The sequence below is a fragment of the Fundidesulfovibrio magnetotacticus genome (assembly GCF_013019105.1).
Taxonomy (GTDB): domain Bacteria; phylum Desulfobacterota; class Desulfovibrionia; order Desulfovibrionales; family Desulfovibrionaceae; genus Fundidesulfovibrio; species Fundidesulfovibrio magnetotacticus.
Window position 1 is genome coordinate 112,842 of record NZ_BLTE01000002.1, and the last position, 57,501, is coordinate 170,342.

Sequence of the window (57,501 nt, forward strand, 5' to 3'; positions counted from 1 at the left end):
GGGGGGCCTCCTGGGGGGTGTGTTTCGGTCAAGTCTCTCAGATAGTTCGTCTTCGGATTTTGTCGATGGGGGAACCATGGTTTTCGTGAGCCTGAACCTGCGCGCGGCGGCCGCGGACCCGGCCCGTCTGGAACGCTTCCTGGCCCTGGGCCTGAACCCAGAACTGGGGCTGGACCCGCTGTGCATGGACACCGTGGCGCCCGCCTGGCACGAGGCGCTGGCCGCGCGGCTCAAGTCCCTGGGGCTTCGCTGCGGCCTGCACCTGCCCTTCTTCGACCTCCAGCCCGGCAGCGCGGATTCCCTGGTGCGCCGGGCCACCGCGGAGCGCCTGAAGCGCGCCGTGGAGACGGCGCGGGTCTACGGAGCCGTCCACCTGGTGGGCCACGCCCGCTACGACCACCTGCTCTACGTGCGCTCCGAGGACGCCTGGCGCGAACGCGCCGTGGAGACCTGGGCCGAGGCCCTCTCGGCCTGGCCCGGACACCCGCCCCTGTGGCTGGAGAACACCTACGAGCCCCATCCCGGCCCCGTGGCCGCCATGGCCGAGGCCCTGGACGCCGCCATCCCTGGCCGCGCGGGCCTCTGCCTGGACGCCGGGCACTGGTTCAGCTTCGCCAGGGGCCGCGAGCAGGACGACCTGCAACGCTGGCTGGACGCCTTCGCCCCCTCCCTGGGCCACCTGCACCTGCACGACAACGACGGCAGCGCGGACCAGCACCTGGGCATGGGCGACGGGTTCATGGACTGGGAGGCCTTCTTCCAGGCCCTGGAAGCGCGCGGGCTCGCCCCCACGGCCACCTACGAGGCCCACACCGAGGAGACCCTGGCGGTGACGCTGCGGTATCTGCGGGAGCGCGGGCCGGCCCCCGCCGTGCGGCGCGTCAGCGTTTGAACAGGCCGCGCAGGAGCCCTTTCTCCCCCACCGGCGCGGTGCTCCAGTTGCGCCAGATGGCCAGCACGCGCAGCCCGAACGTGAGGGCGATGGCCGCCATGGCCAGGAGCAGGGGCGGCAGCTCCGTGTTCTGGCGCAGCGGCGTGTAGAGCAGGCAGCCCATGAGGGCCGCGAAGGCGTAGAACTGTCCGGGCTTGAACACCATGGCCTGTTCCCCCGTGAAAAGATCGCGCAGCACGCCGCCGCCGCAGGCGTTCACCACGCCCACCAGCACCGCCGGGACGATCCCCAGCCCCAGGGAGAGCGAACGCTCCACGCCCACCACGGCGTAGGCCCCCAGCGCCAGCGCGTCCACCAGGGCCATCAGCTTCCTGGAGCCCTCCGCACGGGCTCCCACCGAGAGGCTCAGCATGGCCGCCACCGCCACGGCCCACAGGTAGCGCTCGTCGCGCAGCACCGCCGAGATGCCCGTCTGCAGGAAGATGCCGTCGCGGATGAGCGCCCCCCCGAGCCCCGTGGCCACGGAGAGCACGCACAGGCCGATCAGGTCGAAACGGCGGCGGATGGCCTCCATGGCCCCCGTGATGGCCATGAGGAACACCGCCGCAAGGTCCACCGCCAGCGGCAACTGGAAAGGTTGGGCGTCCATGTGCGCCAACTAGCCCGAAAACCCTCCCCTGCAAAGCCCCTGGCAGCGCCTCGTTGACGGCTGGAACATGCCAAGCTAGACACAGGACAATCTCGACATACTTGGAGGCCCCATGTTCCCACGCTCCCTTGCCGCCCTCTGCCTGGCGCTGCTCGTGCCCACCCTGGCCCTGTCCCAGCCGAAAGTCACGGAATCCTACGGTTCCGGGCCAAAGACCTTCCTCCTGGCCACCGGCAGCCCCGGCGAACTGGGCCTGCTCAAGCTCCTGGGCGAGGCCTTCGCCGCCAAGAACGGCGCGACGCTCCAGTGGGTCAAGGCCGGCACGGGCGAATCCCTCGACCTGCTCAAGGCCAAACAGGTGGACATGGTCATGGTGCACGCCCCGGCCAAGGTGGACCAGGCCGTCAAGGAGGGCTGGGCCGTGAAGAAGACCCTCATCGGCTCCAACGAATTCTTCATCGTGGGCCCCGCCGCCGACCCGGCGGGCATCGCCAGGCTCGCCTCCGCCGTGGAGGCCTACAAGGCCGTCGCCGCGAAGCAGGCCAAGTTCTTCTCGCGCGGGGACAACTCCGGCACCCACCAGAAGGAGACGGCCGTGTGGAAGGCGGCGGGCGTCGAGCCCTCCGGCCCCTGGTACATCGTCACCAAGGACTTCATGACCGCCACCCTCAAGCGCGCCAACGACGAGGGCGGCTATTTCATGACCGACTCCTCCACCTGGGTGGCCGAGGGCAAGAACATGCCCAAGCTCGCCATCCTGTTCAAAGGCGACAAGATGCTCGTGAACACCTACCACGCCCTGGCGCAGCCCAAGGGCGCGACGCCCGGCGCGGAAACCGCCGCCGCCTTCATCGACTTCGTGGCCTCCAAGGAAGGCCAGGACATCATCCGCAGCTACGGCAAGGCCCAGTACGGGGAATCGCTCTACAACGACGCGGACTACGCCAAAAAGTACGACTAGCCTCGCGACGCCGTTTCCCAATGGCCCCGGCGACAGCCCGGGCGCTGCGCCATGAGTCCCGCCCGGACGCGCCGCCCGAACGCGGCCGCGAGGACGAGACGGGGAATCGGTCCGGCCGGGCGTCGCCGCCGCGCGACGCCCGGCCTTCCGGGCTTTTCCTTTGCCCGCGCACGCGCTACACTGCATCCATGCGCCCCAAAAACCCCATCCGCAAACGCTTCGACGTGCAGGAGCCCGGGAAATCCGCCACCTTCTCCAGCGCGACCGCCCTGGCGGCCATCGGCGGAGCGTCCGGCAACCTCTATTTCGTGGGCCTGGAAGGCAGCGGCAGGCGCTCCCTGGCCCGGGCCGCCGCCCCGCGCCTGGGCCTGGCCTTCGCGGAGGCCGCCACGCGCGCCCAACTGGACCGGGCCCTGGCCGGGAAGGGGCTCACCGTGGCCGTCACCGGGGACTCCCTGCTCCTGGAGGAGGGCGTGGCCGAGGCCCTGCGCGCCTCGGGCAAGGTGTTCTATCTCATGAGCGTGGCCCCGATCCTGGCGCGCCGCCTGGGCGACCTCTCGCGCCTGGAGGAGCTGGCCGCGCGGGTGGAGCGCATGGAGCCGGTGTTTTTCGGCGCGGCCCATTTCATCCTGCCCCTGGCCTCGTCGGAGGAGGAGATGCTCGAAGACGTGGCGGAGAAGGCCAGCCTCTGATGCGCCACCTGGGGGAGCTCATCGTGGCCTTCGCCAGCCGCAACGACGCGGCCCTGGGCTTCCGGCTGGCCATGCTCTGGCCGCGCTGGCGCGAGGTGCTGGGCCACGTGGCCCCCTACGCCCACCCCCTGGGTCACCGGCGCGCCACCCTGCTCGCCGGCGTGGAGGACGCCCTGGCCATGCAGGAGAGCCACTACGACGCCCCGGCGATCCTGGAGGCGGTCAACGGCTTTCTCGGCCAACAAGTCTTTGACAAGGTGCAATTCGACCTGCTACAGGGCAAAACCCCTCTGGACGCACTGCCCGGTTCGGCCCCCGCCTTCTGGCGGCTCCCCGCGCCCCGCATCGCCTCCCTTGGGAAACTCAGCCTGGACCCGAACACCGCCGTGGGGCGCACGTACGCGGCCTACGCCCGCCAGTTTGGCCCCGGCAGGTGACACACATTCCACTTGGAGGCGGACAATGGCCGACATCACGCTCGATCTCAAGAAACCCCTGGACAAGATGACCGCCAAGGAACTGCGCGACCTGGTGATCAACCAGATCCCCAACATCCAGGGCGCGTCCGGCATGGACAAGGAAGAACTGATCAAGGCGATCAAGGAAGTTCTGGGCATCACCGATGAAGAGGGCGGCGCAAGCCCCTACAAGGCCCAGATCCTCTCCATGAAGGCCCAGATGAAGGAAATGCGCGCCAAGAAGGCCGCCGAAGGCGTCTCCCGCAAGGAGAAGGACATCCTGCGCCGCAAGGTGAACAAGCTCAAGAAGCGCACCCGCAACATGGCCCAGGCCTCCTAGGCGCGGCCCGGACGACGTTCGAAAGGCCCGGCGGATCGATCCGCCGGGCCTTTCGCTTTGGCGCGGCGCGCTGGCGCCCGGGACGCGGCCCCGATGAACGGCTCGCGGTCTTGCGGCAGCCGACCGGCCGGGCCGAAGCCCCTGGACATCCCCCCGGACGGATTGCACGGGCGAATGACTCGTGGCGCGTCCTCGGGAGACGGCAACACGTTCCCCGGGGATTCATCCATGTTTCAGGCTTTTTCCTGCCGAAGAGCGCTTCCGCGTCCCTCGCGGAAGCTTCGCCAGTGTCGCGCTTTTGAAAAACAAGAACCTGTTTTTCAAAACTTCAACCAATGGTTTTGGCGACTTGCCTGGACAACCCGTAGGGACGGATTTTGAGACGCGCAACGCTAGGCAGGATCGCGCCCGGCCACGGGCGGCGGGCAGTCCGCGGCGGCCCCGGCCGGGGCCGCTTCCACCCGGTTGCGCCCCAGCCGCTTGGCCTCGTAAAGGGCGTCGTCGGCCAGGCGCACCAGGTCTTCGGCGCGCGACTCCCCGCAGGGCGTGAGCGTGGCCATGCCGATGCTCACCGTCACCCGGGCGTGGGGCGAGCCCTCGTGGGGCAGATTCAAGGCCTCCACGGCCTGGCGCACCTCCTCGGCGTGGGCAAGGGCCTTGGACGACGGCAGGTCGGGCAGCAACAGCACGTATTCCTCGCCGCCGTAGCGCGCCGCCACGTCTCCGGGACGCCGCGCCAGCCCACGGATGGCCCGTCCCACGTCGATGAGGCGTTCGTCGCCGGCCTGATGCCCCAGGGCGTCGTTGTAGCGCTTGAAGTGGTCCACATCGATCATCAGCAGCGTCAGGGGTCTGGCGTCCCGCCGGGCCCGCGCCCATTCGGCCGCGAGCGCCGCGTTCAGGCGGCGGCGGTTGGCCAGACCCGTGAGTTCGTCGGTTTCGGCCAGTTCGGCCAGCCTGCGGTTGGCCTCCTGGAGCGCCCTGGCGTCGCGTTCGCGTGCGGCCAGCATGTGGTCCAGAAGGTCCAGGGCGTGGCGCACCGTGGTGAACTCGTCGCGCACCCCGGAAAGCTGGAGGCTGGCCCCGGGGTCGCGCAGGCGGTCGATGCGCTCCACGATGTCGCGAAGCGGGCGGGTGATGCGCCGCGCGATGACCCGCGCCGACACGGCCACCAGCACCGCCGCCGCGAGGATGCCGACCAGGCCCCCCGCCGCCGTGCGCCGCGCCGTCGCCAGGTTGTGCCGCACCACGCGGTCCGCGTCCTCGGAGACCGTGTCGAGAGAGGTGATGATGGAATCCAGGGCCCGCACGGATTCCTTGGTGTAGGCCGCCGGAGGGGGAAGCTCCGTGCCATGCGCCCCGCCCAGGAGAATGGACTCCTGCAGGGGCCTCAGGCCCTCGAAAAAGGCCCGGCGCGTATTCTCCAGCGCCGTTGAGAAGCCTGCGCCCCCCGAGAGCAGGGCCTCCTGCCGGATCTGCTCCCACAGTTGCGCGGAACGCCCGCGCAACAGAAGAAGCCGGTTCATGAAGGCCTCGTCCACCTTCTCCACGCCAGCGGTCACGGAGGCCACCATCATGGACTCCCTGCCCACCACGTTCCGGAACTGCACCACCGCCACCCGCAGGGCGCACACCCTCTCGTAAAGGCCGTCGGCCCCGGGCGCCCGGCCCAGCTCGGCCAGCAGGAACTCCAGATGGGCCAGCAGGTCGGCGGCGGTGAGCAGCCAGCGCCCGGCCAGGGAGGGATCACGCGCGGAGAACGGCAGGGCCATGGCCGCGTCAGACTCGGCCCGAAGGACGAGCACGGCATCCCAGGCGCGCAGCGTCTCCGCCCCGGAGACGCCGGATAGCCCGTCCAGGGCCGCCGACAGCCGCTCCATCCCCCGTTCCGCACCGGCCCGGCGCTCCCGGATGAATGCAAGGGTCTCCTCGGAGGCCTTGTCCGCCCCGAAGAGCGCCACGGCCGTGCGGCCCCGTTCGAAGGCGAAATCGTTCACCACCTGCAGGCAGGCGGCGGCGACCTGGTTGCGTTGCTCCATGAGGGCGGCCCCCCGCAGATCCTCCAGGCTCCGGCGCAGGTCCAGCACGGCCGGAGCAAGGGCGGTGACGCCCAGAAGGACGATGAGGACCATGAGGGTCCCTCGGACGGAACGGCTGCCGGGCAAGTTCATGAATCGCTCTCCCACGGTGTCGGCCTATGCGGAAGCCGGAACCTCCGTGTTCCAGCCGCGCGTAACCGGGCGACCTCTCTTGTAGCGGAAATCGCACACCGGCCCGCCCTGGGCAAGGGTGCTCTCGCGCCGCAGACCCGTACCCTTCAGGCGCGAGCGGGGAAAATCGTTCAGGCAGTAGAAGCGGGCGGCCGGGGCCGCGTCCACGGCGCGCAGGTACTTCACCACCCCGCATTCGAGCATGTCGTAGCCGTGGTCGTATGCCTCCCCGTCGCCGGGCACATAGCGGGCCACCCAGTCCCCGGGCCAGGTGCGCAGCGCGGTCCACTCGGCCCAGGCGCGCAGGGCGTCCCGGGCCTGGGGCGTGAACTCCGCGGCCCCCTGGGCCAGCAGGGCGGCCGGGTCCTGCCTGAGCAGGTCGGCCTCGGCCAGCACGTAGAAGGCGTGGCCCGCGTCGCGCGCGGTGAGCCCCGAGGCCTCCATGCCCCGGCAGAGCGCCGCCAGCCACGCAGACTGCACCAGATAGACGTGGTTGCGGTTGGAGGGGCCGCCGATGTCGGGCACGGCGTCCAGGAGCGCCGGGAAGGCCCTCCTGGAATCCTCGGCAACGGCCCTGGCGCGGTCCTCCCGCCCGGTGGCCGCGAGCCAGCGGGCCGCGCCTTCGCTCACGCCCCGGAAGTCCTCCAGGAGCTCGCGGCGGTGAGCCGTCTCCCAGCTGCCGCAGAGGGCCGCCCGGGGCGCGAGGTCCATGCACGGCAGGAGCGCGCACAGCCCCAGGAAGGAGCGGCGCGACCTCACAAAAGCCCCTCGCCGCGCAGCGCGGCCTTGACGATCTCCTGGCGCGCCGGGGCCTGGGCCATGGCGGACATGTCGATGTTCAGGGCGAAGAACCACGTCTCTCCTCCCTTCTCCAGCCAGCCCACCCACCAGCCCGTGCCGGGGTCCGTGCCGACGGTCCAGCCGGTCTTGGCGCGCAGGGTCCAGCCAGGTCCCTCTTCCACGCGCATCACGTCCTTCACCATGTCCATGGAGCGCGCGGAGAAGGGCAGGCGGCCCTCCTTCAGGCGGCGCAGGAAGGCCACCTGCTCCAGGGCGCTGACTCGCATGCCGCCCTGGAGCCAGAACACGTCCACGCCCGCGCTGATGTCGGCGTTGCCGTAGCCCAGCTCGCGCACCCACCAGCTCATGCGCTCGGACCCCACGGCCCGGGCCAGGCCCTGGAAGCAGGGCACGCAGGAGACGGCGAAGGCCTCGCGCAGGGTCAGGTCGCGGTTCCAGGCCTCGGCGGAGCGCTTCACGCCGTCCCAGCGCAGCACGGCGTCGGGGCCGGAGACCACGCCCGTCTCCAGGGAGATGAGCGCGTTGGGAATCTTGAAGGTGGAGGCAGGCAGAAAGCCCCGGGCCGCGCGCGCCGGGTCGAACACCTTGCGCACGCTGCCGTCGGCGTTTTCGAGCACCAGCACGCCCTGGACGCCGCGCTCCTGGAACAGGCTCGCCCAGTCCGGGCGCTCGGTCACGACGGTCTTCGGGGCGCGTGTCCCTGCGCAGGCGCAAAGAAGGCAGAACACTCCGAAAACGGCAAGGCGGCGGACAACGGACATACTGTGCTCCCTGGGCCGGATGGATGCGTGAGAAGCCGTGGCCGATCCTTCCCGCATTTCGCCGCGCGCCGCAAGACCCGCGCCCCTAAGGCTCCACCGTGTAGCGCACCCCGTCGGAGCGGCCCCGCGCATCCACCACCACGAGGCGGTGCGCGCCCGGGACGAGCTCCAGGAACAAGGGCTCGCCCTGGACCTGCCCGGCCACGAGCCGTCCGTCCTGGAACCAGCTGAGGCCCCCCGCGTCGGCCCCGGCCACGGCGGCGAGCCCCACGCGCTGGAAGGCCCCCGGCGCGTCGGGGCGCAGACGGTAGACCATGCCCTCCCGGGGCGAGACGATGCGCGGCCCCTGCCCCGCCACGGCCTCGGCGCAGGCCGGGTCCGGTCGAGGCCCGTCGGGCAGCTCCATGCCCGAAGCCGCCCACCACGCGGCGAGATCGGGGGGATAGTCCACCACCACCTCCGCGCGCACCGCGCGCCCTTCCAGGCAGGACCCTGCCACGCGCAGCCCCGTGGCCGCGTCCACCAGCACGCGCCGGTGGGCCTGGCAGGGGGCTAGGCGCGTCGCGCCCGGGATCACGTCCATCTTCACGGTCTGGCCGCAGTCCGGGCCGGGCAGCCCGCGCGACACGGCGCAGACCTCCGCCTGCTCCAGGTTCAGGCCCTCGGGCCTGGGCAGCGAGGAGCCCCCGGGCTCCAGGGCGCGGAACACGTCGAAGAGCAGCGGCGCGGCCTGTCTGGCCCCGGAGATGCCCTTCACCGGGCGGCCCTCCACGTTGCCCGCCCACACCCCCACGGCGTGGCGCGCCGAGAAGCCCACGGCCCAGGCGTCGCGGTGGCCGAAGGAGGTTCCCGTCTTCCAGGCCACCACGGGCACGCCCCGGGCGCGCTCCACGCCCCCGGGCAGGTCCGGGCGCTCCAGCCGCGCGAGGATCTCCGCCGTGAGCGCGCAGGCCTCTGCCGAGAGCAGGCGCTCCTCGGGCCGGGTTCGGCCCCCCACGGTGATGGCGGCCGGGCCGTGCAGTCCGCCCCGGGCCAGGGTGGCGTAGAGGTTGGTCAGCTCCAGCAGGCTCACCTCGCCGCCGCCCAGCACCAGGGAAAGGCCGTAGTGATCCGGGGGCCGGGAGAGCCCCGCGAGGCCCCCCCGGCGCAGCAGGTCCAGGAAGGCAGGGACTCCCGTCTCGGCCAGCAGGCGCACGGCCGGGGCGTTGTAGGAATGGATGAGGGCCTCGGCCGCCTCCACGCGTCCCCGGTACTGGCCGTCGTAGTTCTTGGGCTCGTAGCCGCCCACTGCCACGGGCAGGTCCAGGAGCAGGGTCTGGGGCGCGGCCAGACCCTCCTGGAAGGCCAGGGCGTAGAGGAAGGGCTTGAGCGCCGACCCCGGCGAGCGCCGGGCCGTGGCCGCGTTGAGCGCCCCGTGGCGCGCGGCGTCCAGGTAGTCGGCGGAGCCCGCCAGGGCCAGCACGCCGCGCGTGGCCACATCGATGACCACCACGGCCGCGTTCTCCACGCCCTGGGCGCGCAGCTCCGCCAGGCGCGTGCGCAGGGCCTGGCGCGTAAGTTCCTGCGTGCGCGAATCAAGGGTGGTGTCGATGCGCGCGGCGCGGCCCATGCGCGCCAGGGCCATCTGGGCCAGGTGCGGCCCCACCAGGGGCGGCCGGGCCACGCGCGCGGGCACGGGGGCCGTGACAGCCAGGGCGGCCTGCTCCGGCCGTGCCGCGCCCTGGCGGACCATGGTCTTGAGCACGCTCTCGCGAACGCGCCGGGCCGCCTCGGGGTGCTTCACCGGGTTGTAGGCGTTGGGCGAACGGGGGATGCCCGCCAGGAGCGCCGCCTCGCCCAGGGAAACCAGCCCCGGGGCCTTGCCGAAAAGGAAGCGGCTCCCCGCGCCCACGCCCACCAGGTTGCCCCCGAAGGGGGCCAGGTTCACGTAGAAGCCCAGGATTTCCCGCTTGGACCAGTGCAACTCCAGCTGGAGCGCCCGGAAGCACTCCACGAGCTTGGCCCACACCGTGCGGCGCTTGGGCTCGGCCAGGCGGGCCACCTGCATGGTGATGGTGGAGCCGCCGCGCACCACGCGCCCGGCCGCCACGTTGGCCGCCAGGGCCTTGGCCAGGGAGAGCGGGTTCACGCCGGGGTGGCGGTAGAAGTGTCGGTCCTCGCTGGCCAGCACGGCGGCCAGGTAGTCGGGGGCGAGTTCCTCCAGGGTGACGGGAAAGCGCCAGGCGTGGTCCGGGGCCAAAAAGAGGCGGACGGGCTCGCCGTGGCGGTCGCGCACTTCCACGGATGGGGACGGCGCGAGGCGATCCGCCGGAAAGGGGAAGGCCAGGTCCAGGATCAGGAAGCCCAGGGCGGCCAGGAGCAACGCGAGCGCCCCAAGCCGCCCGATGCGGGCCATGCGGGCCGGACGCGTCCGGCGGGGCGGCCCTGCCCCGCCGGACGACGGCTCGTGCGATGCTTCGCCGGAGACCTCCCCGCTCAACGGCCGCCCTCCACGGTCAGCGCGCCAAGCTCCGTCTGGGCGGCGATCTCGGGGAAGTACATGGCCTCGGCGCGCACGGGCGGCAGGGTGTAGCTTCCGGGGATCACGGCCCGGCAGAGGGTGTAGGTGTCGGCCCATTCGCCGCCCTCCAGGTCCAGGAAGACGTTCACGCGGTCGGCGCGGTAGTCCGAGTAGCCCACGGGGGCGATCTTCTCCATCCAGGGCAGGCGGTCGGCCGTGTCGATGCGCGGGTTCTGCACGTCGAGCCCCGGGGGCAGGAGCTGCGACACGGCCACGTGGCGCAGCGGCCCCGAGGTGGAGCGCACCGACACCTTCACCGCCACCAGCGTTCCCGAGGGCAGGCGCGCCATGTCCAGGGGCTTGCCGTCGCGGTCCAGGAACTCGCGTTTCAGCTCCAGCCCGGCGGCCAGCGCCTTGTGGGAGGCCGTGGCGGGGATGCCCCGGTCGTCCAGGCTGTAGAAGGCCGACCCCGGCGCGCACCCGGGCAGGGCAAGGGTCAGGGGTCCCGCGGGCAGGTCGCGCAGGAGGCTCGTCCGGGCGGTGTCGATGCGGGCCACGCCGGTTCCCGAGGCCTTCAGCTCGCCCTGGCAGGCGGGCAGGGCCGCCTGGCGGGCGTAGAGCTTGCCCAGGGCCATGAAGGCCATGCCCGCCTCCTGGGTGGAGAGCGCCGGGCGGGCCTCCAGCCCCCGCGTGAGGTCGCGGGCGGCCTGGGCCGTGGCCTGGGACGAGGGGTTCACGTCCGTCAGGGCGGCCAGGGTCAGGGCCTGGGCGCGCAGGGGGGAGTCGAAGAGGTCGTCCGCCGGGGGCGCGGCCTCGGGCGCGCCGAGCCCCGCCAGCTGACCCTCGGCGGCCTTGGCGTTGCCCGTGGCCGCGTAAGCCGCCGCCAGCAGGGCCTTGGCGTCGGCGGGCAGGGCCGGGCCGTCCTTGGGCTTGGCGGCCAGGGAGTCCATCACGCCCCGGTCGGGTTTTCCGGCCAGGGCCAGCACGTAGAGGGCGTAGGCCTGGGTCTTGAGCTGGCCGCCCTGGTGGCGGCGCTTCACCTGGGAGCCCAGGTTGCCCAGGGCCAGGGAGAGGGCCTTTTCCGGCACCTGATGGCCAGCCCGGGAGGCCTCCACCAGGAAGTGCGTGGCCCACACGCCCGCCCAGGGCTGCTCCTTCTCGGCCCCGGGCCACATCCCGAAGCCGCCCGAGGGCAGCTGCATGGCCAGGGCGCGGCTCACGCCCTGCTGCACCATGGCCTCCGGCGAGCCCTTCTCCAGGGCGCGCGGCTCCAGCTCCCGGGCCAGGGCCGAGAGGTAGACGAGGGGGAACGCCCGGGACACTGTCTGCTCCAGGCAGCCGTAGGGATAGCCCAGCAGGCTCTCCAGCTTGCCCGCGAAGCGCACCAGGGGGAAACGCCCCACGCGCAGCGTGCGCTGGACCGTGCCGACCAGGAAGCCCTGGTCCTCGGCGGCCGGGAACTCCGTTGCCGACCCCTCCGTGACCCCCTGCCGGATGCGGCTCACGGCGGGCAGGGGCGAACGCACCAGGAGTTCCGTGCGCGCCTCGGCCTTGAACCCGCCGCCCTCGGCCAGGAAGGCCAGGGAGGCCAGGCCTTCGGCGTCGGAGGCCTTCACGCCGAAGAAGACCGTTTTGTCCTTGCCCGCCGCGATGGCCTCGCGCCGGGGCTGGTCGACGCTTCGCAGAGCGCCCGTGGCCTGCAGGGACACCTGGAATTCGCCGTCCTGGCCGGTGTCGTTGCGCACTGTGACGGGCAGGCGCATGGACTCGCCCAGCTGGGCGAAGCGGGGGAACGTGGGCAACAGCGCCAGGGGGCTTCGCACGCGCACGAAGTGCTGGGCGCTGCCGAAGCGCGCCCCGCCGGCGGCCACGGCCATCACGCGCAGCGCGCCCTGGAAGGCGGGCACGTCCACCGTGAAGCGCACGATGCCGCGCGCGTCGGCCTTGAGCGGGCCGGACCAGAAGGCCACGGAGCGCTCGCCCTGGGGCGATTCGGTGCGCAGGAAGCGGGAGGCGTCGTCGCCGCCCGCCGGGGCCTTGCGGGCCAGGGCCTTCACCTCGGGCAGGAGCAGGGCGAAGGTGTCGAAGCTTCGCACCTCCAGGGCGCGGCGGGCGTAGAAGACGGCCCACGGGTCCGGGGTCTTCTGGGCCACCAGCTGGAGGATGCCCTCGTCCACCACGGCCAGGGTGACCATGGCCCCGGGGTCGGCCTTGGCCGTCACCGTGAGGGGCTTGTGGGGCTCCATGCGCGCGGGGGCCTCGAGGGAGACCTCCATGCGCCCTGCCTCACGCGCCACGCCCAGCGACACGGCCCCGAAGGCGCGCCCGGCCTGGCCGGGCAGCACGTCCGCGCCTTTGCGGGCCAGCATGCCCGTGACGTAGACGTTGGGGGCGTAGCCCGCCTTGATGGGGATGCTCACCTCGCCGGTGTTCTCGGGCAGGTCCACCACGTAGTGGTCCAGGACCTCGGTGGACTCCACCGTGACCAGCAGCCTGCCCGGGAAGGGCGCGCGCACCTGGAGCCTGGCCGTCTCGCCCACGGCGTGGTCGGTCTTGGCGGGGACCAGCTCCAGCCGGGCGGGGTTCTCCATGGCCCAGGGGTTGTAGCCGTCGCCCGCGGCCCAGAAAGTGATCTGGCAGGCCGCGCCGGTGTCGGGGTCGGTGAGGCTCAGGCGGTAGCTGCCGTACTTGGGCGGGGTGAAGGTCACCTCGCCCTTTGCGCCGGGGTTCTCCAGGCGGCGGCGCTCAACGAGGCGCGAGTCGCGCTTGGTCTCGTACTTGTAGCCCGTGCCCTCCTCGGCGCGGCGCAGCACGGTCTGCCATCTGTCCTCATAGAGTTCGGCCACCAGGGCCTTGGGCTGGGCCTCTTTGCCCTGGGGGTCCACCACCACGTACTCGAAGGCGTGGGGCGTCCCCGGGGCCAGGCCCTGCTCGGCCGGGCGCTTGAGGCCCGGATAGGCCTGGTAGGCGTCCACGGGGATCTTCACCCGCGAGCCCACGCCGCGCCCGGCGTGCTCCGAGACCCGGGCCGTGACCACGGCCATGAGCGCCGCCGGGGGCTTGAGCCCCTGGGGGATGGCGGCCGAAAGGGCGGCCTTGCCCTCGGCGTCGGTCTGGATCTCCTGGCGCAGCAGGTTCACGTTCTCGAAGGCGCGCTCGCTGGTGCCGAAGGCGTAGGCCTCGAAGCCCTTGGGGGTGAAGGGGGCGGCGGTGAGCACCACGCTGGCCTCGCCGGGCAACCCGGCGGCGGGCGCGCCGAAGAGGTAGTCGGCGCGCACGCCGAAGGCCAGCTCCTGGCCGGGCCCCGCGCGCTCCACCTGGGGCAGCACGGTCACGGCGATGCGGTCGGGCTGGAAGTCCTCCACCTGGAAGCGGTACTGGCCGATGGGCTCCTCGCCCGCCAGCACGTCCAGGGTCCAGGCCCCGGTTGGGGCGTGGGAGGGCATGGCCCGGGCGAAGGAGGCCAGGCCCTGGGCGTCCGTGCGCAGGGTCTCCACGGCGGCCTCGCGGCCCTGGGGGTCGCTCCAGACCAGTTTGAGGGGCATGGGCGGCGGGGTCTTGAGCTTGGGGTCGCGCACGGCGGTTACGCCGCGCACGGTCTCGCCGGGGCGGTAGATGTCGCGTTCGCCCCAGGTGAAGGCCTGGTAGCCCGCCTGGGCCACCTCCACGCCGGACACGTCCAGGCCGGTCATGTCCGTGCCGAAGCGGTCGAAGAGCAGGAAGGCGTAGTCGGCGTCCTTCTCCACGGAAATCATGTACGGTTCGGTGCCCTCGGGCAGGGCGGCCAGCCCCTTGGCGCGCCAGACGCCCTTGGCGTCCGTGACGCCCTGGACCAGCACCTGGTTGCGGTTGGAGATGACCTTCACGCGCGCCCCGGCCACGCTGGAGACGTCCTTGAAGGAGCTGACCCACACGAGCAGGTCGTCGCGGCCGCGCTTGGCTGCCACGCCCAGGTCCGTGACGAGCATCCAGCGCTGGGCCGGGCTGGACTCGCCGTCCTCCTGGGCCACGGTGAGGCGGTAGAGGCCGGGCTCCGTGCCCTTCACGAGCCGGGTCAGGTCCACGGGGGTGGACACGGCCTGGTTGCGGGGCGCGGGGAACTTGAAGTCCTCCTCGGCCACGGCGTCGCCCAGGTAGGGGAGCACGTCGCCGTAGCCGCCGTCGTCGTCAAAGGCCTGCTCGCCGTAGTAGTTGAGGGCGAAGAAGATGTTGTTGCGGAAGACGCGCTCCACGCGCAGCTTGGCGGCCTTGAGGTTCACGGTCTCCAGGGCCACCTTGCCCGCGCCGCTCTTGGGCAGGAACACGCCCGGATTGGCGAAGCGCGCCGTGGGCTTCTGGTCGGGCACGGCCAGGGGGACGCGCGCCTCACGCTCCAGCTTCGCGCCGTCCACGGCCGCGAAGCCCGGGGGCAGCACCAGGGCGTAGCGCACCCCGTAGCGGAAATTGCCCGAGACCCACAGGCCCTCCTCGTCGCGCGAGAAGCTCACGCCCTCCAGGGGCGGCTCGAAGCGGGCCTGCTCGCGCAGGGCGTCGGGGTCCACCTTGGCGGAGAAGTTCAGGCGGAAGCCCTTGCGGTATTCCTCCCACGCGCCGGGGTCGCGCGGCTTGAGCGCCGAGGCGTGCACCACCGGGAAGGCGTAGGCCTGGGTCTGGTCCAGCACGAAGCCCTCGTCGGAGCGGGTGGCGTCCTTGTCCACCAGCAGGGTGAACATGCGCGTCTTGTCGTCGGCCTGCACGGGGTCGGACTCGAAGCGCACCACGGGGCTCGTGCCCTCCTGGTCCAGGAGGATGTGCAGGGGCACGGGCTTGTCGGGGCCGAGGCGGGGGTCCACCAGGCGCAGGGCCTTCTCCATTTCCCGGGGCTGCATCTGGCGCGAGAAGCTCACGGAGCCGCGCACCACGTAGACCCCGGGCTTGCCGGGCACGGGGTCGGGCTCGGCGGAGAAACGGTGCACGGCCAGGGGCGCGGGGCGCACCGTGAACTGCGTGCGCCCGCCAAGCTTGCCGCCCTTGGGCAGGATGGCCTCGGGCACGGCGGTGAAGGTGTAGGTGCGGGCGGGATCGACGCCCTTCTTGTCCTGGGAGGTGAAGCGCAGGATGTAGGGGCCTGCCCAGTGCCACACGCCGGGCACGTCTGGTTCGATGCGGAAGGGAGCCTGGACCAGCGGCCCCGAGGATTCGGCCTCGCCCACGGGCCGGGTGAAGGAGACGATCACCTCGCCGGGGCGGTTCGTGTTCTGGCGGAACACCGCCACCTCCACGGCATCGCCAGGGGCGGCGGGGTCTGACTTGGGAGCCTCGGCCTTGGGCGTATCAGGTTTGGGCGCTTCGGGCTTGGCCGCCTCGGGCTTGGCCGCCTCGGGGGCCGCCGGGGCCTGGGACGCCGGTTCCCCGCCGCGCCAGAGGAACCAGCCCTGCACCGCCACCACCAGCAGCAGGATGACGATCACCAACGACTTGACGGCGGACGACTGCGGGGCGTCGTGGCTCATGGGAACTCCGGAAGGAACGTTTTTTTCCTTCTACCACGCCTGGGCGCATTGGCAAGGCCGGGCGCGCGCCGCGCCCTTGACTGGTTCCCGGGATTGCCCCATAACCCCGGCCCATGAGCACCCAGCGTCCCACCCTCTCCGTGGTGATCCCCGTCTACAACGAGCGCAACACCATCCTGGAGATCGTCGATCGTGTGCTGGAACAGCCCGAAGTGGACGAGATCGTCCTGGTGGACGACCACTCCACCGACGGCACCCGCGACATCCTGCGCTCCCTCCAGGGCCGGGAGAAGCTCCAGGTTCTCTTCCACGAACGCAACCAGGGCAAGGGCGCGGCCCTGCGCACCGCCTTCAGGGCCGCCACCAAGGACCTGGTGCTCATCCAGGACGCCGACCTGGAATACGACCCCGCCGACTACCCGCACCTGCTGGCCCCCATCCACATGGGCCGCGCCGACGCCGTGTTCGGCTCGCGCTTCCTGGGCGGCACGCACCGGGTGCTCTACTTCTGGCACTACCTGGCCAACCGCTTCCTCACCCTGCTCTCCAACGTGTTCACCGGGCTCAACCTCACGGACATGGAGGTGTGCTACAAGGTGTTCCGCCGCGAACACCTCCAGCGCATGACCATCGTCTGCGACCGGTTCGGCATCGAGCCCGAGCTCACGGCCAAGATCGCCCGCATGAAGGTGCGCATCTACGAAGTGCCGGTCTCCTACTACGGGCGCACCTACGAGGAAGGCAAAAAAATCGGCTGGAAGGACGGCGTCTCCGCCATCTACTGGATCGTCCGCTTCGGCCTGATCCGCACCCGCTGATCCGCCCCCCCCCGAACCGCTCCTTTGAACCGCACCGGCCTCGAAACCTTCGATTTCCACCTCCCCGAGGAGCTCATCGCCCAGGCCCCGGCCGGGCGGCGGGACGCCTCGCGGCTGATGGTGCTGGAGCGCGCCGCGGGCGCGACCTCCCTGGCCCGCTTCGCCGACCTGCCGGACCTCCTCCCCCCGGGCGCGCTCCTGGTGGCCAACAACACCCGCGTGCTGCCCGCGCGCCTTCTGGCCTCCAAGCCCACGGGCGGGGCCGTGGAGATGCTCTTGCTCACGCCCCTGCCGCTGCTGGAAATCCATGACGCGCAAGACGGCTGGCGCGAGGCCCAGGCCCTGGCCCTGCTGCGCGCCTCCAAGAAGCCCCGGCCCGGCCAGGAGCTGGCCTTCGACCCGGACCTGACCGTGCGCGTGCTGGAGCGCGGCGACTTCGGACGCTGCCGCGTGACCCTGCGCTTCCGGGGCGACCTGCGCGCCCTCTTCGAGCGCATCGGGCACATCCCCCTGCCCCCTTACATCCGTCGCCCCGACTCCGAGGCCGACCGCGAACGCTACCAGACGCTCCACTCGCGTTCGGACAAGCAGGGCTCCGCCGCCGCGCCCACCGCCGGGCTGCACTTCACCCCCGAGGTGCGCGCCGCCCTGGAGGCCAGGGGCTTCGGCTGGGCCGAGGCCACGCTCCACGTGGGCTACGGAACCTTCAGCCCCGTGCGCGCCGAAGACATTCGCGACCACCGCATGCACGCCGAATGGGCCGAAATCCCCGAAGAGACCGCACGCGCCGTTCTTCTGGCAAAGCAACAGGGACGCCCCGTCGTCGCCGTGGGCACCACCTCCGCCCGCGCCCTGGAAGGGGCCTTCCGGGCCTGCGGCGAAATCCGGCCCTTCGCGGGCGAAACCGACATCTTCATCCGGCCCGGATACCGCTTCGCCGTCCTGGACGGGCTGCTGACCAATTTTCATTTGCCGCGCTCAAGCCTTGTGATTATGGTTTGCGCCCTGGCAGGCACGGACGCCGTCCTTTCCGCCTACGCCCGCGCCGTGCGCGAGCGCTTCCGCTTCTTCTCGTACGGCGACGCCATGCTCATCCGCTAGATCAGGGACCTGCACCCCACGGAGAAACCCATGTCGAGAATCGTCATCGACGAGGTGCGCTGCAAGGGCTGCCTGCTGTGCACCGCCGTCTGCCCAGAGGAGATCATCCGGGTGTCCAGCCGGATCAATCCCCAGGGCTACAAGGTCGTGGAGGCCGACCCCGAGCGCCTCCCCTCCTGCACCGGCTGCACCGCCTGCGCCCAGACCTGCCCGGACATCGCCATCACGGTCTACCGCACCAAGAAGCCCGGAAAGGAGGCCGCCCGGTGAAGAGCGAACGCATCTTCGTGAAAGGCAACGAGGCCGTGGCCATGGGCGCCATCGACGCCGGGCTCAAGGCCTATTTCGGCTACCCCATCACGCCCCAGAACGAGATCCCCGAATACATGTGCGAACACCTGCCCGAGGCGGGCGGGGCCTTCGTGCAGGCCGAGAGCGAAGTGGCCTCCATCAACATGGTGCTGGGCGCGGCCGCCATGGGCGTGCGCGCCATGACCACCTCCTCCAGCCCCGGCATCTCGCTCATGCAGGAGGGCATCTCCTACCTGGCCGGCAGCGAGCTGCCCTGCGTCATCGTGAACATGATGCGCGGCGGCCCCGGACTGGGAGACATCAACACCGCCCAGGCCGACTACTACCAGTCCACCCGGGGCGGCGGGCACGGCGACTACCGCACCCCCTGCCTGGCCCCGGCCTCCTGCCAGGAGGCCTACGAGCTCACCCGCGAGGCCTTCGACTGGGCCTTCGAGCACCGCACCCCCGTGCTCATCGTGGGCGACGCCATCCTGGGGCAGATGAAGGAACCCCTCACCCGCCGCGCCCCCCGGCCCGCCGACCCCGCCGAAGGGCAGGACTGGCGGCTCTCCGGCGCGCAGGGCCGCCCCGCGCGCATCATCCGCTCCCTGCGCCTGGCCGAGGGCACCCTGGCCCGGCACAACCTGGGCCTCCAGGCAAAGTACGACGCCCTCCAGGGCCTGGCCCGCGCCGACTGCTTCCTCACCGAAGACGCCGACCTCGTGGTGGTGGCCTTCGGCTCCATCGGGCGCATCGCCAAGTCCGCCGTGCGCAAGCTGCGCGCCAGGGGCCTCAAGGTGGGCCTTGTGCGCCCCGTCACCCTCTACCCCTTCCCCTCCGCCGTGCTGCGCGACCTCGCCCAGGCCGGCAAACGCTTCCTGACCATCGAACACAACATGGGCCAGATGGTCGACGACGTGCGCCTGGCCGTCCGGGGCATCGCCGACTCCGACTTCTTCGGCGCGCTCCCGGGCAACCTGCCCACCCCCGACGAATTCGAAGAAGCCATCGCCAAGGCCTGCGCCGGAGGACGCTCATGAGCGAAAACATCGTGTTCCAGCGCCCGTCCGTCATGGCGGACGTGGCCACCCACTACTGCCCCGGTTGCCAGCACGGCGTGGTCCAGCGCCTGGTGGCCGAATACATCGACTCCCGCCAGCTGGCCGAAAAGACCGTCATGGTCACCTCCATCGGCTGCTCGGTGCTGCTCTACAACTACCTGCTCATGGACGCCGTGGAGGCACCCCACGGGCGCGCCCCGGCGGTGGCCACGGGCGTGAAGCGCGTGGCCCCGGACAAGGTGGTCTTCGCCTACCAGGGCGACGGCGACCTGGCCTCCATCGGCATGGCCGAGATCATGCACGCCGCCAACCGCGGCGAACGCATCACCATCATCTTCGTCAACAACACCTGCTACGGCATGACCGGCGGACAGATGGCCCCCACCACCCTCATCGGCCAGAAGACCACCACCTGCCCCTCGGGCCGCTGCGCCTCCTCGGCGGGGCTGCCCCTGCGCATGGCCGAGATCATGGCCGGGCTGCCCGGCGTGGCCTACGCCTCCCGCGTGGCCGTGAACACCACCAAGCACATCGCCCAGGCCAAAAAGGCCGTGCGCATGGCCTTCGACGCGCCCCTCAACGACCAGGGCATGGGCTTCGTGGAAATCCTCGCCACCTGCCCCACCAACTGGAAGATGACGCCCCTGGCCGCCAACCAGCGCATCGCCGACGAAATGATCCCCTACTTCCCCCTGGGCACCTTCAAGGACGCCAAAAACGCGGGAGCCTGCTAATCATGTACGCCGACGTGATCATCGCCGGGTTCGGAGGCCAGGGCGTCGTCCTGGCCGGAACCCTGCTGGCCCAGGCCGCCATGGAACACGGCCTCCACGTGACCTTCATGCCCGTCTACGGACCCGAAATGCGCGGCGGCACCGCCAACTGCACCGTGGTGCTCTCCGACGAGGACATCGGCTCGCCCATCATCCAGAGCCCCGTGGGACTCATCGCCCTCAACAGGCCCTCGCTGGAGAAATTCCAGCCCCGCGTGACCGACCAGGGCGTGGTGATCCTCAACTCGTCGCTCATGGAAGCCTCCCTGGCCGACGCCGCGCGCCTGAAAACCTACGCCGTGCCCTGCAACGAGATCGCCGAAAAGGTGGCCAACGCGCGCATGGTGAACATGGTCGCCCTGGGCGCTTTCGTGAAGGCCACCGGCTGCCTGCCCCTGGAGGCCGTCCAGCACGCCCTGGACCACGTGATCCCCAAACACTACAGCCACCTCGTCCCCAAGAACGCCCTGGCCCTCCAGGCCGGTTACGACGCCGCCGGGGCCTGAGGCGGAGAAGAAGCCTCCGGCGGCCAGGGCTCTGCCCTGGACCCGGAGATTGCTTCGCGGGCCTCACCGGCTACGGTAACGGGGTTCGGTCAGGGTGTGACCCTTCGCGGGGTGTCGCCGCCGATCGTCTTCCGATCGGTTGGCGGCGACACCCCGCGAAGGGACACACCCTGACCAGACGGGACTGAAAAAAACCGGCCCCGGCGATCGACACATCGATCCGCCGGGGCTTCTTCATTCGAAGGCTGGAGTCGGCTGGGGGGGCCCTGCGGCAGGTCCCGGGCGATTCAGGACGCCCGGGCGTAGGCCTCCGGCTGCTCCGCCCTGTCGAGCAGCACCGTCACCGTGGTGCGCCCCGGGCGCGAGCAGTCCAGCTCCACGTCCCCGCCCATGGCCCTGGCCATGATCCGGGCGCTGTACGCGCCGAGCCCGGTGCCGCCCTTCTTGCCGCTGGTGACGAACTTCCCGAAAAACCGCTCCCGGATGTCCCCGGGCACCTCCCCGGGGTTGGAGATGTCCAGGCGCGCCTGAGCGCCCGCGCTCACGGCCACCGTGACCTTCTCCTCCCTCCCGCGGGCCTCCAGGGCGTTGCGCAGCAGGTTCACGAGAACCACGTGGAGCAGGAACCCGTCCCCGAGCACGTACAGGGCTTCCGGCCGGGCGCCCTGCCCGAAGAGCAGCTCCACGGCCGCCTCCTGCCCCGAGGCGACGCCCTCCAGCTCCCGGATCGCCCGGTCCAGCGACTCCGCCAGGTTCACCGCGCGGATGTCCACCGGATAGGCCCCGGACTCCACCTTGTACATGGCCAGCGCGGCGTTCAACTGGTCGAGCCCCCTGGCCGCCGTCTCCCCGATCATCCGGCAGTACTGGCGCTGCTTGTCGTTGAGCGGGCCGTAGTAGCCCACGGCCTGCTGCAGGGTGTAGATGGACGAGAGCGGGCTGCGCAGGTCGTGGTGCACGATGCGCTCGATGTTCTCCTTGAGCTGTTCGAGCTTCTTGCGCTCGGTCACGTCCTCCACCACCCACACGGCGCCGCTCTCGGGCGAGGCGGGGTCCACCACCTTGCCCAGAGCGCGCAGGTTGCGCCAGTCCCCGCCGACGCCCACCACGCCCTCGCGCTCCAACAGGCCTCCCCGCTCCGGCCCGCCGAGCAGCTCGGCCAGTCCGGGCAGGCCCTCCAGGGCGATGCCTCCGTCGCCCTCCTCCTGCCCGGCCATCACCCGCAGCGCGTTGTTGGCCCGTGCGAGTTCGCCCCCCCGCACCAGCCCGATGCCCAGGCGGCTGTTCTCCAGGATGCTCGCCAGCAGCGCGTTCTCCCCGGCGAGCCGCCGACTTTCGCGTTCGGCCTGCTCCTTGGTCTGCTCCAGGATCTTCACCCGGTAGGCCAGGGCCAGGGACATGACCAGGACCTCCACTGCGGACCCGAACTCCGGGGCGTACAGAGTCGCGGGGGTGGGTTGCACCGTGCCGGACCAGACCAGGGAATGCAGCACCCCGCAGGCCACGTACACCGACCAGCCCATCAGGAAGATCCCGGCGGGCTTGAACCCCTGCGCCGCGCGCACGGCCCCGGCGACCACCACCACGGCCGAGGTGGCCAGGGCCAGCACGGGCGCCAGGGCGCTCGCCTGCTTCTCGCCCACGGCGAAGAGCACGCCCACGAACGCCACGCACAGGCCGAGCTGACCCGACACCAGCAGGTTCAACGCGTTGCGCCCCTTGTCGAGGAGCAGGAACGTTCGCGTGAACATCCCGATGCTGAAGATCATGAGCGCGAAGATCAGGCAGAACAGGGTGTGATTGCTTCGCAGGGCCTCGGGGCCGTCCTGGGGGAACAGCAGGAAGTCGAACCCGTTCACGATCGAATAGTAGCCCGTGACGAACAGCACGTGCGCCACATACCAGCCGTAACAGGCGTCGCGCAGGGAGGCGAACAGGAAGAGATTGTAGACGAACATGGCCAGCAGGAGGCCGAAAAGCATTCCCAGCAGCCATCGACGCGCCTCCGCGCCCCTGTCCGCCGCCTCCCGGGAGACGACGACCGGATCGAGGGTCATGCCGTGGTATTCCGTCAGGCGGACGTAGGCCGTCAGGCTTTCGCCGTCCGGCGGGGGCAGGGGGATGGCGCTGTTCACGTGGAGCCGGTAGCCACCCCGCGCCACGTCGTGCGCCGGGCTGGAGGGGAAATGGCACTCCAGGCCGCTCAGGTAGTTCCAGTTGAGGTCCAGGGTCCAGGCATCCCCTCGCGTCTCGGGAGGGAACGCCAGGGTGATCTTCAGCCAGCAGGGACGCCCGTTTGCTGCGTGATGGTAGGGGCGTTGCGCCTCCCGGAACCCGACGGGGCCTGCGCCGGAGACGACCTCCCGGAGGGTCGGCGCCCCGGTGGGGTCTTCGAGCACGGCAAAGGAGGCGATGGAAGGAACAGGCCCGGCGTGGGCCTGCGCGGCGGCAAAAAGCAGGATCAGGCACGCGGCCAGCGCCGTTCGCGCACCGGTACGACGGATTGCCTGCATGGAAAGCCCCCGCGCGAACCTGGACGAGCTGGTCGCGTATTTGATACCAGTCCCGACTGACGAACACCGGCCCCGCTTCAAGCCTGTTGGCCCGAGCATACGCAATACCGCGTTGAAAACCAAGGTTTTCTACAGACCGGCATGGTAGGAATGCGCCCGGCGCTGCGCAGCCCCGGCGGCGCGGCGGGCGAAGCCCTCAACGACCCCACAAAGAGGCTTTCATGCTCCACGACTCCACGTCCCCGCGCATCCCGGAGAAGCTTTTCGGGATCATCGGCCATCCCCTGGGCCAGACGCTTTCGCCGCTGCTGCACAACTGGGGATACGAACGCCTGGGCCTGCCCTTCGCGTTCATGGCCTTCCCCACCCCCCCGGAGCGCCTGGGCGCGCTGATGCGCGCGGCGCGGGCGCTGCCGTTGTCCGGGCTCTCGGTGACCATCCCCCACAAGCAGGCGGTGATGGAGCACCTGGAGCGCTTCACGCTCCTGGCCACGCGCACGGGCGCGGTGAACACCGTCTACTGGGAGGACGGCCGCCTGGTGGGCCACAACACGGACGTGGAGGGCTTCATGGCCCCCCTGGAGGGCCGCAAGGACCTGGGCCCCGTGCTGGTGCTGGGCGCGGGCGGCGCGGCGCGCGCGGTGCTGGCCGGGCTGGCGGAACTGGGGGCCGGACCGGTGACGGTGTGCAACCGCGACGGCCGCCGGGCCGAGTCCCTGGCATCCCAGTTCGGGGCGCAGGCCGAGGACTGGGAGGCGCGCGCCCGGGTGCAGGCCCGGCTGGTGGTGAACACAACACCCCTGGGCATGGCGGGCAAGGCCGTGGGCCTCTCGCCCATGCCCGCCGGATACTGGTCCGCCGGGCAGGTGGCCTACGACCTGGTGTACAATCCGGCCGAGACGGCCTTCCTGCGCGAGGCGCGCGCGGGCGGCGCGCAGACCGTGGACGGCCTGGCCATGTTCGCGGGCCAGGCCGTGGCGCAGTTCCGGCTCTGGACCGGGCGCGAGCTGCCCCTGGACGAAGTGCGCGCCGTGCTGGCGGGGGCGCTTGGGCTCTAACCCGGCGCGAGAAGACAGGCCGAGTCCCTCAGGGCCGGTGCGCGGTGCAGGCCGCGTCCCGGCCCTTCGTCATTGGGCCGGGCGCGGTCACGGCCTTGCATCATTGGAGCGGGGCGCAGTCCCTGGCGACCTGGGGCCAGGCGTCGCGGATGATGCGGGCCAGGACGTCCTGTCCCTGTGCGGTCATATGGGTGTCGTGGGGGTAGTAGAGCAGGCTGCGGGCGGGGTCTGCCAGCAGGGCCGGGCGGGTGTCCAGGGCCTCCAGGCCCGCCTCACGGCAGAGGGCGAGAAACTCGTCCTGCATGGCGTCGAGGTTCGCCGCGATGGTCCTGTACTCGCGGGCGAAGGAGGAGGCGGGGTCCAGCCGGGCCGTGTCGATGTCGCCCCGCACCACCTGCAGCCCGGTGGGGATGGCCGCCACATGGATGCGCAGGTCCGGGGATTCCAGGGCCTTGAGCCGGGCCAGGGTCTCCCGGATGGCGGGGATGTTGCGCCGGAAGTTCTCCAGGGTGAGCATGTGCTTGACCACCAGGTGGAAGGAGAAGGGGATGCCCTGCCAGGTGGGGGCGCGCAAGGGCGCCACGGCGTAGCCGTCCATGCCCGGCTCGGCGGCCAGGGCCAGGCCAGGCCCCACGCGGCCCAGGGCCAGGGCGGCCAGGCGGCGCAGGGGCCCCAGCCGCAGGAGGTAGCCCAGGCGGTCGGCCTCGCGCTCCTGCCGGGCAAGGTTCACGTCCATGTCCAGGGTGAGGTCGTTGCCCATGTAGGAGAGCACCACCACGTCGCGCCCGGTGAAGCGTCGGTCCGGGGGCAGGTCTCGGGTGAAGTGGCGGACGATGCGGGGATAGTGGGCCAGGCCGTAGCCGCCCATGGAGGCGTTGTAGACCGGGCAGCCCGTGAGCCGGGCGTAGACGGCCGGCGCTGCCAGGCGCGAGCCCACGCCGCCCCCCACGGCGAAGGAGTCGCCGGTGAAAAGCACGCGGGCCTGGTCCGGGCGGAGGGCGTTTTTGTAGCCGTGGGGGTCCACGGGGTCGTCGTCCAGGGGGATGGTGTCGTAGGGGATGCCGTGGAAAGCGTGGGTGTCAGGGTAGTAGCGGTCGGGCTGTTGACCCTGGGCGTGGACGAAGCCGCCGAGCCAGTCGCGGTACTGGGGGTGCCGGTGCAGGTCGAGGATGTCCAGGGAGACGAGCTGTTCCCAGGTCCCGGGCGCGAGCAGGGGGCGCAGGAGGTTCGTGCTGCAATAGAGCCCCGTGGAGCAGGCGAGCAGGAGCAGGTAGACGTAGGCCGGAAGCGCGGCCAGCTTGAGCAGGCGCTTGAGCATGGTGGACCTTGGGAAATGGCGGCGCGGCCGGAGGTGTTCCGGCCGCGCGGTGCGTTGTAGCAGGGCTTGGGGCGTCGCGCCAGGGGCGAGTTCGTGCTCAGGTGCCGGGGCGGCGGATGATCTTGTAGCGCGGCGCGGGGTTGAGCTGGGTCTGCTCCCCGGCCCTGTCGTCCTGGGCCTGCAGGGAAGGCGCGGGTGTCGCCTGGGCCTGCTGCCGCGCCTTGGCGGGCGCGGCCTGGGCCTGCTGCTGGGGCTTGGCGGGCGCGGCCTGGGCGGCCTGCCGGGCGGGGATGAGCAGGGGCGTGCCAGGGGTGAGGGCTTGGCGCGGGTCGGCCTTGTTCACGGCGATGAGTTCCTGCACGCCCGCGCCGGTCTTGGCGGCCACGGACTCCAGGGTGTCGCCCTTGCGCACGATGTAGAGGGCGGGCTGGATGGCTGGCTGTCCCGAGGGCTGGGCCTGGGCCACGGCGCTGCGGGCGGGCGCGGGCTCCAGGGACTGGCCCGGGCCGTCCAGGGCGCAGGCGGCCAGGGGGATGAGCACGGCCTTGCCGGGGATGGGCCTGTCGTGCCCCTTGTTGGCCTCGCGCAGGGTGTTGGCGGGGATGCCGGTCTCGCGCGAGATGGTCCACCAGGTGTCTCCGCCCCGGGCGAGGCGGGCCGCGCCGGTGGCGGCGTCGCGGGGGTGGTCCACGTAGGCCAGGGCCGAGTGGGCGAGCTTTTTGGGCACCCAGGCGGCGGTGGAGCGGTCCGGGGGGCTCACCTGACGGCGGTAGGCCGGGTTGAGGGCGTGGAACTGCTCCCAGGAGAGGCCCAGGTGGGCGGCCAGTCCGGAGAGGTCGGTCCCGGCGGGGATGCGCACCTCTTCCAGGTCCTTGGCCACGCGCATGTCGGGGGCCTTGAAGCCGAGCTTCTGGGCGTTCTGGGCGATCTTGAGCATGGCCAGGTAGCGGGGCACGTAGTGCCTGGTCTCGTCCTTGATGGGCGCGGAGGACTTGGCCAGGGAGTTGAAGGTCTGCGCGCCGGTGGACGTCATGGCGCGCGAGACCGCGCCCTCCCCCGCGTTGTAGGCGGCAAGCGCCAGCTGCCAGTCCCCGAACTGCTGGTGGAGGATCTTGAGGTAGCGGACGGCCGCAGCGGTGGAGAGGTAGGGGTCGCGGCGCTCGTCGAGCCACCAGTCCACGGTGAGCCCGAAGCGGCGGGCGGTGGCGGGCATGAACTGCCACATGCCCACGGCCCCGGCCGAGGACACGGCCAGCACGTTGTAGCCCGACTCGATGTAGGGCAGGGCCAGCAGGTCCTGGGGCAGGCGGTGGCTGGCCAGCACGGCGCGGACGTATTCCAGGTGGGGCTCGCTGCGCATGAGCCAGCGCTGCACGGTGTCGCGCTTGTCGCGGGTGTAGCTCTGGAAGAAGAGCTGCACCTCGCGGGTCTCTTCGGCGGTGAGCTTGAAGGAGATGCCGACCTTGGAGTCCAGGGCCTGGCGTTCGACCGGGGTGAGCGGACGGCCCCGGCTGTTCTTGAGGGCGTCGAGTTCGGTGATTTCGGGTTCGAGGTTGGAGACGGGCTTGGCTTCGCGGCCGGTGTGGACGCTGGGCCCCGCGCACCCGGCCAGGAGCAGCAGACAGACGATGGTGAGAAGCCTGGCGGTCATGGTCGCCCCCTCGGTTCGTTCTTCCGTGGAGCCGACAAAGCACGAAGTGTGCCGAACAATAGATTTCAGATGCTTACCTGGCACAACGCGGCGCGAGGCGCTCCGGGAGACAAAATCCCGCCGCAACGGGCCGTCGGGCGCGACGCGCCACGCGCCACGCGAAACCGCCGCCCCTGAGGGCGGCGGCTCGTGGAGGAGCGCCCTGGCCCGGACCGCTCCGGCGTGGGGCTCGGCGGTCCGGCCAGGGCGCGACCGGGCCCCCGGGACCCGGCCGGCAGCGAATCATTCGGCGGGCTTGCCCTCCTGGGCGGCCTGTTCCTTGAGACTCTGCTGGAGTTTTGCGTAGGTTTCGGCGTCCATGCGCAGGCCGCCGCTCTCGGTGGCCTCGATGGTTCCCGAGGCCTGGTGCGATCCGGCCTTGGCGTGGGCTGCCTTGGCGGGCTGGTGGGCGGGCTTGGCCGGTTCGGCCTGGGCCGCCTTCTCGGGCTGAGCCTTGCCGGTCTGGGCAGCGGGCTCCTCGTCGGTCTCCGGCGCGGCGGCCGAGGCCTGCACCACGGGCGGCGGCTGGTCGCCCTTGTACTGGGAGTCAATCTCCTGCACGGCCTTCTGCACCAGGAGCTGGGACATGGTGTCCAGGCCCACGCGCACGCCCTTTGCCTGGGTGATGCCCAAAAACGACGTGACCTTCTCGCCGATCTCCATCTTCTCTTCGAAGTAGCCCGTGGCGGCCTGCTCGCCGGTCACGGCGTCGAGGATCTTGTAGCGCAGGCCCACCAGCCAGACCTCCGAGGCGTCGCTGGACTTGGCCGAGGCGATGGCCGCCCCGGCGGCCGTGCCCGCCGCCTTGCTGTCGGTGGCCCCCGCGATAAGCGCCCCGGCGATGATGCCCAGGGTGGTGCCGTCAAACTTCTTCTGGGCGGCGGCCACGGGTTCGGCCTTGAGGATGTCGAAGCGCAGGAACCAGCGCGTGGTCTGGAAGCGGCCCTTGCGGAACTTCTTGAGGGAGTCCGGGTCGCCCATGCCCACGGCCACCTGGATTTCGTTGATCAGGGGGCCGATGTCCGAGCGCTCCAGGACCTTGAAATTGGCCTTGGAGAGCTCGATCTCGGCGAAGTCGGCGATGTTGTTCTCGGAGACCTTCTGGGTGAACGTGGCCCCCGAAGCCTTGATGCTGCCCGGGAGCACCACGATCTGCGGCCCCGGGACCGAGGCGTTGGCGTATTCCACGGGCTTGTAGGCCACTGCGTCGGCCTGTTCCTTGGCGGCATCGGACGCGGACTTGCAGCCCGAAAGAGCCATCAGAACCAGCATGGTCGCCAGGAACCGCTTCATGGATGCCTCCTGCGTCGGAGGAGCCGGGACAGCGCTCGCCGGAAAAACTTTTGTCTTCTTCATATCCCGCGCGATGGGATTGGGCAAGGCGAAAGCGGTTGAAGGCGCGGGAGGCGCTGCACGCCGGACCGCGAGGGGGGGGCCGGAGGCCGCGGGCGAAGCCCCGGGGCGTCGGCGCGGCACGTGAAAGGGCCGCCCCTCCCCGTGCGGGGAGGGACGGCCCCTGGTTGGCTAGAGACCCGCCCGGAGGCGGCTTCGGGCACCGCCTCCGGGCGGCGGGTCCGCCCTGCCCCCGGTCCGGCTCCGCGCCGGTTCCCGGAGGCCCCGGGCTCCGGCCGAATGGAGCGCGCCGCGCCTAGCGGCCCAGCTCGCGGATGGCCGCTCCGTAGGCGGTCTGGAGTTCCTGGAGGTAGTCCGCGTCGATGGGGCCTTTCCAGGTGACCACCTCGCGGTAGCGCTTGGGGATTTTCACCTCGTCCGGGTCGAACCCGGTGGAGAATTTCACCTTCCAGCGCAGCTTCTGCACGTTGGCGGCGGCCTGGGGCACGTTGGCGGCGGCCTCGGGGAAGCCCAGCACGTCCAGGGCCTTGGCCAGGGACTCCTCGTTGTAGGCCGAGCGGGCGAAGAGGCAGGCCACCATGGAGGTCAGGGCGCAGCGCTGGCGTTCGTCCTCCACCATGAAGGAAACGGCCTTGGCCACGTCCTTGCCCTGCTCCTTCTGGTCGTAGGAGTAGCCCGCGCTGTCCAGGTGGGAGTGGCGAAGCCCCATGGCCTGGGAGACGAAGAACACCTCGCCCGTGGCGTAGCCGGCCATCTCCTGGCCCAGCACGCAGGCGTAGTCCTCGGCGTTGTAGCGTTTGGCGGCGGCCAGGGTCCCCTGGGCCAGGAGCCGCCAGAACTCGTTGGGCGGCGCGCCCAGGTGGCCCAGGGCCTCGCGGTAGGCCGCCGCGTCGCCGAAGGAGAGCTTCACCAGGGTGTCCTCCTCGGTCACGGCCCCCCGCTCCAGGGCCTCGGTGGCCCAGGCCAGGGACACGCCGCCGGAGATGGCGTCCAGGCCCTGGCGTTCGATCTCGTCGAGCACGGCCAGCACGTCGGAGGCGTTGGTCATGCCCAGCATGGAGCCGGTGGCGAACACGGGCTCGTGGTCGTAGGCCACCTGGCGGTAAAGCACGTCGTTGTGCTTGGCGAACTGTTCGCGCAGCAGGCCCACGTGCACGCAGCCCACGGGGCAGCCGGTGCAGGCGGTCTTGCGCAGCAGGAGCTCCCTGGCGAAGGTTTCGCCGGAGATGGCCGCGATGTGCTCGTCGTCGTGGGTGGTCTGCATGTTGCGCCAGGGCAGGGCGCGCAGCTTGTTCATCACGGCCATGTTCTGGGCGGTGCCCAGGTCATGGTATTTGGTCATCATCTCCGTGGTGGTGAGCTGCATGTGGATGTCTTTGTAGAGGGCCGCGAAGGCCTTGCCTTCCGGCGCGGGCATGGCCGACGCGCCCTCCACCAGGATGGCCTTGAGGTTCTTGGAGCCCATGACGGCCCCGGCCCCCAGGCGTCCGAAGTGGCGGTAGGAGTCCACGTTGATGCAGGCGATGGCCGAGAGGTTCTCCCCCGCCGGGCCGATGCGCAGGATGGAGCGGTGCCCCGCCGCGCTCCGGCGCATCTTGCGCAGCATCTTGCCGGTGGTGAACACGTCCAGGCCCTTGAGGTAGTGGGTGTCCTGCAGCTCGAAGTGGCGGATGCCCGCGGAGAGGGCCGAGAGCGTGGGCGCGCGCCCCCTTATCACCAGGGCGTCGATGTGCGCGAAGCGCAGCGACAGGGCCAGGCGCCCCCCGGCGTGGGACTCCGCGAAGCGCTCGTTGTAGGGCGACTTGAAGCCGCAGACGGTCTTGCTCATCATGGGGAAGCACCCGGTGAGGGGGCCTATGGCGAAGATGAGCGGCTGGGCCGGGTCCAGGGCCGGGAGCTCCGGGCGGCCGAACTCGGCGTAGAGCGCGGCGGCCAGGCCCGAGCCGCCCAGCACTTCGCGCTTGTCGCCGAAGCGGCGGTATTCGCCCTTGCCGGTGGCCAGGTCGGCCAGGAGCACGCGGAAGGTGTAATCAGCCGGCATGGGGGGCCTCCTGGGGGGCGGCGGGCGCGGTTTCCGGCGCGGCTTCCGACGGGGCCGGGGCGGGGTCCTCGTGGGGGGAGTCGATGAGCTCCAGGCAGCCCAGGGGGCAGAAGGGCACGCAGCGCCCGCAGTGGATGCACACGTAGGGAAGCCTGGTCTCGGGCTCGATGAAGATGGCGTCCACGGGACAGGCCTCGGCGCAGGCCCCGCAGGCGATGCACAGGGACTTGTCCACCTTCACGCCGCCGGACCTGCGCTGGGTGTAGGCGCCCGTGGGGCAGGCCCTGGCGCAGGGGGCGGGGTCGCAGGCCAGGCAGGCCCTGGCCTCGAAGCCGGTGGAGATGCCCCCGGACGAGACGATGCGGATGCCCGCCGTGGACCAGGAGATCTTCTGGTGCACCAGGCGCGCGCAGGCCAGCGAGCAGGACTGGCAGCCGATGCAGCGTTCGATGCGCGTGGCTCGCAAGATTTTCATGGGTCGCTCCGATTGGTTTTCTTAGGATGTCCTAGGCCAGGGGCGGGGGAACGTCAATGCGCGGCAGGCCGGGCTCACGTTGACGCCCCCGGGGAAAAGCCGCTAGGGTGGCGCAGACCTGCATGGCCCCCCGGAGGTACCGTCCATGAACCTTGCCCGCGCCCTCGTCCTCGGCTTCTGCCTCGCCTCGCTCGCCGCCTGCGCGAGCCCCCCCTACGCAGCCAAGGGCGTGGACCGCGCCACGGCCATGGCCGACTACCAGGACTGCTACTCCAAGGGCTGCCTGGCCCACTTCACCCCGGAGCTCAAGGCCAGCATCAACAAGACCGCGCGCGCCTGCATGAAGGAGCGCGGCTACCAGGAGACCTGCTCGTTCCCCTGGTGGTAGGCGCGCCCCGGGCCGCCCCTTCCCCTCCCGGCCCGGCTATGCCATAAGGGCCGCGCGCCCCGCCCCCGGAGGGTCGGCGCGCCGAGAGGTCCGTCATCGCCAGCAAAGCCCAAGGAAACGTCGAAGGCCTCAAGCCCAGCCAGCTCAAGGCCCTGGAACGCCTCTACACCCGGCGCTACCCCGCCCACGGCGGCTACACCCTGGACCAGGCCCGCGAGCTGGCCGCGCTCTCCCACGGCATCGGCCGCCAGCTGGGCCTGCTCATCGACCGCAAGGGCCGCCCCGAGATGGTGCTTGTGGGCGAGCCCCACGCCATCTTCATCCCGGAGCTGCCCCGCGCGCGCCTGGGCCAGGGACGCCTGCGCGGCCTGCGCCTGCTGCACACCCACCTGCACGACGCCGGGCTCGACCAGGAAGACCTCACCGACATGCTCTTCCTGCGCCTGGACTCCGTGGCCGCCCTCACCGTGGACCACATGGCTTCCCCGGCGCGCCTGCACGTGGCGCACCTGGTCCCCAAGCCGCCCCAGGACGGCGCGGGCAAGCCCTGGACCATCCTGCCCCCCGTGCCGTGGGAGCGCTCCGAGAACGACTTCGCCGCCCTCACCCAGGCCCTGGAGGACGAATTCGCCCGCCTGGACCAGCCCGTTGCCGGGGAATCCGAGTCCGGCCGCTCGGGCCGCGCCGTGCTGGTGAGCGTGGGCAACGCCCCCCGCCTGGACCTGGAGGCCTCCATGGACGAGCTGGAGGCCCTGGCGCGCACGGCCGGGCTCACCATCACCGGCCGCGTGGTGCAGCGCGTGGCCCAGGTGAACCCGCGCACCATCATCGGCAAGGGCAAGCTCTCGGACCTGGAGATCATGGCCCTCTCCACGGGCGCGGCGGTGCTGCTCTTCGACGGCGAGCTCACCCCGGCCCAGATGCGCACCCTGGCAGACCTGACCGAACGCAAGATCCTGGACCGCACCCAGCTCATCCTGGACATCTTCGCCCAGCGGGCCACCTCGCGCTCGGGCAAGCTCCAGGTGGAGATGGCCCAGCTCAAGTACACGCTGCCCAGGCTGGTGGGGAAGAACCCGGCCATGAGCCGGCTCATGGGCGGCATCGGCGGGCGCGGCCCCGGCGAAACAAAGCTGGAGATGGACCGCCGCCGCGTGCGCGAGCGCATCACGCGCATCAAGCGCGAACTGGCCGACCTGCGCAAGCAGCGCGCCCAGGTGCGCGACCGCCGCGCCAAGGCGGGCCTGCCCATCGTGAGCCTGGTGGGCTACACCAACGCGGGCAAGTCCACCCTGCTCAACACCCTCACGCGCTCCGAGGTGCTGGCCGAGGACAAGCTCTTCGCCACCCTGGACCCCGTGAGCCGCCGCCTGCGCTTCCCCGAGGAACGTGAGCTGGTGCTCACCGACACCGTGGGCTTCATCCGGGAGCTGCCCAAGGAACTCAAGGAGGCCTTCCAGGCCACCCTGGAGGAACTCGAAAGCGCCGACCTGCTCATCCTGGTGGCCGACGCCTCCCACCCGGAGCTCATGGCCCAGGTGGACGCCGTGGAATCCATCCTGGCCGAAATGGAGCTGGACCGCATCCCGCGCCTGCTGGCCCTCAACAAATGGGACGCCATGGACGACGAGCAGCGCGCCTGGGCCGCCCAGCGCTACCCCGAGGGCATCCCCCTGAGCGCCCGCGACCGCGCGACGCTGGAGCCCCTGGTCACGGCCATCGTGGCCCGCGTGGACTGGCGCTAGCAGCCTTCCGAAAACACCTCGCCGGCCCCGGGAAGCAACTCCTCAACGGATTGCAAGCCCGCGCGGCCCCTGCCGATGCCCGGCGCGGCCCGCCAGGCCGTTCAGCCCTCCAGCACCGAGGCGACCGCCCGGTCGCGCCCCTGCCGCTTGGCCTCGTAGAGGTTGGCGTCCGCCGCCCTGAGCAGGCGCTCCGGGTCCATGCCCGGCGCGGGCACGCACGTGGCCGCGCCCACGCTCACGGTCACCACCCCGGCGGTGGGGCTTTTGCCGTGGGCTATGGCCAGCTCCGCCACGGCGGCGCGCAGTTTCCCGGCCACCATCCCGGCCTGGGAGGCCCCGAGGCCCGGGAACACCAGGGCGAACTCCTCGCCGCCGTAGCGCGCGGCCAGGTCGCCCGCTTGGCGGACCCGCCCGGCCAGGGCCCGGGCAACGCGTCGCAGGCAGTCGTCGCCCTGGAGGTGGCCCCTGAGGTCGTTGAAGGCCTTGAAGTGGTCCACGTCCGCCAGGGCCAGGGTCAGGGGCGAGGCGGCGCGCAGGGCGCGTTCCCATTCGGCGCGGAACACCGCGTCGAACTTGCGGCGGTTGGCGATGCCGGTGAGCCCGTCGCACTCGCTCAGGCGCTGGAGCTTGTCGTTGGCGTCGGAGAGTTCCAGGGTGCGTTCGCGCACCTGTCGTTCCAGGTCGTGGCTGTAGGCCTCGCGCAGGCGTTCGGCCTGCTTCAGGGCCGTCACGTCGTGCAGGATGCCCTGGTAGCCCACGACCTGCCCGTTGGCGTCGCGGCGCAGGCCAGCGGCCAGGATAGCCTCGATGCGCCCGCCGTCCTTGCGGCGAAGGACCAGCTCGAAGCCGCGCACGAAGCCGTCCTGCTCGATGGCTTTCTTCATGCTCTCGCGCTGGAAGCCGTCCACGTAGAGATCGCGGAAATTGAGGGCCAGCAGCTCCTGGCGCGTGTAGCCCAGCACCGCCAGGCAGGCGGGGTTGGCGTCCACCACGCGGCCTTCGGGCGTGGTGAGGATGACGAGATCGCTCGCGTCCTCGAACACGCTGCGGTAGCGCTGCTCGCTGGCCGCCAGGCTGGCGTAGAGTTTGGCGTTCTCGATGGAGACGGCCGCCTGGCCCGCCAGCATCCGCACGGTCTGGGCGCGCTCCACGGGGAAAACCCCGGGGTTGAGGTTGTTCTCCAGGTAGAGCACGCCGCTCAGGCGGTTGCGGGCCAGAAGCGGCACGCAGAGCACCGAGCGCACGCCCCGGCGGCGCACGTGGGGGTCCTGGCGGAAGGTGGGATGGGCCAGGGCGTCGTGCAGGGCCACCTCCTGGAGGCTGCGGATGACGAAGCGCACGATGGCCTCGGAGACCAGGGTCGATCCCTCCAGGGGGGCGGCGTCCAGGGAGGATGGTTCCCGGGCCACCGTGGCCGTAGCGGCCACGGACCAGTCGTCCTCGCCGGGCAGCAGGAGAAAGCCGTGCTCGGCCCCGGCGTTCTCGATGACGCTGTCCATGATCACCCGCAGCAGGGAGTCCAGATGGATTTCCCGGGAAATGGCCTGGGTGGCCTTGAGGATGCTGCCCACGTCGATCACGCTCGAGGCCCCGGCGAGGTAGAGGTACGGCTCGCTGGCGTGGCGCGGCGAGTGGGTGGCCGAGGCCGCGCGCTCTTCCCCGGCCTGGAGCGCGTCCAGCTCCTGGCGCAGGTTGTGGACCTTGGCGTGCGCGCCCCAGCGGTAGTAGTTGAAGCTCGCGTCCTCCAGGCAGGCCTTGGCGGTCTCGCGGTCGCCCCCGAGCAGGTGGAGGGCGGCGGCGCGCTCCCGGGCCAGGGCCACGCCCTGGGGGTGGGCGTGGGCGCGGGCGGCGTCGGCCGATTCCTCGCAGAGCGCCAGGGCGTCCTGGAGGCGGCCTTCCTGGCGGGCCAGTTCGGCCGCGAGCAGGCGCTCCTGCCAGGCGAAGTTGACGGGGCAGTTGCGCGCCCACACGGCGAACTCGGCCAGGGCCTCTTCCAGCCGCCGGGCCAGAAGCCCGCGCGAAAGGCCCGCGCCCTGGCCGTCCTCGTCCGCCAGCAGCCGGGCGGCGGCCATGGCCCGGCAGAAGCTGAAGACGGTGGTCTCGTAGAGGATGGGGATGTAGCGCATCCATCCGGCGTGGGCCTCGGCCAGCCTCCAGGCCTCGCGGGGCTCCCCGAAGAGCAGCAGCAGCTGGAGCTTGGAGGTGAGGTAATAGGCCAGCCCGTGCCCGAAGAGGGATTCGGGGCGCTGCCACTGCTCCAGCTGGGCCTCTTCGTCGATCCCTTCGTCGCCCAGGGAGAGGGGGTCGGGGCGCTCGCCCTTGAGGTTGCGCAGGAAGAGGCCGCAGAAGCGCTCGCTCATGAGGAAGGGCGAGCCGCGCTTGGCGTAGAAATCCACGCTGATCTCGTTCTCTTCCAGGGCCTTGTCCACGGTGTCGGCGGCCAGCACGGTCTTGGGGATCATGGTGCGGGCGTAACCCGCGAAGACGAGGTTCCCGTTGTCGATGCCGTACTGGTAGGCCCGCTTGTACATCTCGATCTGCTCGGCCAGGGGCTGGAACCAGTGCATGGCGCACACGGCGTGCAGGAAGGTGATCTGGGCCTGGATGCGCGGATTGGGGAAGCGCTCCACCAGGCTCAGGGCCAGAAGGCCCAGCTCGTAGGCGCTGCGGTAGTCCTGGTGCTCCTGGACGATGACCACCGTGGCCCAGGCGAAGCCGATGGCCGAGAGGGCGTTGTGGCCGTGGCGCATGGAGCGCGTGACCACCTCCATGACCAGATGGGGAAAGAGCGTGGGCACGGCGATGTAGGCCCCGTCGGTGAGGATGGCCAGGAGCCGGATGACGCTGTCCTGCTCCCGGTCTTCCACGCCGGGGATCTCGATGAGCTCCGCGATGGGGCGTCCCGCCAGGAGTCGGGCGTAGTCGCGCATCTGGCGCGCGAAGCGCTCCTGGAGGGCGGCCGCGTCGTCCGCCGCGGGGATGCCCTCTCCGAAAAGGGCCAGGGCGTCGCGGGCGATGTCCATCATTTCGTTGTATTTGCCCAACTGGTTGTACTGGATGATCTTCTGGAGAAAGACCTCCACCTTGTCGAAGCGGTCCCCGGTGTTGTCCAGGGCCTCGTCGAGCAGGGCCTCGGCGCTGGCGAAGTCTCCCAGCAGGAAGAGCACGTCGGCCTGCTCGCGCGTGACCTCCAGCTTGGCGCGGGGACTGGCCTGCCAGGCGTCGGCGGGCAGCAGCGAGGCGGCCACGCGAAAGTGGCGCAGGGCGGGCTCGTAGGCGGTGGAGGCCTTGGCCTTGCGCCCGGCGTGGAGGTTGAGCTCCATGAGCGAGAGGCGCTCTGCCGGGTCTTCCACCAGATCCAGGGCCGCGTTGAAGTGCGCAGTCACGTCGAAGATGGCCTCTTCGAGCCTCGTCTGGCCCACGTGGCGCAGCAGCAGTCGGCCGATGCGCAGGTGCAGGGGGGCGATGTCCTCCCCAGCGATGAGCGAATAGGCCGCCTGCTGCACGCGGTCGTGCAGGAAGCGGAAGGTGTTCCCGGAGGGGATCACAAGTCCGGCCTGGAGGGCCTCCCAGAGGGCCTCGCTGGTTTCGGCGGGAGATTTTTCGCGCACGGCCGCCAGCATGGAGAGCTCGAAGCGGTTGCCGATGCAGGCGGCCAGCTGGAGGGCCTGGCGGGCCTGGCCGCCCATGCGGGCGATGCGCCCGGCCATGAGGTCCACCACGTTGTCGGTGAGGCCCATGGCGCGGATGCCCTCCATGTCCCAGAGCCAGCGGCCGCCCTCCTCGTCCAGGAGAAAGTGGCCCCGGCCGTGCAGCTCCTTGAGCATCTGGGAGACGAAGAAGGGGTTGCCGCCGGTCTTGTCCTGGATCAGGCGGGTGAGTTCCTCCACCTCGTGGGGGGCGCGGTGCAGGGTGTCCGCCGCGAGCAGGCACAGGTCCTCGAAGCCCAGGGGCGCGAGGGTGAGGCTCTCCACCGGGAAACCGGACTCCTGGATGGCCCGCACGCACCCGGTGAGGGGGTGGCCGGGGAAGACCTCGTTGTCCCGGTAGGCCCCCAGAAGGAGCAGGCAGAGGGGCTCGCTGCTTTCGGCCAGGGCGCGCAGGAGGTTGAGCGAGGGGGCGTCGGCCCACTGGAGGTCGTCGAGGAAGATCACCAGGGGATGCTCGCGGCGCGCGAACACGCCCAGGAAGCGCTGCAGGCACATCACGAAGCGGTTCTGGGCCTCGGAGGGCCCCAGGTCGGGCACGGGTGGCTGGGGGCCCATCACGTGCTCGAGTTCCGGAATCACCTCCAGGATCACCTGGGCGTTGCCGCCCAGGGCTTCGAGCAGGGCCTTGCGCCAGCGGGCCACCAGGGCCTCGGGCTCGGTGAGGACCTGCTGGGTGAGCTGGCGGAAGGCCTGGATGAAGGCGGAGAAGGGGATGTCGCGCTGGAACTGGTCGTGCTTGCCGGTGATGAAGCGCCCGCGCTGGCGGGTGAGCCCCTTGTGCACCTCGCCCACCAGGGCGGTCTTGCCGATTCCCGAATAGCCCCCCACCAGCAAAAGCTCCGCCGCGCCCCCGGCCACGCGCTCGAAGCTGGCGAGGAGGCGGGCCACCTCGTTCGACCGGCCGTAGATCTTCTGGGTCACCTGGAAGCGGCGCGAAACGTCGCGGCTGCCCAGCTTCACGTCCAGGAGGCTTTCCCCCGCCGCCCATGCCGCGCGCAGGGATTCCAGGTCGCGGCGCAGTCCGGCGGCGCTCTGGTAGCGGTCCTCGGCCATTTTCTCCAGGAGGCGCCTTGTGATCTCCGAGAGGGGCTCCGGCACCCGGGGGGCGATCTCCCGGGGCGACGCGGGGCGGCGCGCGATGTGGGCGTGCACCAGCTCCAGGGGGTCGCGCGAGGTGAAGGGCAGCTCGCCCGTGAGCATCCTGTGGAAGCACACGCCCAGGGAGTAGAGGTCGGAGCGGCTGTCCACGCCCCGGTTCATCCGCCCGGTCTGCTCGGGGGAGACGTAGTGCAGGTTGCCCTCGATCTGGTCGGGGTTGCCCGGTTCGTGCACCTCGCCGTCGATGAGCGAGGACATGCCGAAGTCCGTGAGCTTCACCTCGCCGGTCTCGGGGTTGATGAGGAAGTTGCCCAGGTGCACGTCCTTGTGGACGATGCGCTCCTCGTGGAGCTGGGCCAGGGCCTCGGCCATCTGCACGGCGGCGTCCAGGAACTCGCCGGGCGCCATGGCCCGGCCTTCCACGTGGCGGGCCATGTCCAGCGCGCCGTAGTCCTCCTCCACGATGGCGAAGCTCGCGCGGTGCTGGACGAGGTCGTGCACCTTGATCACCCGGGAGCGGTTCAGGGAGGCGAGCAGGTCGTACTCGTGCTGGAAGCGCAGGTTCTCGCGGATGGAGATGTCGGGGCTTGCGGGGATCTTGAGCACCACAGGCAGCGCGTCGGACACGCGGCGGGCGCGGTACACCTGGCTGTTGGGCCCCTGGTAGAGCAGTTCGCCCGTCTGGAACCCGGCGATGGAGATCATGCGGCACGTCGCTTTGCTGGTCTTCCGGTGTGCTCCGGGGAGTGGCCCCCGGGACGGCGCGGAGATGGTCCGTAAGGCCCTTGGCGGCCCCGCGAGGGATGCGTCGCCAAGCCGCCCGGGGGACGGAAAACACATCTCCCCCCAGCGAGGTCGATAAGCCCAAACCGGATTTCCTTCAAGCCTCGCGGCGCTCCGGCAACGAATCGACACGCGCCGTTCGCCGCGACGCACCCTTGCGCGGAAGGGGCCTGAACATCTATCGTGCGTTCACGCTACGCGTCCCGGATGCGCCGTTCCTGCCGCGCGGGCGGTCCGGGGGAGCAAGAGCGCAACTCCAACGCGCCGAGGAGGCCATCACGCCATGCCCAGTCTGAAAGGAACGAAGACCGAGACGAACCTGCTCAAGTCCTTCGCCGGCGAAAGCCAGGCGCGCAACCGCTACACCTATTTCTCCGCCGCGGCCCGCAAGGAGGGCTTCGTGCAGATCGCCGACATCTTCGAGGAGACCGCCAACCAGGAAAAGGAGCACGCCAAGCGCTTCTTCAAGTTCCTGGAAGGCGGCGACCTGGAGATCACCGCCACCTTCCCCGCCGGGACCATCGGCAACACGTCCGCCAACCTGCTGGCCTCGGCCATGGGCGAGCACGAGGAGCACAGCGACATGTACCCGGGCTTCGCGGCCCAGGCCCGCTCCGAAGGCTTCCAGGAGATCGCGGCCGTGTGGGACGCCGTGTCCGTGGCCGAGAAGCAGCACGAGAAGCGCTTCCGCGACCTGCTGGCCAACCTGGAGGCAGGGCGCGTGTTCAAGCGCGACCAGCCCGTCACTTGGCGCTGCCGCAACTGCGGCTACCTGCACACGGCCGAAGAGGCCCCGGGCTGCTGCCCCGCCTGCGTGCACCCCCAGGCCTTCTTCGAGCTGCTGGGCGAGAACTGGTAGCCCCGTCCCGCGCACGAAACCTTCCGTCGGGCCGGTCCCCAGGGGATCGGCCCGGCGCGTTCGTTGCGGGGCGGGCGCCCCGGCAATTCCAAAAAACGTCAAACCAATCCCGACCGACCCGGCCGGATTCATTGCAAATGCCGGGGGTTCCTGCTAACAGGGACATCATTGAAAACTCCATGCTGCAGGAAGCAGAAGGTGTCCATGATGTCTCACCCCACCGGTTCCGAACAGCAAAGCCTTTTCCATGCCGCGCTCCTCGAGTGCATCAACATGGATTTTTCCCACCTGGACCAGGCCCTGCGGCAGATCGTCCTCTCCGACGCCAAGGTGACCGGCGCGGCCCGGGTGAGCGTCTGGCTCTACGACGAGCAGCGCACGGGCATCACCTGCCGCATGCAGTTCGTGAAGGGCGGGGGGGAGCCTGCGGATACCGGCGTGTTCCTGCCCACGGACAGCTACCCGGCCTATTTCGAGGCCGTGGAGAACTCCCGGGTGGTGGCCGCCGACGACGCCCAGAACGACCCCAGGACCGCCGAACTCGGCGGCTACCTCCGCGAATACGGCATCCGCTCCCTGCTGGACGTGGCCGTGCGCAGCCAGGGCCGCAACCTGGGCGTGCTCTGCCACGAGCACCTCGGCCCGGCCAGGGCGTGGACCACCCGGGACATGGAGTTCGCCGTCTCCATGGCCGACATGGTCTCCCTGGCCCTGGAGATGGACCTGCGGCGCAAGGCCGAAAGCCGCCTGAGCGCGGCCCTGGAACAGTTCACCACCCTGGCCCGCACCGCCGGGGACGCCATCATCACCATCGACGGCCAGGGCAACGTCTCCTTCTGGAACCAGGGGGCCCAGAAGCTCTTCGGCCGCGACGCCCAGTACATGATGGGCCGCCCGCTCATGGAGATCATGCCGGAGCGCTTCCGGGAACTGCACAAGCACGGGTTCGAGACGTTCAGGACCTCCGGCCTGCTGCGCCACGCGGGCGAGGTGCTGGAGCTGGCGGCGCTGGACCAAAACGGCAGGGAGTTCCCGGTGGAACTGACCCTGGCCTCCTGGGAAGCCGGAGGGGAGTGCTTCGTCACGGGCATCGTGCGCGACATCACCGAGCGCAAGACGGCCGAAGCGGCCCTGCGCGACGCCAACGAGAAGCTCGAAGCCCGCGTGCTGGAGCGCACCCGCGAGCTCGACCTGGCCCTGGAAGACCTGGCCAGCGCCAAGCAGCAGCTGCAGCTCATCCTCGACGGCGCGGGGGAAGGCATCCTCGGCATCGACAGGCACGGCCTGATCGGCTTCGCCAACCCCGCCGCCTGCCAGATGGTGGGCTACCCCCCCGACGGCCTCCTGGGCAGGAGCCCGCACCGGATGCTTCACCACACCCGACCCGACGGCAAAACCAACCCCGAGGAACACTGCCGCGTGGCCGAGACCCTCAAGGACGGCGAGCGGCGCTCCTCCAGCGAGGAGGTGTTCTACCGCTCCGACGGCTCCCATTTCCCGGTGGAATACAACGTGGCCCCGCTTCTTAACGGCAGCGGCATCCACGGCGCGGTGATGGTGTTCAAGGACATCACCGAGCGCAAGCGACACGAGGCGGTGCTCAAGCACCAGGCCTTCCACGACGCGCTCACGGGCCTGCCCAACCGGGCCATGCTCCTGGACAGGCTGCAAAAGGCCCTCGACCGGGTGCGCAAGGCGCAGAGCCCCGGCCTGTGCCTGATGTTTCTGGACCTGGACGACTTCAAGCTGGTCAACGACAGCCTGGGCCACACCCTGGGGGACGAACTGCTGGTGCAGTTCGCCACGCGCCTCTCGGGCAGGCTGCCGGGCAACGCCCTCATGGCCCGCCTGGGCGGCGACGAGTTCGCCGTGCTGGTGGAAGACGCCGGGGACGAGGAGAGCGTGCTCACCCTCGCCCGGCAGTTGCTCGCCAGGCTCTCGGGGCCGATGTCCGTCCGGGACTACCGCCTCTACGTCAGCGCCTGCATCGGCATGGTCTCGGGCTGCCGCGGCTACGACACGCCGGAGGACATCCTGCGCGACGCCGACACGGCCATGTACAAGGCCAAAACGCGCGGCAAGGGCGAACTGATGCTCTTCGACAGGCCCATGCACGAGGAGGCGCGCAAACGCCTGGACATCGAGACGGGCCTGCGCCACGCGGTGCGCCAGGGGGCCTTCGAGCTGCACTACCAGCCCCTCTTCCGCCTGCAGGACGGAGGCTTCGCGGGTTTCGAAGCCCTGATCCGCTGGCCGGACCCAAAGGGCGGCGGCCTCATCCCGCCCATGAGCTTCATCCCCGTGGCCGAGCAGACCGGCCTCATCTCCCCCATCGGCGACTGGGTGCTCCGCCAGGCCTGCCGGGACATCGCGGCCTGGAGCGAGGCCTATCCGTCCCTGGACCGCTTTTTCGTGGCCGTGAACCTCTCCGGCAAGCAGTTCATGGAGCCCGGCCTCGCCCGCTCCATCACCGAAGTGATCCGTGCCGGCGGCGTGTCCCCGGGGCGGCTCAAGCTGGAAATCACCGAAACCGAAGTGATGCAGAATCCGGACGTGGGCATCCAGGTGCTCACCGAGCTCAAGAACGCGGACATCTCCCTGTTCGTGGACGACTTCGGCACGGGCTATTCCTCGCTCAGCTACCTGCGCCGTCTGCCCATCGACGGCCTCAAGGTGGACCGCTCCTTCGTCGCCGCCATGATCGAGGACAAGGCCAGCCTGGCCATCGTGCGCGCCGTGGTGGACCTGGCGCGCAACATGGACCTCACCGTGGTGGCCGAGGGCGTGGAGACCCGGGAACAGCACGACACCCTCAAGGGCCTAGGCTGCGACCTGGGCCAGGGCTGGCTGTACGCGCGCCCGCTAGGCCCCGCCGCGGCCGCAGCCTACCTGGAGGGCGTCGCGCGCTCGATGGCAGGCTGAAGCCATGCGCCGGGCCTTCGGCGGATGCGCGCGCCCCTTAGAGCGCCTGCTTCTCCCGGGCCGCGTCCAGGGCCTTGATCGGGGCCACGTAGGCCCGGATGGCCCGCGTCGCCGCGTGGCCCACCAGGCCCATGCGGGGGATGCCCGTCATGGGCAGCGCGCCCTCGATAAGGTCCGCCGCGCCCTCCAGGCGCTGGGCCGTGCCCGTCAGGCGCTCCAGGAGCGCCGCGCCCAGGGCCGGGCACTCCTGCGCCCGGGCCGAGCGCCACAGCGAGAGCGTGTCCTGGCATTCCACATAGAGCAGGCGGGCCGTCACCAGCCCGTAGAACACGTGGAGATCGGCCTTGCCGTCCAGCACGTCGCGGCTCATGGGGCCGGCCATGGCGTCCAGCTCGGGCAGGAGGCGCTCGAAGGCCTGGGCCCCGGGGCGCAAGGCCTCGGCCAGGGCGGAGGGGTCCTGCGCGGCGCAGGGCGCGGAGGCCAGGACGCACAAGGCCGCCAGCACCCCGCAGGCCGCGCCACGCATTGACTTCAGCAACCTTCGTACGTAAGCCCGTTGCCGGCCGTTCAATCCCTCTTCCGGAGTTTCCATGCTCGATCTCCTCACGGCCGTGGGCATCAGTCTGGCGGGTTTCGCCCTCCAGGTCTGGCCCCGGCTGATCAACCGTTCCTTCGGCATCGACACCTGGCGCTTCACCCTGCTGGCCCAGGCCATCCGCGACACGAAGCGCCTGCCCGAGAGCCTGCCCCACAAGTACATCGTGCCCGGCTCCGTGGACAACCCGCCGCTTCTGCCGTGGCTGTGCTCGCTTCTGCCCAAGGACTGGCTCGACCGCAACCAGGGATTGATCTCCCCTGCCTTCGACGTGCTGGGCAGCCTCACGGTCTACGCCATGGGCCATGCGGCCTCGGGCCAGGCCGCCGGCGGACACTTCGCCCAGCTGGCCTACCTGCTCACCCCCGTGGTGCCCCTGGAGGCCTCCAACCTCTCGCTGCGCACCCTGGGCAGCCTGATTTTCACCTGGGCCATGCTCTCGGTGCAGGCCTACGTGATCCACCCCGTCTGGTGGACCTTCCTCCTGGGCGTGGCGGGCGTCTCGCTGCTGGCCATGACCCACCGCATGGCCATGCAGGTGTTCTTCTTCACCCTGTTCTGGATGGCCATGGCCACGGGCGACGTGCACCACCTGCTGGTGTTCGCCGCGGGGCTCATCGTGGTGCTCTTCGCCTCCAGGGGGCTCTACCTGCGCTACCTGCGCGGCCACCTGCTCATGATCAGCTTCTGGATGTACAACATCCACAACCGCCTGGCCCACCAGGTGCGCGGCAACCCCACCAAGGAGCGCAAGCACACCGACTTCGTGCGCCGCATCGAGCACCTGATCTGGACCATCCCCGTGGCCCCCTTCCTGGCCGTGAACCCCTGGATTCTCTACACCTTCTGCGCCCTCTTCAGCGTGCTGCCCGGCGCGCCCGACCCGTGGATGAAATCCTTCGTGCTCTGGAGCGCCACGCTCTTCGGCCTGGGCATCTTCTTCAACCTGCCGCTCACGCGCTTTTTGGGCGAGGGCCAGCGCTATCTGGAGTTCGGCACCTCGGCGGCCGCCGCCGTGGCCGGGGCCATGGTCCTCAAGTTCCAGGGCAACCCCGCAGTGTGGAAGGTGGTCTCCTACGCGCCCTGCCTGATCGGCCTGGGCTGCCTGGCCATCATCCTGTTCTTCCAGGTGAAGCTGGTGGTGCGAAACCCGGACAAGTCCATCACCCCGGCCCTGCGCGCGCTCATCGACCACCTGAACTCCCGGCCCGCGCCCGTGCGCCTGGCCTGCCTGCCCCACGGCCTGGCCGACGCGGTGACCTACTTCCTGGACAACGGGCAGGTGCTGCTCTCGGACAACTCCGTGGGCGTTTGGGAGCTGGGCGACTGGTTCCCGCTGATCACCAAGCCCCTCACGGAGATCGCCGAGAAGTACCGGCTCAACGCCTTCCTGGTGTCCACCAACTTCGTCACGCCCGAAGAGCTGGACCTGCCCGGCTTCGAGATCACCTTCCGCCAGGACAACCTGCTGCTCTTCGAGCGCAAGGTCTAGGGGAAGGCCATGGCCAGGCGCCTGGATTCGGTGTTCATCGCCACCTGCTCGGACATCCTGGACGAGTCCGGGGCGACCATCCGGCACAACAGCCCGGCGTGGCCGCTCATGGACTACTTCTCCCGGCGCTGCGCCCGGGTGAGCGTGCTGGAGCTCTCCGTGCCGCGCAAGGGCATGGTCAACCGGCCCCAGCTCACCACGTTCCGGGACGGGCGGCGCACCGGCTTCAGAACCTGGGGGCCGCTGGCCACGCGGCCTTTCGCCGTCTCCGACGACGCGGCCGGGCCGCGCACCTTCCTGCGCCTGAAGCTGCGCGACCTGGCGGCCTGCCTCTGGGCCGCCTCGGCGGAGCGCGGCGGCTTCGACCTGTTCATCGGCGTGGAGTCGCTCCTGGCGCTGTGCGGCGGGTATCTGAAGAAGCTCGGCAAGGTGCGCGAGAGCGTCTACTACATCTCGGACTGGTCGCCCTGGAAGTTCTCCAACAAGGCCCTCAACAAGGTCTACCTGGAGATGGACCGCGCCGCCTGCCTGCTCTCGGACCACATCTGGAACTACACCGACGCCATCGAACACGCCCGGCGCGACATCCTCAAGTTCGACGACACCCACTTCGGCCGCCAGCACCGCGTGCCCTTCGGCTTCATCCCCGACGGCGCGACCCCGCCCCCCGACCACGAGGTGGACCTGAACCGCCTGGTCTTCTGCGGCGGCATCGGCCCCGAGAACGGCCTGGACGTGATCGTGGAAGCGCTCCCCGGCATGGCCCGCAGGCTGCCCGGCATCCGCCTGGACGTGCTGGGCGACGGCCCGGACCTGCCCCGCCTGAAGGAGCGCGCCCGGGAGCTGGGCGTGGACGGGCGCGTCACCTGGCATGGCTACGTCACCGACCGCGCGGCCATCCTCAAGGCCCAGCTGGGCGCGGCCCTGGCCCTGGCCCCCTACGCGCCCCTGGAACACAGCGTGAAACGCTTCGGCGACGTGATCAAGATCCGCGAGGCCATCGGCTGCGGCCTGCCCGTGGTCACCACGAACGTGCCGCCCTCCCACAAGGAGGTGCTGGAGAAGAACCTGGGCCGCGTGATCGACTACTCGCCCCAGGCCCTGGAAGAGGCCGTGGCGGAACTGCTGGGCGACCCCGAACGCTACTTCGCCGTGCGGGCAGGCGTGCTGGCCGCCTCGGGCGACAACCTCTGGGACGCCGTGTACGGCCGCACCCTGGCGGCCATGGGCTACGGCGGGGTCGGCATCCGTTGACCGCCCCCTTGCTTTTGCATAGATGAACCCTATCTGGCCGACTCCGCCAAGGCGCGACGTACGCGCCGGGCGGCCGGGAGACCGTCGGGCATGCCCCGCACACTGCTTCAGGGCCACCCGCCCGACCACCACGCATGACGCATCCTGACGAGAGAACCTCCCCATCCCATCCGGGCGGCGTAGAGCCGGGACAAGACGCCCGCTGCCTGCTGTGCGGCGCCGCGGAGCACCGGATCGAGGGCCGTCCGGACGCCCTCTACACGCTGCTGCGCTGCAACTCCTGCGGCTTCGTGTACGCCAGCCCACGTCCCGACGAGGCCATGCTCCAGGCGTTCTACAACCAGCACACAGACTACAACGCCGACCCTCCTCCCCTTACGCCCGCCAAGGCCAAGGCCAGGGCGGCCCGCTACGCGGGGTTCATCCGCCGCTTCCACCCCGGCGCCAGGCGCGTCCTGGAGATCGGGTGCCTGCACGCCCACCTGCTCCACGGTCTGCGTCAATGGGGGCACGAGGTGCAGGGGGCCGACATCTGCGAATCCGCCAGGCACTACGCCCGGAGGGCCTACGGGATCACGGTGCACCCGGGGGGAACGCCCCCGGAGGAGCTCGCCGGATCGTACGACGTGATCATCCTGGCGCACGTGATCGAGCACGTCCTCGACCCCGTGGCCTTCCTCGAAGGCCTGGCCCGCTTCCTGGCCCCGGGCGGCATCCTGCTCGTGGAGACGCCCGGCCTGGACACCCCGCTCTACTCCCTCTTCAAAGCCGCCTACAACATGGTGCGCCCGCCCGAGCACATCAGCTTCTTCGACGCCCGCACCCTCCGGGAGGCCCTGCGCCTCGCCGGGCTGGAGCGCACCGAGAGCCTGACCTATTCCCCGGGTTGGGACCAGAAGAACGTCTTCATGTACGGCGCGCTCTCCCTGTTCAAGGCCTTGGGCGTTCTCTCCGCGCTGCGCAAGGGCGGGAGCTCCTCGACGGACTTCGGGCTGGCCGCCCCCATCGCCGTGCGCCCCGGGGGCCTGTTCGCCGCCGCGTTCCGGGCGGCGGACCTTGGATGCAGACTCCTCAACATCGCGCTCACCCCCCTCGTCAGGGCCATGGACTCCAACGGACGCGGCCTGATGCTCGTGGCCGTGGGGCGCGCAAAGCCAACGGACACGCCATGAGCCTCCCCGTGACCAACTCCCTCCATACCGAAGAAGACACCCCGAAGGTCGCCATCCTGGTCGAAACCACCATCCCGCCGGTGTCCCGGGCGAACCTCCGGATGTACTGGCTGGCCAGGGCGCTGCGGGCCGAAGGCGCGGTGCTGGCCAACATGGTCGCCCCCAGCCAGGACCTGTCCTCCCGCCGCTCCTACTTCACCGAGGGCATCTGGATGAACCAGTACCCCGGGTTCGGCAGGCAGCTCTACGGCCGCTTCCGGCTGCCGGTGCGCATATGGCACTTCCTGGCCTCCATCCTCTCGGTGGTGCTCCTGGAGCTCACCTACCGCCGCGGCGGGGCGCGCGGCTTCTGCGCCGTGCACGCCTGGAACCCCCTGGCCGGCATGGCCGCCGTGGTGGCCGGGGCCCTCATCCGACGCCCCGTGTTCCTGGACTTCACCGACTTCTACTCCGACATCGCCCGCACCGACATGCCCTTGCTGGCCAAACCGCTGGTCTGGCTGGAGAACCTGGTGCTCTCCCGGGCCAGGCGGGTCTTCGTGGTCTCCGAATCCATGCGCGAACACCTGGTCAGCCGCAAGGGGCTCGACCCGGACAAGGTGGTGGTGGTCCCCGACGGCACCGACGCCCAGACCTTCCGACCCGGCCTGGACGGCGGCGCGGTGCGCCGCAAGCTGGGCCTCTCCGAGGACACCCCGCTCATCGTCTTCCACGGCGACATCAAGCACGACGACGGCGTGGACGTGCTCATGCGCGCCCTGGCCCTGGTGCTCAAGTCCCGCCCGGACGCGCGCCTTCTGGTGCTGGGCGGCGGCGGCCCCTACTTCCAGAACGAGATCCGCCCCCTGGTGGAGAGCCTGGGCATCGCCCACGCCGTGCTCACCCCGGGCTGGATTCCCCATCAGGAAGTGCCCGCCTACCTTAACGCGTGCGACATCGGGGCCATGACAATGCGCGCCACCCTCAACCACGACAACTACCTCTCCTTCAAGCTCTTCGAGTATTGGGGCTGCGGGCTGCCCGTGGTGGTCACGCGGCTCAAGGCCATCGGCCGCATCGTGCGCGACGGCGAGAACGGGCTGGTCTGCGCCTCCGAGGACGCGCCCGCCTACGCCGCCGCCTTCCTGCGCCTCATGGCCGACCGCGAGACGGCCCGACGCCTGGGCGCGGCAGGGCGCGAGCTCGTGGAGCGCCAGTTCGACTGGCGCATGATCATGAAGGCCGAGGTGGCCCAGTACACCCCCGAGGTGCTGGAGCTCTCGCGCCGCTAGTGTCGCGATTGTGAAAAACATGAGGATGTTTTTCACGATGAAAATCAATTGTTTCAGCTATTTGTCTTGACGATCCGTCTGGACGGGTTGTGAGGGGGCAACGCCGAAGCCCCCGGGTCCCCATGGACACGGGGGCTTCGCCGTTGCGGCGGTGGAGGCCCTGGCGGGCGAGAGCGGCCGCGCCTCGCCGGTGCGGATCGCGCGCGGTTCGGGGTCGTGCCGACGCTTCCCGTATTCCTCCCGTACTTTGAATGATTCCTCCTAGGCGCGGCCTCGCTTATGGTGTAGCTTGCCCAGACACGCCGTACGCGCTCGATGTCCGCCGTGGCCCTTCGGCCGCCAGCAGGGGAGACCGGCCCGCCCTCCGGTCCGTTCGGAGCCAGACGCCATCATGAGCCCTCTCGAAGTCCCTTCCAATGCCCGGCAAGGTCGCGTCCTGTTCGTGGACGACGACCAGGCCATCCTGGATTCCTTCCGTGCCGCCTTCTCCAGGCGCTACATTCTGGGCCTCGCGGGGAACGCCCAGGAAGGCCTGGCGCTCCTGGCCTCGGGCAGGCGTTTCGACGTGCTGGTCACGGACGTGCGGATGCCCGGCATGTCCGGCCTGGACTTCCTGGCCAGGGCGCGGGAACTGGCCCCCTGGTCCGTGCGCATCGTCCTCACGGGCCACGCCGACGTGGAAACCGCCGCCCGCGCGGTCAACCAGGGCCACGTGTACAAGTTTCTGACCAAGCCGTGCCCCCGGCCGGAGCTGGCCATCGCCCTGGAGGAAGCCCTGAGGCACGGGCGAGGGCAGAGCAGGCTGGACGAGCAGGCCCTGAAGGGGTTTCTCTCCGCGCTGCACTTCCGCAACCTGGAAACCAGCGACCACGTGGAGCGCGTGGGCAGCCTGAGCCGGAAGATCGCCCTGGCCATGGCCTGGAACGAGGAGGACGCGGACCTGCTCCGCATGGCCGCGACCCTGCACGACATCGGCAAGATCGGCATCCCCGACGCCGTGCTGCTCAAGCCGGGGCGGCTCTCTGCGGAGGAGTTCGGCATCATGAAGCATCACCCCGGCATCGGCCGCGAGATGCTCAAGGAGGCGGACTCCCCCCTGCTCAGGATGGCCCGGGACGTGGCCGCCCACCACCACGAGCGCCCGGACGGCGCGGGCTACCCCGAAGGCCTGCGCGGGAAGGACATCCCGGTCGGCGCGCGCATCGTGGCCGTGGCCGACGTGTACGACGCCCTGATCAGCGACAGGGTCTACCGCCCGCGCTTCCCGCGCCGGGAAGCCCTGGAGATCATCTCGGGAGGCGGCGGGACGGCCTTCGACCCGGACGTGGTGGCGGCGTTCCAGCGGATCGTCTGAGCGGTTCGCGCGTCGGACCGGGACGCCGGAGCGCCTCTCCCCCTCCATTCCCCTCGCGCCGCGAAGCAGCGGGCCTCGGTCCGCCACCCGGCGGGGGTGTTGGCGAATCCCCCCGGACGTGCGACAGTCGAGGAAAGGCGTCCCGCGAGGGCGGGCGTCTTCGCGCCGGAACAGGGAGGCAACGCATGGACTCCGCTCGCATCGTGCGCACGTCGTGCCGGGGCTGCCACGGGGTGTGCCAAGTGCTCGTGCACCTGGACGCCCAGGGCCGCGTGCTCCGCATCGCCGGGGACCCGGAGAGCCCCACCAGCCGGGGCTTCATCTGCCCCAAGGGCGCGCACGCGGCCCGGACCCTCCACCACCCCGAGCGCCTCGCCACGCCCCTGCGGCGCGTGGGCGCGCGCGGCGAGGGGCGCTTCGAGCCCGTCTCCTGGGACGAGGCCCTGGAGATCATGGCCGAAACCTTCGACCGGGTGCGCCGCGAGTCCGGCCCCGAGTTCCTGGCCCTGCACCAGGGCACGGGCAGGCCCTACACCGAGTTCACCGGGCGCTTCATACATGCCCTGGGCTCGTCCAACTTCGTCTCCCCCGGCCACAACTGCTTCCTGCCCCGCAACATCGCCTCGGCCCTGACCGTGGGCTGGCTGCCCATCGCGGACATCTACGGACGGGGCGGCGCGACGCCCGGCAGCTTCCTGGTGTTCGGCTGCAACTCCATGGAGACCGGCGCGGCCGACGGAATGTGCGGGGCAATGATCGCCAAGGCCCTGCGCAAGGCCCGGTCCGTCGTCGTCGCGGACCCGCGGACCACGCCCACGGCCCGCGAGGCCGACATCCACCTGCGCCTGCGCCCGGGAACCGAATGCGCCCTGGCCCTGGCCCTGCTCCACGTGATCGTGGGGGAGAACCTCCACGACAAGGCCTTCGTGGAGGCCCATTGCAACGGCTTCCCCGAGCTGCGCGAGCACCTCATCCCCCTGAGCCCCCAATGGGCCGAGCCCATCACCCGGGTCCCCGCGGAGGCCATCCGCCGGGCCGCGCGGGCCCTGGCCGCGGACGGGCCGTGCGCCGTGCTCTGGGGCAACGGCATCGACACCAGCGTCAACGCCTTCCAGACCGCCCGGGCGCTGCTCTCGCTCATGGCCGTGACCGGGAGCCTGGACGTGCCCGGCGGCATGGTGCGCTGGGTCGCGCCCGCCGGGGTGCGCTGCAAGTCCCCGCAGGAGGACAAGGCCCAGCTGGGCATGCAGTTTCTCACGCCGGAACAGAAGGCCCGCATGATCGGGGCCGGGCGTTTTCCCTTCGGTCCGGGCTGCCACCAGCCCACCTTCTGGGAGGCCTGCCTGACCGGGCGGCCCTACCGTCCGCGCGCCCTCTGGCTGGTGGGCACGAACCCCCTGCTCACGGCCACGCGCGGCGACGTGATCGAGAAAGCCCTGCGCGAACACATCGAGTTCACCGTGGCCTCGGACCTCTTCCTGACCCCCACGGCCGCCCTCTGCGACCTGGTGCTCCCGGCCGCCCACTGGCTGGAGCAGGACGACGTGGTGTATTTCCACAAGATCTGGTGCGTGCTGGCCCGGCGCAAGACGGCCCAGGTCGGCCAGGCGCGCGACGACCGCGCCGTGATGCTCCACCTGGCCCGCCGCCTGGGGCTCCACGAGGCCTTCCCCTGGGCCGACTGGGAGGCCTACCTCGCCTGGCTGCTGGAGCCCTCGGGCATGAGCTTCGAGGAGTTCGCGGACAAGGGCGTCCTCCTGGGCGAGATGCGCTACCGCAAGCACGAGACCGAGGGCTTTCCGGCCCCGGGCGGCAAGGTGGACCTGGCCAGCCGCGTCCTGGCCGGGGCCGGTCGCCCGGCCCTGCCCGCCTACGTGGAGCCGCCCCTGTCGCCCGTTTCCCGGCCGGACCTCGCGCGGGACTATCCCCTCATCCTCATGACCGGCTGCAAGGTCCAGCCCTTCTTCCACTCCGAGGGCAGGCAGATCGAGCCCCTGCGCCGCCTGCGGCCCGAGCCGCTGGTGGCCGTCCACCCCGAGGCCGCCGCGCGTAGCGGCCTCTCCGGCGGGGACGCGGCCTTCGTGGTCACGCCCCACGGCCGGGCGCGCTTCGTGGTGGCCCTGGACGAAGGGCTCGCCCCCGACGTGGTCAGCGCCGACCACGGCTGGTGGTTCCCGGAGCGCGGCCCCCTGGACCCGGGCTGGAAGGAGAACAACGCCAACATGCTCTTCGGCCACGAACACTTCGACCCGGACTGCGGGGCCGAACCCCTCAAGTGCGGCCTGTGCAGGCTGGAGCGGGCCTGAGCCACGCCCCGCGCGCCACCACCGGGCGCGGCCCAGGCGCGTGCAAGGAATCCTCGCGCGATGTCTTGGTTCGTCTTGTCATATCGCCTGAAACTATGACAAGAATGTTCCACCTCCCCCTGGCATCCTCACCGGCCCGGACGGAGGCGACACCGGTCCGGGGCCTGTCCCGGCCGCGACGCCCTGCGCGGACGAACCGCGAGAACCTCCAAACGCCGTCCTCCGGAGCCTCGCCCCGCCGCCGCGCGCGGCCAGGCGGCCGCCCCGCCAGGGAGGACGGCATGAGCGAACAGGACAAATCGCGGGAAGAGCTCGCGGCGGAAATCGTGGCCCTGCGCAGGCGCGTCAAGGACCTTGAGCAGGGCCTCGCGGCCCCCTCGGGCGTGGACCTCAAGCGCGCCACGGAAGGAGCGGACTTCTACCTGACCATCCTGGACGAGGCCCCGGCCCTGATCTGGCGCGCGGGCAAGGACGCTCGGTGCGACTGGTTCAACGCCACCTGGCTGGCCTTCACCGGGCGCGAGCTGAGCCAGGAACTGGGCGACGGCTGGGCCGAGGGCGTGCACCCCGAGGATTTCGACCGCTGCCTGAAGACCTATCTCGACGCCTTCCACGCCCGCAGATTCTTCGAGATGGAATACAGGCTGCGCCGCCACGACGGCGAATACCGCTGGATCCTGGACATCGGCTGCCCCTTCAAGGACATCGACGGGCTCTTCGCGGGCTACATCGGCTACTGCTTCGACGTGACGCAGCGCAAGCGCGACGAGAAGTTCCGGCAGGAGGTCGAGCGGGTCATCCGCCACGACATCAAGTCCCCCCTGGCCGGGCTGCACGGACTCGCCCAGCTCGCCCTGGCCGACGGCATCGACGACGAGCTCCGGCCGCTGATCCCGGGCCTCTTGCGCGCCGTCCGCCACGTGATCAACCTCGTGGACTCCGGCGACAAGTTCGCCCTGCTCGAACAGGGCCTCTTCAAGCCGGAACCGGCGCGCTTCTCCATGTCCCTGCTGCTCCGGGACGTCATCGGCTCCCTGAACCCGCTCACCGCGTGCAGAAACGTCCACGTGACGCTGGATGCCCGCCCCGGCCCCCTGGAGACCGACACCCTCTTTTTCGGGGACGAAACCCTGGTCTTTGACATGGCCTCGAACCTCGTCAAGAACGCCGTGGAAGCCACCCCCCCGGGGGGGACCGTGCGCGTGGAGGCGTGGGCCGGTCCTGGCGCGCTGCAACTCAGCGTGCACAACCCGGGCGAAGTCCCCCCCGACATGCGGGAGAGGTTCTTCGAAAAATACGCCACGTCCGGCAAGCCCGGCGGCACCGGCCTGGGCACCTACAGCGCCCGGCTCATCGCCAGGGCCCACGGGGGGGACATCCGGTGCGACAGCTCCCAAGAGCGAGGAACCCGCGTGACCGTGACCCTGCCGCTCCCGGACGCCCGCGTCCGCGAGGCCTGACCCCCCGCCCGCGCCGGACGCCATCCCAAGGAGACGCCATGCCCCCCGCCATGCTCCCCGCCGCCGAGTCCCGAAACTCCAAGCCCGCGCCGTTGCGCGCCCTCGCGGCGGCCCTCCTCCTGGCGGCCTTCCTGCGCGTGCCGTCTGCCTTCCCGGCGGCGGCCCGGAGCGTGGAGGCCCTGCCCGAAAGCGACGGCTACGCCCTGCTCGCCTCGGTCCAGGCCATGCACCGCGCGCAGTGCCCTTCCGACGGCCCCTCGGTGATCGTCTTCGAGACGGGCGGCGGCGACCCGGCCATGAACGGGGCCTTCCTCTACCTGCGCCTGGACCTCGCGGAGCGCTCCTTCGTCTGGAAGACCGGGCTCAACGTGCGCCGCGTGCTCGGGCTCTCCTGCGGGCCGGGCGACAGCGTGCTCATCCTGGCGGAGGAGGACGCCATGGACGCCCGCCAGAACATCGTCACGCGCCAGACAGCCTGGCGCGTGCGTTTCGCCCTGGAGCGCGGGAACCTGCGCCCCGTGGTCGCCGTGGAGCCCGCGCCCAAGCCCTGAATTCGCCCGGAGCGCCTTGACGCCCGTCCCGGCAGGGCGCACACAGGGAGGCCCGTACCGGGAAACCCGCGCGCGCACTCCACGTCAAGGACCGCCCATGTTCCAGGACATCGACCCCCACCGCATCGCCTACACGCCCGAGCACGCCGCCCCGCGCGGCCACGACCGCATGGTTTTCCTGAAGAAGCAGCGCATCCTGCTGGCCGACCACGGCGGCGCGCCCGCTCTGCCCGTCGCCGGGGACCTGTTCCCCGAGCCCGGCGACGCGGCGCGCTCCAGCATCTATCTGTTCTCCCTGGGCGACACGGCCTTCCGCTACGCGCCCGGGGCGCGCGAGGAAGGCCCGGGCCTGGCCTACGCCCCCTGCCGGAGCGTGCGCGGCCTGGCCCCCGGGCACATGGCCTTCGCCGCCGCCACGGCCTGCCACCTGGCCTCCTGGTACGCCCACAACCGCCACTGCGGACTCTGCGCCGCGCCCATGCTGCCCAAGGAGGACGAGCGCGCCCTGCGCTGCCCGGCGTGCGGTATGGTGAAGTATCCGAGAATCTCGCCGGTGGTGATGGTGGGGGTGCGCCACGGCGACGCGCTCCTGCTGGTGCGCAACGCCACGGGGGAATACAAGGGGCAGGGGCTGGTGGCCGGGTTCGTGGAGGCGGGGGAGACCCTGGAGCAGGCCCTTGCCCGCGAGGTGCTGGAGGAGACGGGGCTGCGCGTGGCCAATCCCCGCTACTACAAGAGCCAGCCCTGGGCCTTCTCCCAGTCGCTGCTCATGGGCTTCTTCGCGGACCTGGCGGGCGACCCGGCCGTGGACCTGGGCTCCGGCGAGCTGTCCGAGGCCCTCTGGACGCCGCGCGCGGAGATTCCCGGCGACGAGCCGCGCTTCAGCCTCACCTGGGACATGATCCAGGCCTTCCGCAACGGCGAGGTCTGAGGCGCGCTTCCCGCCGCGCGGGGCAGGCCCGGCCACAAGGCGCGCGGACGGCCGGACCCGGCCGCGTCCCGCACGCCGCCCGCGCACGGCGCGCAGGCGGCGGGAACCGGCGATGCCCTTTGTTCCGCTAGCAACCTGTTGAACAGACCGCTAGAGCTTCACCGTCACCAGGGAGGCGACGCGCACGGCCTTCTCCTTGGCCTCCTCCACGCCCTGGCCCAGGGCCAGGGCCACGCCCATGCGGCGCAGGCCCTTCACCTCAGGCTTGCCGAAGAGGCGTAGGGAAGTGTCCGGCTCTTCCAGCGCCCGGGGGTCGATCTCGAAGGAGGGCGCGGCCGAGTCGCCCTCGGCCAGGATCACCCGGGAGGCCGCCGGGCCGTAGAGGCGCACGCCCGGCACGCTCAGGCCCAGGATGGCCCGCACGTGCAAGGCGAATTCCGAAAGGTCCTGGGAGATGAGCGTGACCATGCCCGTGTCGTGCGGCCTGGGCGACACCTCGGAGAAGAGCACGCGCTCGCCCTTCACGAAGAGCTCCACCCCGAAGAGTCCGCGCCCGCCGAGAGCCGCCGTGACGGCCTCCGCCATACGCCGGGCCTCGGCCAGGGCCTTGGGGCTCATGGGGTGCGGCTGCCAGGATTCGCGGTAGTCGCCCTTCTCCTGGCGGTGGCCGATGGGCTCGCAGAAGCTCGTGCCCCCGGCGTGGCGCACGGTGAGCAGGGTGATCTCGTAGTCGAAGTCCACGAAGCCTTCCACGATCACGCGCCCGGCCCCGGCGCGCCCGGCGGTCTGGGCGTAGTCCCAGCTTGCCTGGGCCTGGGCCTCGTCGCGGGCCACGCTCTGGCCCTTGCCCGAGGAGGACATCACGGGTTTGACCACGCAGGGGAAGCCGATCTCCCCGCAGGCGGCCAGGAACTCCTCGCGCGTGTCCGCGAAGCGGTAGGGCGAGGTGGCCAGGCCCAGTTCCTCGGCGGCCAGGCGGCGGATGCCCTCGCGGTCCATGGTCAGGCGGGCGGCCCGGGCCGTGGGCGTCACCTGGTAGCCTTCGGCTTCCAGTTTCAGGAGTTCCTCGGTGGCGATGGCCTCGATCTCGGGCACGATGTGGTGCGGTCGCTCGGCCTCGATGATGCGGCGCAGGGCCTGCGCGTCGAGCATGCTCACCACGTGGGAGCGGTGGGCCACCTGCATGGCGGGCGCGTCGGGGTAGCGGTCCACGGCGATGACCTCCACGCCCAGGCGCTGGGCCTCGATGGCCACTTCCTTGCCGAGTTCGCCCGCGCCCAGCAGCAGAAGTCTGGTGGCGGAAGGGGTGAGCGGGGTGCCGATGCGCGTCATGAAGGCCTCCTGGCGGTGTGTTGATGGACGAGCGACCCTACACCCAAGCGCCCCGGAGGACAATTTCCCGCCTGTCGCCCGGACAGGGCCGCTTCAGGAGCAGGTGACGTCGCGCCCGATGGTCACCACGTAGAGCCTGCCTCCGACCGCGACCACCGTGCCCGTGAGCAGGCATTGGCGCACGCTCCCGTCCCGGTGCACCAGCCCCGCGGGGAAGTGGGAGACGCAGCGGCACTTGCCGAGCCGGTCGAGGTAGTCCGCGCGTTGCACGTGGTCGGCCCAGAGGTCCAGCGCTCCCCAGCATTTTCCGAGAAGCTCCTCGGCGGCGTAGCCGGAGGCCTTGCAGAAGGCCTCGTTGACCTTCACGAACTCCCCGAACGTGGTGGTGATGCTCACGCCGTCGGGCAGGTAGGCGAAACGATGGAGGCGGTAATAGGCATCGATGTCCGCCGGTCCGGAATGGTCCATGGTGCTTTGCGCTCTCTTGGGAGGGATTCGCCGCGCGGCGGGAAGACCGGCCGCACCGCGCGGCGCGGGCAATGTAGACGAGAAAGCCCGGGCATACAACGCCGCCCTTCCGACTCGTTGGGGCGCACGGCCGGGCCGGACGGCCGGTTTGAGAGGCACGACCGCAGGGCCGGGCTGGCGGTTTGGCCAGGCATTGACGGGCAATCGCACAGGACGGCCGGTTTGATCGGCCAGACGCCCGGGCCGCCGGGCCGGGCGGCCGGACGGCGGGCTACGTCCCGGCGGGGCCGCCCGGGCTCAGGCCGAGAGAGTCCCAGACCACGGGGAAGGTGCGCCGCGTCACCTCGCGCACGTGGCGGCTGCGCAGGTCGAAGCCCCGGGCGAAGGCTGCGCGCCGCTCCGGACAGGTGAGCAGTTCCTGGTACATCTCCTGCCAGTCCTTGGGGGCGCGCAGACCCCGGCCGTAGGCGCGCGACCAGACGTATTCCTCGGCCCAGGCCGGGCTCTGCGCGCCCAGGTCCAGGTAGTGGGTGGTCTGGTCCAGGAGGTCCATGGTCCGCCTGTCGTAGGCGTACACCTGGTAGCCCGGGTTGTTGCCCGTGATGGGCGAGATGGAAGGGGCCATGCGCAGGGCGGACACCGGGGCCTCCCCGGGCCAGGGCGAGACAAGCCGGAACTCGTCGCGGTGCACGTGGCCCGCCAGGCTGGCGCGCACCGTGTCGGCGTGTCTCACCAGAAGCTCCGCGTGCACCCCGGACCAGCCGCCCGTGAGCAGCGGATCGTAGACGTCCTTGCCCGTCTTGCGGAACTTGGTGGCCGTGGCCTTGGTGTTGTCCCCGGGCGGCACGTGCCCCATGAGCCAGACCTTCACGCCCTGTCGCGCGGCCGCGTCCAGCTCGCGCTCCAGGAAGTCCCGCACGGCCGCTCCGGCGTCCTGGTGGGGCGAGCGTTTGGTCCAGAAGATGTTGTTGAACACCACGAGGCGCGCCCCGGCCGGTCCGGGCAGGGTCAGGGAATAGCAGCCCAGCCGGGGGTAGGATTCCAGGAAGCGCG

The 57,501-nt window shown here is 70.8% G+C and carries 42 protein-coding genes (1 of these 42 cut by a window edge); 25 read left to right on the forward strand and 17 right to left on the reverse strand.

Translation table 11 applies throughout. The features are described from left to right. Nucleotides 1-76: 76 nt before the first annotated feature. A complete protein-coding gene (locus NNJEOMEG_RS03570) occupies nt 77-892 on the forward strand; it encodes a sugar phosphate isomerase/epimerase family protein (RefSeq protein WP_173081385.1) in 816 nt (271 codons plus the stop codon). Here NNJEOMEG_RS03570 and NNJEOMEG_RS03575 read toward each other — a convergent pair. After that, nucleotides 882-1,541, reverse strand: a complete 660-nt coding sequence (locus tag NNJEOMEG_RS03575; protein ID WP_173081387.1) for a trimeric intracellular cation channel family protein — start codon at nt 1,539-1,541, stop codon at nt 882-884. The two genes, NNJEOMEG_RS03570 and NNJEOMEG_RS03575, sit on opposite strands and share 11 nt — an antisense overlap. 112 nt (nt 1,542-1,653) lie before the next feature. Here NNJEOMEG_RS03575 and NNJEOMEG_RS03580 point away from each other — a divergent pair, with 112 nt between their 5' ends. The 4 genes from NNJEOMEG_RS03580 to NNJEOMEG_RS03595 all read left to right on the forward strand — a co-directional run bounded on the left by NNJEOMEG_RS03580 (nt 1,654) and on the right by NNJEOMEG_RS03595 (nt 3,992). Next, entirely contained in the window at nt 1,654-2,502 is an 849-nt protein-coding gene (locus tag NNJEOMEG_RS03580) for an ABC transporter substrate-binding protein (RefSeq protein WP_173081389.1), read from the forward strand. A gap of 188 nt (nt 2,503-2,690) precedes the next feature. Then, nucleotides 2,691-3,194 carry a nucleoside/nucleotide kinase family protein gene (locus tag NNJEOMEG_RS03585; protein ID WP_173081391.1) on the forward strand — a complete coding sequence of 168 codons (504 nt, stop codon included), beginning with the start codon at nt 2,691-2,693 and terminating at the stop codon, nt 3,192-3,194. Then, entirely contained in the window at nt 3,194-3,631 is a 438-nt protein-coding gene (locus NNJEOMEG_RS03590) for a DciA family protein (protein ID WP_173081393.1), read from the forward strand. Before NNJEOMEG_RS03585 ends, NNJEOMEG_RS03590 begins: the two co-directional genes overlap by 1 nt. Before the next feature lie 25 nt (nt 3,632-3,656). After that, on the forward strand, nt 3,657-3,992 hold the full coding sequence (locus NNJEOMEG_RS03595; RefSeq protein WP_173081395.1) for a hypothetical protein: 336 nt from the start codon (nt 3,657-3,659) through the stop codon (nt 3,990-3,992). A gap of 392 nt (nt 3,993-4,384) precedes the next feature. Here NNJEOMEG_RS03595 and NNJEOMEG_RS03600 read toward each other — a convergent pair whose 3' ends face one another. The 5 genes from NNJEOMEG_RS03600 to NNJEOMEG_RS03620 form a co-directional block, all read right to left on the reverse strand. Further along, on the reverse strand, nt 4,385-6,124 hold the full coding sequence (locus NNJEOMEG_RS03600; protein ID WP_173081397.1) for a GGDEF domain-containing protein: 1,740 nt from the start codon (nt 6,122-6,124) through the stop codon (nt 4,385-4,387). Nucleotides 6,125-6,187: 63 nt separating this feature from the next. After that, the gene (locus NNJEOMEG_RS03605) at nt 6,188-6,961 is read right to left on the reverse strand and encodes an L-2-amino-thiazoline-4-carboxylic acid hydrolase (RefSeq protein WP_173081399.1); all 774 of its coding nucleotides are present in this window, start codon (nt 6,959-6,961) and stop codon (nt 6,188-6,190) included. Beyond that, nucleotides 6,958-7,680, reverse strand: coding sequence for a class D beta-lactamase (gene blaOXA, locus NNJEOMEG_RS03610; RefSeq protein WP_173081401.1), 723 nt, complete (start codon nt 7,678-7,680; stop codon nt 6,958-6,960). Before blaOXA ends, NNJEOMEG_RS03605 begins: the two co-directional genes overlap by 4 nt. Before the next feature lie 169 nt (nt 7,681-7,849). Continuing rightward, entirely contained in the window at nt 7,850-10,159 is a 2,310-nt protein-coding gene (pbpC, locus tag NNJEOMEG_RS03615) for a penicillin-binding protein 1C (RefSeq protein WP_173081403.1), read from the reverse strand. 80 nt (nt 10,160-10,239) lie between these two features. Next, nucleotides 10,240-15,756, reverse strand: coding sequence for an alpha-2-macroglobulin family protein (locus tag NNJEOMEG_RS03620; RefSeq protein ID WP_173081405.1), 5,517 nt, complete (start codon nt 15,754-15,756; stop codon nt 10,240-10,242). A gap of 113 nt (nt 15,757-15,869) precedes the next feature. Here NNJEOMEG_RS03620 and NNJEOMEG_RS03625 point away from each other — a divergent pair, with 113 nt between their 5' ends. Genes NNJEOMEG_RS03625 through NNJEOMEG_RS03650 form a run of 6 tightly spaced genes read left to right on the forward strand, consistent with a single transcriptional unit; the run spans nt 15,870 to nt 20,309 of the window. Beyond that, nucleotides 15,870-16,574, forward strand: coding sequence for a glycosyltransferase family 2 protein (locus NNJEOMEG_RS03625; RefSeq protein ID WP_173081407.1), 705 nt, complete (start codon nt 15,870-15,872; stop codon nt 16,572-16,574). 24 nt (nt 16,575-16,598) lie between these two features. Further along, nucleotides 16,599-17,675: a tRNA preQ1(34) S-adenosylmethionine ribosyltransferase-isomerase QueA gene (queA, locus tag NNJEOMEG_RS03630; protein ID WP_173081409.1), complete on the forward strand. Its 1,077-nt coding sequence runs from the start codon at nt 16,599-16,601 to the stop codon at nt 17,673-17,675. Nucleotides 17,676-17,705: 30 nt separating this feature from the next. Continuing rightward, nucleotides 17,706-17,945, forward strand: coding sequence for a 4Fe-4S dicluster domain-containing protein (locus NNJEOMEG_RS03635; RefSeq protein ID WP_173081411.1), 240 nt, complete (start codon nt 17,706-17,708; stop codon nt 17,943-17,945). Next, nucleotides 17,942-19,009, forward strand: coding sequence for a 3-methyl-2-oxobutanoate dehydrogenase subunit VorB (locus tag NNJEOMEG_RS03640; RefSeq protein WP_173081413.1), 1,068 nt, complete (start codon nt 17,942-17,944; stop codon nt 19,007-19,009). The genes NNJEOMEG_RS03635 and NNJEOMEG_RS03640 overlap by 4 nt, the downstream gene beginning before the upstream one ends. Continuing rightward, complete coding sequence (locus NNJEOMEG_RS03645) at nt 19,006-19,764, forward strand: thiamine pyrophosphate-dependent enzyme (protein ID WP_173081415.1); 759 nt, start codon at nt 19,006-19,008, stop codon at nt 19,762-19,764. Before NNJEOMEG_RS03640 ends, NNJEOMEG_RS03645 begins: the two co-directional genes overlap by 4 nt. A gap of 2 nt (nt 19,765-19,766) precedes the next feature. Continuing rightward, nucleotides 19,767-20,309, forward strand: coding sequence for a 2-oxoacid:ferredoxin oxidoreductase subunit gamma family protein (locus NNJEOMEG_RS03650; protein ID WP_173081417.1), 543 nt, complete (start codon nt 19,767-19,769; stop codon nt 20,307-20,309). A gap of 287 nt (nt 20,310-20,596) precedes the next feature. Here NNJEOMEG_RS03650 and NNJEOMEG_RS03655 read toward each other — a convergent pair whose 3' ends face one another. Continuing rightward, a complete protein-coding gene (locus tag NNJEOMEG_RS03655; RefSeq protein WP_173081419.1) occupies nt 20,597-22,822 on the reverse strand; it encodes a sensor histidine kinase in 2,226 nt (741 codons plus the stop codon). Between the two features lie 221 nt (nt 22,823-23,043). On the opposite strand from NNJEOMEG_RS03655, the gene aroE reads away from it, so the two are divergent. Continuing rightward, nucleotides 23,044-23,880, forward strand: a complete 837-nt coding sequence (aroE, locus tag NNJEOMEG_RS03660; RefSeq protein WP_173081421.1) for a shikimate dehydrogenase — start codon at nt 23,044-23,046, stop codon at nt 23,878-23,880. 100 nt (nt 23,881-23,980) lie between these two features. On the opposite strand, the gene NNJEOMEG_RS03665 is transcribed toward aroE, so the two are convergent. The 5 genes from NNJEOMEG_RS03665 to NNJEOMEG_RS03685 form a co-directional block, all read right to left on the reverse strand. Further along, complete coding sequence (locus NNJEOMEG_RS03665) at nt 23,981-25,198, reverse strand: GDSL-type esterase/lipase family protein (protein ID WP_173081423.1); 1,218 nt, start codon at nt 25,196-25,198, stop codon at nt 23,981-23,983. A 97-nt stretch (nt 25,199-25,295) separates the two neighbouring features. Further along, nucleotides 25,296-26,849, reverse strand: coding sequence for a lytic transglycosylase domain-containing protein (locus NNJEOMEG_RS03670; RefSeq protein ID WP_173081425.1), 1,554 nt, complete (start codon nt 26,847-26,849; stop codon nt 25,296-25,298). Between the two features lie 282 nt (nt 26,850-27,131). Continuing rightward, on the reverse strand, nt 27,132-28,181 hold the full coding sequence (locus NNJEOMEG_RS03675) for a hypothetical protein (protein WP_173081427.1): 1,050 nt from the start codon (nt 28,179-28,181) through the stop codon (nt 27,132-27,134). 355 nt (nt 28,182-28,536) lie between these two features. Next, nucleotides 28,537-30,282, reverse strand: coding sequence for an aldehyde ferredoxin oxidoreductase N-terminal domain-containing protein (locus NNJEOMEG_RS03680; RefSeq protein ID WP_173081429.1), 1,746 nt, complete (start codon nt 30,280-30,282; stop codon nt 28,537-28,539). Further along, a complete protein-coding gene (locus NNJEOMEG_RS03685) occupies nt 30,272-30,757 on the reverse strand; it encodes a 4Fe-4S dicluster domain-containing protein (RefSeq protein ID WP_173081431.1) in 486 nt (161 codons plus the stop codon). The genes NNJEOMEG_RS03680 and NNJEOMEG_RS03685 overlap by 11 nt, the downstream gene beginning before the upstream one ends. Before the next feature lie 145 nt (nt 30,758-30,902). Here NNJEOMEG_RS03685 and NNJEOMEG_RS03690 point away from each other — a divergent pair, with 145 nt between their 5' ends. Continuing rightward, a complete protein-coding gene (locus NNJEOMEG_RS03690) occupies nt 30,903-31,145 on the forward strand; it encodes a hypothetical protein (protein WP_173081433.1) in 243 nt (80 codons plus the stop codon). A 287-nt stretch (nt 31,146-31,432) separates the two neighbouring features. Next, a complete protein-coding gene (gene hflX, locus NNJEOMEG_RS03695) occupies nt 31,433-32,890 on the forward strand; it encodes a GTPase HflX (protein WP_235956821.1) in 1,458 nt (485 codons plus the stop codon). Nucleotides 32,891-32,991: 101 nt separating this feature from the next. Here hflX and NNJEOMEG_RS03700 read toward each other — a convergent pair whose 3' ends face one another. Further along, on the reverse strand, nt 32,992-38,403 hold the full coding sequence (locus NNJEOMEG_RS03700) for an AAA family ATPase (RefSeq protein ID WP_173081435.1): 5,412 nt from the start codon (nt 38,401-38,403) through the stop codon (nt 32,992-32,994). A 361-nt stretch (nt 38,404-38,764) separates the two neighbouring features. Between NNJEOMEG_RS03700 and rbr the strand changes: the two genes are divergently transcribed. Further along, nucleotides 38,765-39,340 carry a rubrerythrin gene (gene rbr / locus NNJEOMEG_RS03705; RefSeq protein WP_173081437.1) on the forward strand — a complete coding sequence of 192 codons (576 nt, stop codon included), beginning with the start codon at nt 38,765-38,767 and terminating at the stop codon, nt 39,338-39,340. Nucleotides 39,341-39,544: 204 nt separating this feature from the next. Next, nucleotides 39,545-42,262: an EAL domain-containing protein gene (locus tag NNJEOMEG_RS03710; protein ID WP_173081439.1), complete on the forward strand. Its 2,718-nt coding sequence runs from the start codon at nt 39,545-39,547 to the stop codon at nt 42,260-42,262. A 37-nt stretch (nt 42,263-42,299) separates the two neighbouring features. Here the strand turns inward: NNJEOMEG_RS03710 and NNJEOMEG_RS03715 are convergent, their stop codons facing one another. Continuing rightward, nucleotides 42,300-42,788, reverse strand: a complete 489-nt coding sequence (locus NNJEOMEG_RS03715) for a hypothetical protein (protein ID WP_173081441.1) — start codon at nt 42,786-42,788, stop codon at nt 42,300-42,302. A 64-nt stretch (nt 42,789-42,852) separates the two neighbouring features. On the opposite strand from NNJEOMEG_RS03715, the gene NNJEOMEG_RS03720 reads away from it, so the two are divergent. From NNJEOMEG_RS03720 to nudC, 9 genes are all read left to right on the forward strand, one after another. Continuing rightward, the gene (locus NNJEOMEG_RS03720; RefSeq protein ID WP_173081443.1) at nt 42,853-44,349 is read left to right on the forward strand and encodes a hypothetical protein; all 1,497 of its coding nucleotides are present in this window, start codon (nt 42,853-42,855) and stop codon (nt 44,347-44,349) included. A gap of 9 nt (nt 44,350-44,358) precedes the next feature. After that, nucleotides 44,359-45,603: a glycosyltransferase gene (locus NNJEOMEG_RS03725; protein ID WP_173081445.1), complete on the forward strand. Its 1,245-nt coding sequence runs from the start codon at nt 44,359-44,361 to the stop codon at nt 45,601-45,603. A 134-nt stretch (nt 45,604-45,737) separates the two neighbouring features. After that, a complete protein-coding gene (locus tag NNJEOMEG_RS03730; protein WP_173081447.1) occupies nt 45,738-46,775 on the forward strand; it encodes a class I SAM-dependent methyltransferase in 1,038 nt (345 codons plus the stop codon). After that, nucleotides 46,772-48,046: a glycosyltransferase family 4 protein gene (locus NNJEOMEG_RS03735; RefSeq protein WP_173081449.1), complete on the forward strand. Its 1,275-nt coding sequence runs from the start codon at nt 46,772-46,774 to the stop codon at nt 48,044-48,046. The genes NNJEOMEG_RS03730 and NNJEOMEG_RS03735 overlap by 4 nt, the downstream gene beginning before the upstream one ends. Nucleotides 48,047-48,437: 391 nt before the next feature. Further along, nucleotides 48,438-49,400, forward strand: coding sequence for an HD-GYP domain-containing protein (locus NNJEOMEG_RS03740; RefSeq protein WP_173081451.1), 963 nt, complete (start codon nt 48,438-48,440; stop codon nt 49,398-49,400). A gap of 185 nt (nt 49,401-49,585) precedes the next feature. Further along, entirely contained in the window at nt 49,586-51,706 is a 2,121-nt protein-coding gene (locus NNJEOMEG_RS03745) for a molybdopterin-containing oxidoreductase family protein (RefSeq protein WP_173081453.1), read from the forward strand. A gap of 281 nt (nt 51,707-51,987) precedes the next feature. Then, nucleotides 51,988-53,166, forward strand: a complete 1,179-nt coding sequence (locus tag NNJEOMEG_RS03750; RefSeq protein WP_173081455.1) for a sensor histidine kinase — start codon at nt 51,988-51,990, stop codon at nt 53,164-53,166. Between the two features lie 38 nt (nt 53,167-53,204). Next, nucleotides 53,205-53,717, forward strand: a complete 513-nt coding sequence (locus NNJEOMEG_RS03755) for a hypothetical protein (RefSeq protein WP_173081457.1) — start codon at nt 53,205-53,207, stop codon at nt 53,715-53,717. A 97-nt stretch (nt 53,718-53,814) separates the two neighbouring features. Continuing rightward, nucleotides 53,815-54,648 carry an NAD(+) diphosphatase gene (gene nudC / locus NNJEOMEG_RS03760; RefSeq protein WP_173081459.1) on the forward strand — a complete coding sequence of 278 codons (834 nt, stop codon included), beginning with the start codon at nt 53,815-53,817 and terminating at the stop codon, nt 54,646-54,648. 150 nt (nt 54,649-54,798) lie between these two features. On the opposite strand, the gene purT is transcribed toward nudC, so the two are convergent. The 3 genes from purT to NNJEOMEG_RS03775 all read right to left on the reverse strand — a co-directional run. Continuing rightward, nucleotides 54,799-55,980 (reverse strand): formate-dependent phosphoribosylglycinamide formyltransferase, encoded by a 1,182-nt coding sequence (gene purT / locus NNJEOMEG_RS03765; RefSeq protein ID WP_173081461.1) that lies wholly within the window; start codon nt 55,978-55,980, stop codon nt 54,799-54,801. Nucleotides 55,981-56,073: 93 nt separating this feature from the next. Continuing rightward, nucleotides 56,074-56,448 carry a PAS domain S-box protein gene (locus NNJEOMEG_RS03770; protein WP_173081463.1) on the reverse strand — a complete coding sequence of 125 codons (375 nt, stop codon included), beginning with the start codon at nt 56,446-56,448 and terminating at the stop codon, nt 56,074-56,076. Nucleotides 56,449-56,719: 271 nt separating this feature from the next. Beyond that, nucleotides 56,720-57,501 carry the 3' portion of a metallophosphoesterase gene (locus NNJEOMEG_RS03775; protein ID WP_173081468.1) on the reverse strand. The gene runs 682 nt beyond the window's last position, so the window shows 782 of its 1,464 coding nt (coding positions 683-1,464); the start codon falls outside the window, past its right edge — the gene reads right to left on this strand; it ends in the stop codon at nt 56,720-56,722.

Coding starts and splice junctions, on each gene's coding strand:
- NNJEOMEG_RS03655 (WP_173081419.1), bottom strand. CDS start 22,822: ATGCAGGCAATCCGTCGTACCGGTGCGCGAACGGCGCTGGCCGCGTGC.
- NNJEOMEG_RS03680 (WP_173081429.1), bottom strand. CDS start 30,282: ATGCCGGCTGATTACACCTTCCGCGTGCTCCTGGCCGACCTGGCCACC.
- pbpC (WP_173081403.1), bottom strand. CDS start 10,159: ATGGCCCGCATCGGGCGGCTTGGGGCGCTCGCGTTGCTCCTGGCCGCC.
- NNJEOMEG_RS03585 (WP_173081391.1), top strand. CDS start 2,691: ATGCGCCCCAAAAACCCCATCCGCAAACGCTTCGACGTGCAGGAGCCC.
- NNJEOMEG_RS03620 (WP_173081405.1), bottom strand. CDS start 15,756: ATGAGCCACGACGCCCCGCAGTCGTCCGCCGTCAAGTCGTTGGTGATC.
- purT (WP_173081461.1), bottom strand. CDS start 55,980: ATGACGCGCATCGGCACCCCGCTCACCCCTTCCGCCACCAGACTTCTG.
- NNJEOMEG_RS03635 (WP_173081411.1), top strand. CDS start 17,706: ATGTCGAGAATCGTCATCGACGAGGTGCGCTGCAAGGGCTGCCTGCTG.
- NNJEOMEG_RS03725 (WP_173081445.1), top strand. CDS start 44,359: ATGGCCAGGCGCCTGGATTCGGTGTTCATCGCCACCTGCTCGGACATC.
- NNJEOMEG_RS03625 (WP_173081407.1), top strand. CDS start 15,870: ATGAGCACCCAGCGTCCCACCCTCTCCGTGGTGATCCCCGTCTACAAC.
- NNJEOMEG_RS03600 (WP_173081397.1), bottom strand. CDS start 6,124: ATGGTCCTCATCGTCCTTCTGGGCGTCACCGCCCTTGCTCCGGCCGTG.
- aroE (WP_173081421.1), top strand. CDS start 23,044: ATGCTCCACGACTCCACGTCCCCGCGCATCCCGGAGAAGCTTTTCGGG.
- NNJEOMEG_RS03710 (WP_173081439.1), top strand. CDS start 39,545: ATGATGTCTCACCCCACCGGTTCCGAACAGCAAAGCCTTTTCCATGCC.
- NNJEOMEG_RS03690 (WP_173081433.1), top strand. CDS start 30,903: ATGAACCTTGCCCGCGCCCTCGTCCTCGGCTTCTGCCTCGCCTCGCTC.
- NNJEOMEG_RS03750 (WP_173081455.1), top strand. CDS start 51,988: ATGAGCGAACAGGACAAATCGCGGGAAGAGCTCGCGGCGGAAATCGTG.
- NNJEOMEG_RS03670 (WP_173081425.1), bottom strand. CDS start 26,849: ATGACCGCCAGGCTTCTCACCATCGTCTGTCTGCTGCTCCTGGCCGGG.
- NNJEOMEG_RS03595 (WP_173081395.1), top strand. CDS start 3,657: ATGGCCGACATCACGCTCGATCTCAAGAAACCCCTGGACAAGATGACC.
- NNJEOMEG_RS03675 (WP_173081427.1), bottom strand. CDS start 28,181: ATGAAGCGGTTCCTGGCGACCATGCTGGTTCTGATGGCTCTTTCGGGC.
- NNJEOMEG_RS03580 (WP_173081389.1), top strand. CDS start 1,654: ATGTTCCCACGCTCCCTTGCCGCCCTCTGCCTGGCGCTGCTCGTGCCC.
- NNJEOMEG_RS03645 (WP_173081415.1), top strand. CDS start 19,006: ATGAGCGAAAACATCGTGTTCCAGCGCCCGTCCGTCATGGCGGACGTG.
- hflX (WP_235956821.1), top strand. CDS start 31,433: ATGGTGCTTGTGGGCGAGCCCCACGCCATCTTCATCCCGGAGCTGCCC.
- NNJEOMEG_RS03770 (WP_173081463.1), bottom strand. CDS start 56,448: ATGGACCATTCCGGACCGGCGGACATCGATGCCTATTACCGCCTCCAT.
- NNJEOMEG_RS03745 (WP_173081453.1), top strand. CDS start 49,586: ATGGACTCCGCTCGCATCGTGCGCACGTCGTGCCGGGGCTGCCACGGG.
- NNJEOMEG_RS03740 (WP_173081451.1), top strand. CDS start 48,438: ATGAGCCCTCTCGAAGTCCCTTCCAATGCCCGGCAAGGTCGCGTCCTG.
- NNJEOMEG_RS03735 (WP_173081449.1), top strand. CDS start 46,772: ATGAGCCTCCCCGTGACCAACTCCCTCCATACCGAAGAAGACACCCCG.
- NNJEOMEG_RS03590 (WP_173081393.1), top strand. CDS start 3,194: ATGCGCCACCTGGGGGAGCTCATCGTGGCCTTCGCCAGCCGCAACGAC.
- NNJEOMEG_RS03685 (WP_173081431.1), bottom strand. CDS start 30,757: ATGAAAATCTTGCGAGCCACGCGCATCGAACGCTGCATCGGCTGCCAG.
- NNJEOMEG_RS03755 (WP_173081457.1), top strand. CDS start 53,205: ATGCCCCCCGCCATGCTCCCCGCCGCCGAGTCCCGAAACTCCAAGCCC.
- NNJEOMEG_RS03570 (WP_173081385.1), top strand. CDS start 77: ATGGTTTTCGTGAGCCTGAACCTGCGCGCGGCGGCCGCGGACCCGGCC.
- NNJEOMEG_RS03720 (WP_173081443.1), top strand. CDS start 42,853: ATGCTCGATCTCCTCACGGCCGTGGGCATCAGTCTGGCGGGTTTCGCC.
- NNJEOMEG_RS03665 (WP_173081423.1), bottom strand. CDS start 25,198: ATGCTCAAGCGCCTGCTCAAGCTGGCCGCGCTTCCGGCCTACGTCTAC.
- NNJEOMEG_RS03650 (WP_173081417.1), top strand. CDS start 19,767: ATGTACGCCGACGTGATCATCGCCGGGTTCGGAGGCCAGGGCGTCGTC.
- NNJEOMEG_RS03715 (WP_173081441.1), bottom strand. CDS start 42,788: ATGCGTGGCGCGGCCTGCGGGGTGCTGGCGGCCTTGTGCGTCCTGGCC.
- NNJEOMEG_RS03700 (WP_173081435.1), bottom strand. CDS start 38,403: ATGATCTCCATCGCCGGGTTCCAGACGGGCGAACTGCTCTACCAGGGG.
- NNJEOMEG_RS03575 (WP_173081387.1), bottom strand. CDS start 1,541: ATGGACGCCCAACCTTTCCAGTTGCCGCTGGCGGTGGACCTTGCGGCG.
- rbr (WP_173081437.1), top strand. CDS start 38,765: ATGCCCAGTCTGAAAGGAACGAAGACCGAGACGAACCTGCTCAAGTCC.
- NNJEOMEG_RS03730 (WP_173081447.1), top strand. CDS start 45,738: ATGACGCATCCTGACGAGAGAACCTCCCCATCCCATCCGGGCGGCGTA.
- nudC (WP_173081459.1), top strand. CDS start 53,815: ATGTTCCAGGACATCGACCCCCACCGCATCGCCTACACGCCCGAGCAC.